Annotated in this window: 53 protein-coding genes; 30 read left to right on the top strand and 23 right to left on the bottom strand. The window is 71.2% G+C overall.

Annotated elements, in window-relative coordinates:
* Positions 1-95 precede the first annotated feature (95 nt).
* The 4 genes from secA2 to KBX26_RS29625 all read right to left on the bottom strand — a co-directional run bounded on the left by secA2 (position 96) and on the right by KBX26_RS29625 (position 6,415).
* A complete protein-coding gene (gene secA2, locus KBX26_RS29640; protein WP_210866910.1) occupies positions 96-2,387 on the bottom strand; it encodes an accessory Sec system translocase SecA2 in 2,292 nt (763 codons plus the stop codon).
* A 75-nt stretch (positions 2,388-2,462) separates the two neighbouring features.
* On the bottom strand, positions 2,463-4,268 hold the full coding sequence (locus KBX26_RS29635; protein ID WP_247681211.1) for an ABC transporter ATP-binding protein: 1,806 nt from the start codon (positions 4,266-4,268) through the stop codon (positions 2,463-2,465).
* 55 nt (positions 4,269-4,323) lie between these two features.
* On the bottom strand, positions 4,324-5,412 hold the full coding sequence (locus KBX26_RS29630) for a zinc-binding alcohol dehydrogenase (RefSeq protein ID WP_030332703.1): 1,089 nt from the start codon (positions 5,410-5,412) through the stop codon (positions 4,324-4,326).
* Positions 5,405-6,415: a Gfo/Idh/MocA family protein gene (locus KBX26_RS29625; protein ID WP_030332702.1), complete on the bottom strand. Its 1,011-nt coding sequence runs from the start codon at positions 6,413-6,415 to the stop codon at positions 5,405-5,407. Before KBX26_RS29625 ends, KBX26_RS29630 begins: the two co-directional genes overlap by 8 nt.
* Positions 6,416-6,642: 227 nt before the next feature.
* Here KBX26_RS29625 and KBX26_RS29620 point away from each other — a divergent pair, with 227 nt between their 5' ends.
* The 5 genes from KBX26_RS29620 to ctaD all read left to right on the top strand — a co-directional run bounded on the left by KBX26_RS29620 (position 6,643) and on the right by ctaD (position 12,302).
* Entirely contained in the window at positions 6,643-7,626 is a 984-nt protein-coding gene (locus tag KBX26_RS29620; RefSeq protein ID WP_307857937.1) for a glucosyl-3-phosphoglycerate synthase, read from the top strand.
* A gap of 23 nt (positions 7,627-7,649) precedes the next feature.
* Complete coding sequence (locus KBX26_RS29615; protein ID WP_210866916.1) at positions 7,650-8,789, top strand: glycosyltransferase; 1,140 nt, start codon at positions 7,650-7,652, stop codon at positions 8,787-8,789.
* A 100-nt stretch (positions 8,790-8,889) separates the two neighbouring features.
* The gene (locus KBX26_RS29610) at positions 8,890-9,348 is read left to right on the top strand and encodes a DUF4383 domain-containing protein (RefSeq protein WP_374224343.1); all 459 of its coding nucleotides are present in this window, start codon (positions 8,890-8,892) and stop codon (positions 9,346-9,348) included.
* 108 nt (positions 9,349-9,456) lie between these two features.
* Entirely contained in the window at positions 9,457-10,185 is a 729-nt protein-coding gene (locus KBX26_RS29605; protein WP_210866909.1) for an ATP-binding protein, read from the top strand.
* Between the two features lie 125 nt (positions 10,186-10,310).
* Positions 10,311-12,302 carry a cytochrome c oxidase subunit I gene (gene ctaD / locus KBX26_RS29600; RefSeq protein ID WP_210866908.1) on the top strand — a complete coding sequence of 664 codons (1,992 nt, stop codon included), beginning with the start codon at positions 10,311-10,313 and terminating at the stop codon, positions 12,300-12,302.
* Positions 12,303-12,398: 96 nt separating this feature from the next.
* Here the strand turns inward: ctaD and KBX26_RS29595 are convergent, their stop codons facing one another.
* Both KBX26_RS29595 and KBX26_RS29590 read right to left on the bottom strand, forming a co-directional pair.
* On the bottom strand, positions 12,399-13,541 hold the full coding sequence (locus KBX26_RS29595; protein ID WP_030332689.1) for a SigB/SigF/SigG family RNA polymerase sigma factor: 1,143 nt from the start codon (positions 13,539-13,541) through the stop codon (positions 12,399-12,401).
* Positions 13,542-13,763: 222 nt separating this feature from the next.
* A complete protein-coding gene (locus KBX26_RS29590; RefSeq protein ID WP_374224342.1) occupies positions 13,764-15,206 on the bottom strand; it encodes a hypothetical protein in 1,443 nt (480 codons plus the stop codon).
* Positions 15,207-15,351: 145 nt separating this feature from the next.
* Between KBX26_RS29590 and KBX26_RS29585 the strand changes: the two genes are divergently transcribed.
* The gene (locus KBX26_RS29585) at positions 15,352-15,582 is read left to right on the top strand and encodes a CDGSH iron-sulfur domain-containing protein (RefSeq protein ID WP_030332684.1); all 231 of its coding nucleotides are present in this window, start codon (positions 15,352-15,354) and stop codon (positions 15,580-15,582) included.
* Positions 15,583-15,758: 176 nt separating this feature from the next.
* Here the strand turns inward: KBX26_RS29585 and KBX26_RS29580 are convergent, their stop codons facing one another.
* From KBX26_RS29580 to KBX26_RS29570, 3 genes are read right to left on the bottom strand one after another with little or no spacing between them, the layout of a single operon-like run.
* Entirely contained in the window at positions 15,759-16,856 is a 1,098-nt protein-coding gene (locus KBX26_RS29580; protein ID WP_210866907.1) for an iron-containing redox enzyme family protein, read from the bottom strand.
* 49 nt (positions 16,857-16,905) lie between these two features.
* Positions 16,906-18,660 (bottom strand): thiamine pyrophosphate-binding protein, encoded by a 1,755-nt coding sequence (locus KBX26_RS29575; protein ID WP_210866906.1) that lies wholly within the window; start codon positions 18,658-18,660, stop codon positions 16,906-16,908.
* Positions 18,653-19,777: a Vms1/Ankzf1 family peptidyl-tRNA hydrolase gene (locus tag KBX26_RS29570; protein ID WP_030332679.1), complete on the bottom strand. Its 1,125-nt coding sequence runs from the start codon at positions 19,775-19,777 to the stop codon at positions 18,653-18,655. Before KBX26_RS29570 ends, KBX26_RS29575 begins: the two co-directional genes overlap by 8 nt.
* Positions 19,778-19,919: 142 nt before the next feature.
* On the opposite strand from KBX26_RS29570, the gene KBX26_RS29565 reads away from it, so the two are divergent.
* Positions 19,920-20,468, top strand: a complete 549-nt coding sequence (locus KBX26_RS29565) for a hypothetical protein (protein ID WP_030332677.1) — start codon at positions 19,920-19,922, stop codon at positions 20,466-20,468.
* 34 nt (positions 20,469-20,502) lie between these two features.
* Here KBX26_RS29565 and KBX26_RS29560 read toward each other — a convergent pair whose 3' ends face one another.
* Complete coding sequence (locus KBX26_RS29560; RefSeq protein ID WP_030332675.1) at positions 20,503-20,841, bottom strand: DUF3817 domain-containing protein; 339 nt, start codon at positions 20,839-20,841, stop codon at positions 20,503-20,505.
* A 152-nt stretch (positions 20,842-20,993) separates the two neighbouring features.
* Between KBX26_RS29560 and KBX26_RS29555 the strand changes: the two genes are divergently transcribed.
* A complete protein-coding gene (locus KBX26_RS29555) occupies positions 20,994-22,472 on the top strand; it encodes a glutamate--cysteine ligase (protein ID WP_210866905.1) in 1,479 nt (492 codons plus the stop codon).
* A 78-nt stretch (positions 22,473-22,550) separates the two neighbouring features.
* On the opposite strand, the gene KBX26_RS29550 is transcribed toward KBX26_RS29555, so the two are convergent.
* A complete protein-coding gene (locus KBX26_RS29550) occupies positions 22,551-22,937 on the bottom strand; it encodes a DUF2267 domain-containing protein (protein WP_051708528.1) in 387 nt (128 codons plus the stop codon).
* A 395-nt stretch (positions 22,938-23,332) separates the two neighbouring features.
* Here KBX26_RS29550 and KBX26_RS29545 point away from each other — a divergent pair, with 395 nt between their 5' ends.
* The gene (locus KBX26_RS29545) at positions 23,333-24,352 is read left to right on the top strand and encodes an LD-carboxypeptidase (protein ID WP_247681210.1); all 1,020 of its coding nucleotides are present in this window, start codon (positions 23,333-23,335) and stop codon (positions 24,350-24,352) included.
* On the opposite strand, the gene KBX26_RS29540 is transcribed toward KBX26_RS29545, so the two are convergent.
* From KBX26_RS29540 to KBX26_RS29530, 3 genes are all read right to left on the bottom strand, one after another.
* On the bottom strand, positions 24,349-24,924 hold the full coding sequence (locus KBX26_RS29540; protein WP_210866904.1) for a GNAT family N-acetyltransferase: 576 nt from the start codon (positions 24,922-24,924) through the stop codon (positions 24,349-24,351). The two genes, KBX26_RS29545 and KBX26_RS29540, sit on opposite strands and share 4 nt — an antisense overlap.
* A 387-nt stretch (positions 24,925-25,311) precedes the next feature.
* Entirely contained in the window at positions 25,312-26,484 is a 1,173-nt protein-coding gene (locus KBX26_RS29535; RefSeq protein ID WP_210866903.1) for a zinc-dependent alcohol dehydrogenase, read from the bottom strand.
* Between the two features lie 27 nt (positions 26,485-26,511).
* Complete coding sequence (locus KBX26_RS29530) at positions 26,512-27,462, bottom strand: SRPBCC family protein (protein ID WP_210866902.1); 951 nt, start codon at positions 27,460-27,462, stop codon at positions 26,512-26,514.
* 238 nt (positions 27,463-27,700) lie between these two features.
* On the opposite strand from KBX26_RS29530, the gene KBX26_RS29525 reads away from it, so the two are divergent.
* The 5 genes from KBX26_RS29525 (at position 27,701) to KBX26_RS29505 (ending at position 33,022) form a co-directional block, all read left to right on the top strand.
* On the top strand, positions 27,701-28,711 hold the full coding sequence (locus tag KBX26_RS29525; protein ID WP_210866901.1) for a carboxypeptidase-like regulatory domain-containing protein: 1,011 nt from the start codon (positions 27,701-27,703) through the stop codon (positions 28,709-28,711).
* Positions 28,712-28,783: 72 nt separating this feature from the next.
* Positions 28,784-29,320 carry a sigma-70 family RNA polymerase sigma factor gene (locus tag KBX26_RS29520; RefSeq protein WP_210866900.1) on the top strand — a complete coding sequence of 179 codons (537 nt, stop codon included), beginning with the start codon at positions 28,784-28,786 and terminating at the stop codon, positions 29,318-29,320.
* Positions 29,307-30,515 (top strand): hypothetical protein, encoded by a 1,209-nt coding sequence (locus tag KBX26_RS29515; protein ID WP_210866899.1) that lies wholly within the window; start codon positions 29,307-29,309, stop codon positions 30,513-30,515. The genes KBX26_RS29520 and KBX26_RS29515 overlap by 14 nt, the downstream gene beginning before the upstream one ends.
* Positions 30,516-30,595: 80 nt before the next feature.
* A complete protein-coding gene (locus KBX26_RS29510) occupies positions 30,596-30,952 on the top strand; it encodes an SCP2 sterol-binding domain-containing protein (RefSeq protein ID WP_210866898.1) in 357 nt (118 codons plus the stop codon).
* A 3-nt stretch (positions 30,953-30,955) separates the two neighbouring features.
* Positions 30,956-33,022 (top strand): glycogen debranching N-terminal domain-containing protein, encoded by a 2,067-nt coding sequence (locus KBX26_RS29505; RefSeq protein ID WP_374224341.1) that lies wholly within the window; start codon positions 30,956-30,958, stop codon positions 33,020-33,022.
* A 30-nt stretch (positions 33,023-33,052) separates the two neighbouring features.
* Here the strand turns inward: KBX26_RS29505 and KBX26_RS29500 are convergent, their stop codons facing one another.
* Entirely contained in the window at positions 33,053-33,994 is a 942-nt protein-coding gene (locus KBX26_RS29500) for a helix-turn-helix domain-containing protein (RefSeq protein WP_210866897.1), read from the bottom strand.
* 94 nt (positions 33,995-34,088) lie between these two features.
* Between KBX26_RS29500 and KBX26_RS29495 the strand changes: the two genes are divergently transcribed.
* Positions 34,089-35,099: a saccharopine dehydrogenase NADP-binding domain-containing protein gene (locus KBX26_RS29495; RefSeq protein WP_210866896.1), complete on the top strand. Its 1,011-nt coding sequence runs from the start codon at positions 34,089-34,091 to the stop codon at positions 35,097-35,099.
* Positions 35,100-35,186: 87 nt separating this feature from the next.
* Here the strand turns inward: KBX26_RS29495 and KBX26_RS29490 are convergent, their stop codons facing one another.
* Positions 35,187-35,693: a hypothetical protein gene (locus KBX26_RS29490; RefSeq protein ID WP_210866895.1), complete on the bottom strand. Its 507-nt coding sequence runs from the start codon at positions 35,691-35,693 to the stop codon at positions 35,187-35,189.
* A 33-nt stretch (positions 35,694-35,726) separates the two neighbouring features.
* Positions 35,727-36,329 carry a hypothetical protein gene (locus tag KBX26_RS29485; RefSeq protein WP_210866894.1) on the bottom strand — a complete coding sequence of 201 codons (603 nt, stop codon included), beginning with the start codon at positions 36,327-36,329 and terminating at the stop codon, positions 35,727-35,729.
* A 216-nt stretch (positions 36,330-36,545) separates the two neighbouring features.
* Between KBX26_RS29485 and KBX26_RS29480 the strand changes: the two genes are divergently transcribed.
* Positions 36,546-37,637, top strand: coding sequence for a winged helix DNA-binding domain-containing protein (locus KBX26_RS29480; RefSeq protein WP_210866893.1), 1,092 nt, complete (start codon positions 36,546-36,548; stop codon positions 37,635-37,637).
* Here KBX26_RS29480 and KBX26_RS29475 read toward each other — a convergent pair.
* Positions 37,634-38,272 (bottom strand): TMEM175 family protein, encoded by a 639-nt coding sequence (locus KBX26_RS29475; RefSeq protein WP_210858436.1) that lies wholly within the window; start codon positions 38,270-38,272, stop codon positions 37,634-37,636. The two genes, KBX26_RS29480 and KBX26_RS29475, sit on opposite strands and share 4 nt — an antisense overlap.
* 193 nt (positions 38,273-38,465) lie before the next feature.
* Here KBX26_RS29475 and KBX26_RS29470 point away from each other — a divergent pair, with 193 nt between their 5' ends.
* The 3 genes from KBX26_RS29470 (at position 38,466) to KBX26_RS29460 (ending at position 42,160) form a co-directional block, all read left to right on the top strand.
* Positions 38,466-39,161, top strand: coding sequence for a DUF4396 domain-containing protein (locus KBX26_RS29470; RefSeq protein WP_210866892.1), 696 nt, complete (start codon positions 38,466-38,468; stop codon positions 39,159-39,161).
* Positions 39,162-39,344: 183 nt separating this feature from the next.
* Entirely contained in the window at positions 39,345-41,957 is a 2,613-nt protein-coding gene (gene rph / locus KBX26_RS29465) for a rifamycin-inactivating phosphotransferase (RefSeq protein ID WP_210866891.1), read from the top strand.
* Positions 41,958-42,016: 59 nt separating this feature from the next.
* Entirely contained in the window at positions 42,017-42,160 is a 144-nt protein-coding gene (locus tag KBX26_RS29460) for a hypothetical protein (RefSeq protein WP_210858489.1), read from the top strand.
* Between the two features lie 74 nt (positions 42,161-42,234).
* Here the strand turns inward: KBX26_RS29460 and KBX26_RS29455 are convergent, their stop codons facing one another.
* Positions 42,235-43,149 (bottom strand): SDR family NAD(P)-dependent oxidoreductase, encoded by a 915-nt coding sequence (locus KBX26_RS29455; protein WP_210866890.1) that lies wholly within the window; start codon positions 43,147-43,149, stop codon positions 42,235-42,237.
* Between the two features lie 102 nt (positions 43,150-43,251).
* Here KBX26_RS29455 and KBX26_RS29450 point away from each other — a divergent pair, with 102 nt between their 5' ends.
* Positions 43,252-43,917, top strand: a complete 666-nt coding sequence (locus KBX26_RS29450) for a TetR/AcrR family transcriptional regulator (protein WP_210866889.1) — start codon at positions 43,252-43,254, stop codon at positions 43,915-43,917.
* Between the two features lie 63 nt (positions 43,918-43,980).
* Positions 43,981-44,865, top strand: a complete 885-nt coding sequence (locus KBX26_RS29445; protein ID WP_030332640.1) for a S41 family peptidase — start codon at positions 43,981-43,983, stop codon at positions 44,863-44,865.
* Positions 44,866-45,030: 165 nt separating this feature from the next.
* Here KBX26_RS29445 and KBX26_RS29440 read toward each other — a convergent pair whose 3' ends face one another.
* Positions 45,031-45,372, bottom strand: coding sequence for a GlsB/YeaQ/YmgE family stress response membrane protein (locus tag KBX26_RS29440; RefSeq protein ID WP_210866888.1), 342 nt, complete (start codon positions 45,370-45,372; stop codon positions 45,031-45,033).
* Between the two features lie 218 nt (positions 45,373-45,590).
* Here KBX26_RS29440 and KBX26_RS29435 point away from each other — a divergent pair, with 218 nt between their 5' ends.
* Positions 45,591-46,664, top strand: coding sequence for a glycoside hydrolase family 43 protein (locus KBX26_RS29435; protein WP_210866887.1), 1,074 nt, complete (start codon positions 45,591-45,593; stop codon positions 46,662-46,664).
* A 40-nt stretch (positions 46,665-46,704) separates the two neighbouring features.
* On the opposite strand, the gene KBX26_RS29430 is transcribed toward KBX26_RS29435, so the two are convergent.
* Positions 46,705-47,361: a bifunctional 2-polyprenyl-6-hydroxyphenol methylase/3-demethylubiquinol 3-O-methyltransferase UbiG gene (locus KBX26_RS29430; protein WP_030332635.1), complete on the bottom strand. Its 657-nt coding sequence runs from the start codon at positions 47,359-47,361 to the stop codon at positions 46,705-46,707.
* A gap of 61 nt (positions 47,362-47,422) precedes the next feature.
* Here KBX26_RS29430 and KBX26_RS29425 point away from each other — a divergent pair, with 61 nt between their 5' ends.
* Together KBX26_RS29425 and KBX26_RS29420 are read left to right on the top strand one after the other, a co-directional pair.
* Entirely contained in the window at positions 47,423-48,061 is a 639-nt protein-coding gene (locus tag KBX26_RS29425) for a TetR/AcrR family transcriptional regulator (RefSeq protein ID WP_210858479.1), read from the top strand.
* 79 nt (positions 48,062-48,140) lie between these two features.
* Complete coding sequence (locus KBX26_RS29420; protein WP_210858477.1) at positions 48,141-48,518, top strand: hypothetical protein; 378 nt, start codon at positions 48,141-48,143, stop codon at positions 48,516-48,518.
* Between the two features lie 190 nt (positions 48,519-48,708).
* Here KBX26_RS29420 and KBX26_RS29415 read toward each other — a convergent pair whose 3' ends face one another.
* The gene (locus KBX26_RS29415; RefSeq protein ID WP_210858476.1) at positions 48,709-49,395 is read right to left on the bottom strand and encodes an SDR family NAD(P)-dependent oxidoreductase; all 687 of its coding nucleotides are present in this window, start codon (positions 49,393-49,395) and stop codon (positions 48,709-48,711) included.
* A 149-nt stretch (positions 49,396-49,544) separates the two neighbouring features.
* Here KBX26_RS29415 and KBX26_RS29410 point away from each other — a divergent pair, with 149 nt between their 5' ends.
* Both KBX26_RS29410 and KBX26_RS29405 read left to right on the top strand, forming a co-directional pair.
* Positions 49,545-50,153, top strand: coding sequence for a TetR/AcrR family transcriptional regulator (locus KBX26_RS29410; protein ID WP_210858475.1), 609 nt, complete (start codon positions 49,545-49,547; stop codon positions 50,151-50,153).
* Positions 50,154-50,289: 136 nt separating this feature from the next.
* A complete protein-coding gene (locus KBX26_RS29405; protein ID WP_210858474.1) occupies positions 50,290-50,652 on the top strand; it encodes a nuclear transport factor 2 family protein in 363 nt (120 codons plus the stop codon).
* 74 nt (positions 50,653-50,726) lie between these two features.
* On the opposite strand, the gene KBX26_RS29400 is transcribed toward KBX26_RS29405, so the two are convergent.
* Positions 50,727-51,974: a helix-turn-helix domain-containing protein gene (locus KBX26_RS29400; RefSeq protein ID WP_210866886.1), complete on the bottom strand. Its 1,248-nt coding sequence runs from the start codon at positions 51,972-51,974 to the stop codon at positions 50,727-50,729.
* A 372-nt stretch (positions 51,975-52,346) separates the two neighbouring features.
* On the opposite strand from KBX26_RS29400, the gene KBX26_RS29395 reads away from it, so the two are divergent.
* The 4 genes from KBX26_RS29395 to KBX26_RS29380 all read left to right on the top strand — a co-directional run.
* On the top strand, positions 52,347-53,705 hold the full coding sequence (locus tag KBX26_RS29395) for a hypothetical protein (RefSeq protein WP_210858274.1): 1,359 nt from the start codon (positions 52,347-52,349) through the stop codon (positions 53,703-53,705).
* Positions 53,706-53,745: 40 nt separating this feature from the next.
* On the top strand, positions 53,746-54,237 hold the full coding sequence (locus KBX26_RS29390) for an NUDIX hydrolase (RefSeq protein WP_307857935.1): 492 nt from the start codon (positions 53,746-53,748) through the stop codon (positions 54,235-54,237).
* A gap of 187 nt (positions 54,238-54,424) precedes the next feature.
* A complete protein-coding gene (locus tag KBX26_RS29385; RefSeq protein WP_210858272.1) occupies positions 54,425-54,865 on the top strand; it encodes a hypothetical protein in 441 nt (146 codons plus the stop codon).
* 32 nt (positions 54,866-54,897) lie between these two features.
* Positions 54,898-56,144: tetratricopeptide repeat protein (locus KBX26_RS29380; protein WP_210866885.1), on the top strand; the 1,247-nt coding region annotated here is incomplete at its 3' end.

Genomic DNA, 56,144 nt, shown 5'->3' with positions numbered 1-56,144 from the left:
CAGCCCTACTACCCTCGGAAACCCGGGTCGAAACGGCGTAAATCGGGGCCCCTGTCGCGCCGGAAGGCGCGACAGGGGCCCCGACGTCCGGTAACTCAGCGCGAGGTGCCGCTGAGCCGCCGCCCGATCGACGCGATCAGGCGGTCGAGCTCGGATCCGAACGGGTTGTCGTGCACCAGGTACGTCCACGTGGCGGTGGGCCGGACCAGGGTGCCGTCGTCGGGCTGCCAATCCTCATCGAATTCGGTCTCGTTGAAGGTGGCGATGGTGCGGGCCTCGATCTCCGGGATCAGGTCGTTGAACGCGGGCACCGCGGCCCGGTGGAACTCGTCCAGCGGGTCGAGCCGGCCCAGGGCGCGCAGGTGCACGCCCTCACGGACCTCCGACAGCTCGGCCAGGTGCTCGGCCCAGAGCCGGTCCAGGTGGTAGAGCGCGATCGACCGCGCGGCACGGGCGAGCAGGTCCTCGTCCATCTCGCCGGCCTTCTCGGGCTCCTTCTCCAGCAGCATCACCGCTGCCACGTCGCTGGTCAGCAATCGCTCCCGGCGCGCGGCGAGGGCCTTGCGCTGCTGCTCGATCACCACGCTGTAGCGCCAGGTGTTGCGGTGGATCTCGTGGTTGACGCCCTCGGCGACCCGCTGGGCGTGCTCCACCGCGTAGTCGACCTGGTCGTCGGTCACCAGGCCGTCGGCGTTCATCCGCGGCGAGGCCGGCACCGAGTCGGCGGCGTGCCGGACCACGAGGTCGTCCTCCAGGCTGACGAAGAAGACCGAGCCACCGGGGTCGCCCTGCCGGCCGGCCCGGCCGCGCAGCTGGTCGTCCACCCGGCGGCTGTCGTGCCGGCCGCTGCCGATCACGTAGAGCCCGCCCAGCTCGGCGACCCGCTCCCTGTCGCCCTGGTCGCTGCCGCCGAGCCGGATGTCGACGCCCCGGCCGGCCATCTGGGTGGAAACGGTGACCGCGCCGTACGCGCCGGCCTCGGCGATGATCGCCGCCTCCTCGTCGTCGTTCTTGGCGTTCAGCACGACGCAGGGCACGCCGGCAGCGTTCAGCCCGGCGGCCAGCCCTTCGGACTCCTTGACGTCCAGGGTGCCGACCAGCACCGGCCGTCCCTTGGCGTGCGCGCGCTGGATCTCGTCGACGAGCGCCTCGTCCTTCTCGGCCCGGGTGGCGTAGATGCGGTCCGGCTCGTCCTCGCGGATGCACGGGGTGTTCGGCGGGATCACCGCGACCTCGAGGTTGAAGAACTCCCGCAGCTGGTCGCCGACGTGCACGGCGGTGGCGGTCATCCCGCACACCTTCGGGTAGAGCGCGATGTACGCCTGCATGGCGATGGTGCCAAGCACCTCACCCTCGGCGGTGGCGTCCAGCCCCTCCTTGGCCTCGACAGCGGCCTGGAGGCCGTCCGGCCAGCGGCGGCGCTGGGCCACCCGGCCGCGCATCTCGTCGACCAGCTCGACGGTGCCGTCCCGGACGATGTAGTCCACGTCGCGGTGCAGCAGGGCGTGGGCGTGCAGCGCCACGTTGACAGCGGAGAGCTGCGCGACGTGCTCCTCGTCGTACAGGTCGATGCCGAGCTTGGCCTCGATGGCGGCCAGGCCGGCGGAGGTGAACGCCACGCTCCGCCCGTCCTCGGCGACCGTGTAGTGCTTGCCCTTGCGCAGGCCACGGACCAGTGCGGCGGCGGCGTGCACCGGGTCCTGCTCGCCCGGCACCGCGCCGGCCAGGACCATCGGCACCCGGGCCTCATCGATCATGATCGAGTCGGCCTCGTCGACGATGGCGGTGCTCAGCGCGGGCTGCACCCGGTCTTCCACGTCGGTGGCCAGCTGGTCGCGCAGGTAGTCGAAGCCCGCCTCGCTGACCGAGACGTAGGTGACGTCGCAGGCGTACGCGTCGCGCCGCTCCTGCGGGGTGGACGCCTCGTTGACCCAGCCGACGGTGAGGCCGAGCAGGGTGTAGACCGGCTCCATCCACTGGGCGTCGCGGCGGGCCAGGTAGTCGTTGATGGTGAGCACGTGCACCGGCCCGTTGCCGAGCCGGACGTGCCCGTACGCGGCGATCGTGGCGGTCAGTGTCTTGCCCTCACCGGTGGCCATTTCGGCGACCTTGCCGGAGAGCAGCGACATCGCGCCCAGCAGCTGCACGTCGTACGGCCGCTGGTCGAGGCCACGGCGGGCGGCCTCGCGGCCGACGGCGCAGATCTCCTCGTAGTCGGCGGCGGCACCCGCGGCCTGGGTCAGCTCGGCGTCGTCGAGCGCGGCGAGCTCAGCCTCGCGCGCCTCGATCGCCGGGAGCAGTTTCTCCAGCGGAGCAAGATCCACGGTCGAGCCGGGGCGCTGGAGGAACCGCCGGAACTTGCTCTTGAACCGTTGAGACACACCCATGAGCGGCAACGGTACGCGATTCGGGGCACCGTGTGCGGCCCGGCCGCCCGGCAAGTCGGCGGCACCGGGACGGAGTCAGCCGACCAGCAGCTGGTGGCTGGCGAGCTCCCGGTACAGCGGGTCGGTGGCGGTCAGTTCGGCGTGGGTGCCGACGGCCACCACCCGGCCACCGTCGAGGACGACGATCTGGTCGGCGTCGACCACCGTGGCGAGCCGGTGCGCCACGATCAACAGCGTCCGGCGGACGGCCACCGCGTCGATGGCGCGGCGCAGCGCGACCTCGTTGCGGGAGTCGAGGTTGCTGGTCGGCTCGTCCAGCAGCAGCACCGGCGGGCCGGCGAGCAGCGCGCGGGCGATGGCCAGTCGCTGCCGTTCACCCCCGGAGAGCAGGACGCCGCCCTCCCCCACCTGCACGCCGAGGCCCTGCGGGGTGCGCTGCGCCAGGTGTCCCAGGTTGACAGCGTCGAGGACCTCGCGCAGCCGGTCGTCGGAGGCGTCCGGGGTGGTGATCAGCAGGTTCTCCCGCAGCGTGCCGGCCAGCACGGGGGCCTCCTGCTCGACGTAGCCGAGCCGGGCCCGCAGCGCGTCGCGGGGCAGGTCCCGCACGTCGGTGCCGTCGAGTCGGATCGCGCCGGCGCTGACCTCGTAGAACCGCTCGACCAGGGCCAGCAGTGTGGACTTCCCGGCGCCGGAGGGGCCGACCAGGGCGGTCCGGGTGCCGGCGGGCACCGCGAAGGTGACCTCGTGCAGCACCGTCTCGCCACCCGGGTAGCCGAAACCCACCCGGTCGAACTCGATCATCGGGGTCGTGCGGCGCGGGGTCGCCGTCGCGGTGGCGGGCGCCGGCCGGTCGTCCGCGCCCTCGGCGGGCACGGCGAGGATCTCCTCGATCCGCTGCAGGGCGCCCAGGCCGGACTGCAACTGGGTGTACGCCCGCAGCACCTGGCCCAGCGGCAGGGCCAGCAGGAACAGGTACATGACGAACGCGACCAGGTCACCGACGGAGATCGCCCCGGCGGCGACCCGCGCCCCTCCGATGCCGAGCACCAGCAGGAAGGCGCCCTGCACGGTGACCGAGCCGATCGGGCCGACCAGCGCCTGCACCCGGGCCACCCGCAGCCCCGCCGTGTACGCCTCCCGGGCGCTGCCGGTGACGGTCTGCGTCTCCCGGGCCTCGGCGCGGCTGGCCCGGATGGTCCGCGCCGCCGAGATGGCCCGTTCCACCGCCGAGGTCATCTCACCGATCCGCTCCTGGGCGGTCCGGGCCAGCGCCCGGACCCGACGGGCGAAGGTGGCGGCGAAGGCCAGCCCCAGCGCCACCCCGAGCAGGGTGACGCCGAACAGCAGCGGGTCGAGCAGCACCATGGCCGTGCCGGCGCCGACCACCGTCACCGCCCCGGTGACCGTCTCGAAGAGACCGGAGGTGACGACGGCGCGCAGCAGTGTGGTGTCCGAGCCGACCCGGGAGAGCAGGTCGCCGGTGCGCCGGCGGTCGTACTCGGCGATGGGCAGCCGCAGCAGGTGACCGGCCAGCCGGCGCCGGGTGCCCAGCACCAGCCCTTCGGCGGTGCGTTGCAGCAGGTAGTCGCGCAGCCCGCCGATCGCCGCGCCGAGCACCACGAGGGCCACCAGCACCGCCACCAGCTCGGACACCCCCTGCTCGGCGCCGATCCGGTCGAGCACGGACCGGGTGAGCAGCGGCTGCGCCAACGACGCCGCCGAGCCGACCAGCGACAGGACGCCCACCACGACCAGGGTGCCGCGGTGCTCCCGCAGGTACGGCAGCAGCGCGCCCAGGCCGACCGGCCGGCCCGCGGCGGCCCCGCCGCCCGGCCGGTCTGTCGCGGTGCCGCCGGCCGGCCGGTGCGTCGAGGTGCTCATGCCGGGAACGGTAGTCCGCCGTGTCACCAGGGCGGGCGCGCTCCGGCCCGGCGGGTCAGGTGGCGAGCACCACCTGCAGTTCCTGGCGGCGACGGTCGGCCAGGTCGGTGAGGAGGGCGGGGGCCTCGTCGAACGGCACCACCGCCGAGACGAGGTGCTTGCGGATCGTGTCGCCGTACGCCCGGAGCAGGTCGATGGTCTCGGCGGAGAGCCGTTCGCGGTCCCAGGTGGGTGCGAGCCCGCGCGGCACCCGGCCGATCTGGGCGCAGCGCAACGACAACCCGTTGTGGTGGAACTCCTCACCGAGGCGGACCGCGTCCGCGCCGCCCTGGTAGAAGGCGAGGTCGATGACGGTGCCCTGGGGGCGCAGCAGGCGCAGGGCGAGGTGCAACGCCCACGCCTGCCCCCGGCACTGGAACACCACGTCGGCGCCCCGGTCGCCGGCGGTGTGCGCCCAGCGGGTCTTGAGCACGACCGCCGGGTCGTCCGCGTCCGGGTCGAGGGTTTCCAGGCCGAGCGCCTCGGCGACCTGCCGGCGGTGCGGGGTCGGGTCGAGCACCACCACCGACGCGGCCCCGTTTCGCCGGGCGAACAACGCCGTCAGCAACGCCACGACACCGGCGCCGATGACGGCGACCCGTCGGCCGCGTACCCCGTCGCCGAGCGCCCGGACGTCGGTGCCGTGCAGGTCGGCGGCGGCGTGCAGCAGCCCGTTGGCGCAGATCGGGCCCATGTGCGCGACGTACACGCCGAGCAGTGGGTCCAGGTCGTCGGGCAGCGCCACGAACCGTTCGGCGACCGGGTCGGCCAGCCACCCGGTGCGGTGCCCGTACGTCATGGCACCGACAGTGCCCACCGCGACGGCCGGCGTTTCGCTCTCCACCACCCGGCCGACCTGCATGTACCCCAGTCGCGTCACCGGGTAGGGGGTGCTGGCCGGGCCCGGCTGGAACAGCCCCAGGTCGGCGTTCCAGGTGACGTTCAGGTAGGGGTTCGTGCCCTTGACGTAGCTCAGCTCGGTGCCGGCGGAGACACCGCTGAACAGCGTCTCGACCCGGAACGTGCCGGGACGCAGCGGCGCGGCGTCCTGGTCGACCAGATCGACCTGGCCGGGACCGGTGACCACCACGACCTTGTCACGCATCGACGGTCACCCCGCTGGCGAGCACCGCCGGCGCGGTCGCGGTGGCGAGCCGCACGGTCGTGCCGGTACGGGCCGAGTCGGCCACCGCGAGGGCCAGACGTTGGGTCGCGAGGGCCTCGGCGTACGGGACGCGCACGTCGTCGCCGATGCCGCGGACGGCGTCGACGAAGGCGCGGTCCACCGCCACCCGGGCGGCTTCCGGGTCGGCGGGGAGGTGTCGTTCGCCGTCGGCGTCGCGGATCGACAGCCCGTCCTCGGTGATCGCGAGGGCCAACCCGTCGGCGAGGATCTCCAGGCCGGCGCGGTGCTTCCAGCCGAGGACGCAGGCGGCGCTGAGCGTGCCGACCGCACCGTCGGTGAAGCGCAGTGCGGCGGTGGTCACCGAGTCGATGTCGGCGCCGTCGACCGGCGGCGGTGTGCCGTTGCCGTACGCGGTGACCTCGGTGACCTCGCCGGCCAGCACGCGGATCAGGTCGAGCACGTGGGCGGCCTGCTCGACCACCGGGCCGCCGGAGCGGTCCCGCCGCGACCACCACGCCACCGGGGGCACCTTGTCCAGCCAGGTGCCGCTGACCATCCGCACCGGGCGGTCGGCGAGCAGGTCGCGGGCCTGGTCGAGCACGCTCAGGTAGCGCCAGTGGTGGCCGACGGCGGTGCGCAGTCCGCGCCGCGCGACCAGGTCGGCGATCCGCTCGGCGGTGTCCAGGTCGACAGCGACGGGCTTCTCCACGAACATCGGCACCCCGGCCTCGATGATCGCCTCCTCGGCGGGGCCGTGCGCGAACGGGGGCACGCAGACGTACACGGCGTCCAGGCCGGTGGCCAGCAGTTCGCCGACGTCGGCGCGGGCCCGCCCGCCGTGCTGGGCGGCCAGCGCGGACGCGGCCTCCGGTGCGACGTCGGTGACGCCGACCAGTTCGACGTCGTCGAACCCGGCCAGCACCCGTGCGTGGCGCTGTGCCACGCCGCCGGCTCCGACCAGACCCACCCGGCATTTCCGCATCCCGACACCCCTTCGAAGACTTTTCAGCTGCGCTGGGAGCAGTCCCCTGGGGTGTGCGCAATCAAACGTTCATCCCCCGGGAACGCACTGACGTCCCCTCTGTGATCAAGCTGTTGCCAGGAAAGCGGTTAGCGCGTGATGCGGAATGGGAACAACCAAATTCGGTTTTTCCACGCACGAATGGAGGGGTGCCCGTGCGGGATACGACATCGAGCGTGTCACCGGTGGTGGAGGCGTGGGCCACGTACCGGACGACGTCGGCTGCGGACTGGCCGACCCGTCGGCTGATGCGCGCCAAGGGTGAGACCCGGGTCAGCGTGGTGCTGCCGGCGCGCAACGAGGAGGCCACCGTCGGCGCGATCGTGTCGACGATCCGCGAACACCTGATGGATCGGGTCGCGCTGGTCGACGAGCTGATCGTGGTGGATTCCCGATCGACGGACCGGACCGCTCAGGTGGCCCGCGCCGCCGGCGCGGAGGTGGTCAGCCAGGATGCGATGACCCGCGGGTTGCCCCGGCTCACCGGCAAGGGCGACGCGCTCTGGGCCGGGCTGGCCGCCGCCGAGGGGGACGTGGTGGCGTTCATCGACGCCGACCTGCGGGAGTTCCGGCCGCACTTCGTCAGTGGGCTGCTCGGCCCGCTGCTGACCGACCCGTCGGTCGACTTCGTGAAGGGCTTCTACCACCGGCCCCTGGTGGGCACCGCCAGCGTGGAACAGGACGGTGGGGGCCGGGTGACCGAGTTGATGGCCCGTCCGCTGCTCAACCTCTTCTGGCCGGAGCTGGCCGGTTTCGTGCAGCCGCTGGCCGGCGAGTACGCGGGTCGCCGCGACGTGCTGGCCCAGGTGCCGTTCGTCTCCGGGTACGGGGTGGAGACGGCCATGATGATCGACCTGCTCGATCTGGTCGGCCTGGACGCGCTGGCGCAGGTCGATCTCGGTGAGCGCAAGCACCGGCACCAGGACACCGCCGCCCTGGGTCGGATGTCCGCGCAGATCATGTTGACCGCCTGGTCGCGGTTGCAACGGCGTGGGTGGGCCACCCCCGGGTTGGCGCCGGAGGCGTTGCTGACCCAGTTCCGTCGTGGCGGTTCGGACACCCTGCCGAACCTGGACCGCGAGATCGTGGTCAGCGACGTTTCCATCGAGGAACGCCCGCCGTTGGCCGAACTGCGTCACCGGGTTCCCCGTCGCCGGGTGGCCGCCGCGTGAGCGCGCAGAGCCTCACCGTGCTGATGAACGCCGGTCCGTGGCTGTCGGTGCCACCGCCCGGCTACGGCGGCATCGAGAACGTGATCGCCACCCTGGTGCCGGAGCTGCGGCGACTGGGCGTACGGGTGGTGCTCGCCTCGGTGGGCAGCAGCACGCTGCCGGTCGACGAGCAGGTCTCGGTCTTCGCCGACGGGCAGTTCGCCGCCTTGCAACGGCCGTACAACCAGGTCTGTGGGATCGCCCAGGCGCACCTGGCCGGGGTGGTCCGTGAGCTGCACTCCCGCGACGACATCGACCTGGTGCACGATCATGTCGAGGCGGTCGGGCTGGCCACCCTCGCCGCGATGGGGCCGGCGGGGCCGCCGACCCTGCACACCCTGCACTGGGACCTGGCCAAGCACCCGGCGCTCTACGGCAGCCTGGACGGCGGCGACCGGGTCCGGGTCAACGGCGTCTCCGCGTCGCAGCTGGCTCGCGCCCCGCTGGCGCTGCGGGAGCACTCGGTGGGGCACGTGCACCTGTCCACCCCGCTGGCGGTCGACGCCGACCGGCGACCCCGGCCGGAGAAGGGCGAGCACCTGCTCATCCTGGGTCGGATCAACCCGGGCAAGGGGCAGGACGTGGGTGCCCGGCTCGCGCACCGGGTCGGTCTTCCGCTGGTGCTGGCCGGCCCGGTCGGGCCGTACCATCGGCCGGCCGATCTGGCCGCGGCGGGCGACGAGGCCCGGCAGAACCCGGACGTGCGGTTCTTCCTCGACGAGGTGGCCCCGCACGTCGACGGTGACCTGGTCCGCTGGGTCGGCACCGTGGCTGGCCAGGAGCGCGACGACCTGCTGGCCAGCGCCCGCGCGTCGCTGTTCCCGCTGCGGTGGGAGGAGCCGGGCGGCACGGCTGTCGTCGAGTCGCTCGCCCTGGGGACACCGGTGGTGGCGACGGCCCGGGGTTGCCTGCCGGAGCTGATCGAGCACGGTCGCACCGGGCTGCTCACCACCGACGAGGAGGAGTTGGGCGATCTTCTGCTCGCCGCCGAGTTGCTCGACCCGGACGAGTGCCGGCGGGTGGCCGCGCAGCGCTTCACGCCCGCGGTGATGGCGCAGCGCTACGTCGAGCTGTACGAGCGGGTCCGGCAGTCGGCGCGCGCGCCGCGGTTGCTGCCGGCCTGACCGACGGCGGCAACCACGGCGCGCGCGGCCAGCCGGTTTGTCGGTAGCGGCAGCGGGTAGCCCGCAGCGCTCATGCCCGCCGTGCGACGAGGAGCCGGGAATGGTCGGACCGATGGCGCACTCCCGGGCCCGGGCCAACCCGGCGGACGGTAAACCGCCGGTCCGGCGCGCGGCGGCGACGGTGGCGGTGCTGTTCCTGCTGCTCGGCGCGCTCGGCTTCGTGCCGGGGATCACCAGCGGCATGGACGCGCTGCGCTTCGCCGGCCACGCTTCGGGCGCGTACCTGTTCGGTGTCTTCCAGGTGTCGGTGCTGCACAACCTGGTGCACCTGGCGTTCGGGGTGGCGGGTCTGCTGCTGGCGCGGACGGTCACCGGCGCGCGGGCGTTCCTGGTCGGCGGCGGCGCGGTGCTCCTGGTGCTGTGGCTCTACGGGCTGGTGGTGGACCAGGACACCGGGGCGAACGTGCTACCGGTCAACGACGCCGACGGCTGGCTGCACCTGGGCCTCGGCGTGGTCATGATCGCATCGGGTGCGCTGACCGGCCGGTCGCGTCGCTGACCGGGGTTGCGGCGGGTGACCTGTCTCGCCTCCGCCGTCGGTCCGGTTTGACCGGGAACGGCGTCGGGTAGTTGGCAGATCCCGACCCAGCAGCGAATTGAGGCGCCGATGTCGAGCGGGATCACCTGCGAGGTGCGCACCACGGCACCGGTGGCGGTCGTCCGGCTCACCGGCCCGCTGCACCTCGGCACGATGCGTACGGTGCATCAGATGCTCAGCGACGCGCTCGTCGACCAGCCGGAGGCGCTGGTGGTCGACATGGCCGGGGTGACCGTCGAGGACCGGCTGGCGCTGTCGGTGTTCGCCGCGACCGCCCGGCGGGCCGAGGAGTGGCCGGCCGTGCCGGTGCTGCTCTGCGCCCCGTCGCCGGTGGCGGCGCGGTGGCTGGCCGAGTCGAGCACCTGCCGGGTGCTCCCGGTGTCCGCGGACTGCGCGGAGGCGACCCGGTTGGCCGACGCGTCGTCCGCGCCGCGGATGCGGGCCCGGCTGGAGCCGGTGGCCGAGGCCTGCCGGCGGGCCCGGGAGTTGGTCACCGACGCGTGCACGCGGTGGAACCTGCCCGACGCGTCCGGCCCGGCCGCGTTGGTGCTCAGCGAGCTGGTCGGCAACGTGGTCCGGCACGCCGGCACGCCCATGCAGGTGACGGTGACCCTGCGCCGACCGTACCTGCACCTGGCGGTGGTGGACGGCAGCAGCGCCCAGGCGCGGGCGGGCGGCACGGACCTGCGCGCCGAGGGCGGACGCGGGCTGATGCTGGTCCGGGAGCTGGCCCAGCGGTGGGGCAGCGTGCCGGCCGGCCAGGGCAAGGCCGTCTGGGCGATGCTGCCGGCGACCTGACGGTTCGAGGCGCTTGCGCCCGGTACCAGCGTTCTGACCGAATTTACCGCTCTGGCCTGGTTACATGGTGCGAGGGTCGGGTAGGCACGCCCGTCCTTTCTGCCGTCACGACGGGGTGAGCAGCCATGCCCAAGCGGGTAACCACGGAACCCGGTCGCGATCGGGGCCCGGCGATCCTGGCACCGGCCCGGTTCGGAGGGTTCCCGGGGCCGGTACGGACACCGATCCCCGGCAACACCTTGATCAAGTTCCTGGCCACCACCGACCACAAGCAGATCGGCCTGCTGTATCTGCTGACCTCCTTCGGCTTCTACATACTGGCCGGCCTGGAGGCGATGATGATGCGGGCCGAGCTGGCCCGCCCGGGGATGCAGTTCCTCTCCCCCGAGCAGTACAACCAGCTCTTCACCTCGCACGGCGCGGTGATGCTGCTGCTGTTCGCCACGCCCGCGGCCTTCGGGTTCGGCAACTACATCGTGCCGATCCAGATCGGCGCGCCGGACGTGTCGTTCCCCCGCCTCAACGCGCTGGCCTACTGGTTGTACCTGTTCGGCGGGCTGATGGTGATCGGCGGGCTGATCACACCGCAGGGCTCGGCCGACTTCGGCTGGACCGCCTACACCCCGCTGAGCAGCGTCGAGAACTCCCCCGGGGTGGGCGCGAACATGTGGGTGCTCGGCCTGGTCGTCTCCGGGCTCGGCACCATCCTCGGCGCGGTCAACCTGATCACCACGATCCTCACCCTGCGCGCGCCCGGCATGACCATGTTCCGGATGCCGCTGTTCACCTGGAACATGCTGTTCACCAGCCTGCTGGTGATCCTCGTCTTCCCGCTGCTGGCCGCCGCGTTGCTGGCGCTCTCCGCCGACCGGTTGCTCAACGCGCACGTGTACGACGCGGCCACCGGCGGCCCGATGCTCTGGCAGCACCTGTTCTGGTTCTTCGGCCATCCCGAGGTCTACATCATCGCGTTGCCGTTCTTCGGCATCATCACCGAGATCATTCCGGTGTTCTCCCGCAAGCCGCTGTTCGGCTACACCGGGATCGTGCTGGCCACCGTCGCCATCACCGTGCTGTCGATGACGGTGTGGGCGCACCACATGTTCGCCACCGGTCAGGTGCTGCTGCCGTTCTTCAGCATCCTGAGCTACCTGATCGCGGTGCCGACCGGTGTGAAGTTCTTCAACTGGATCGGCACGATGTGGAAGGGGCAACTCACCTTCGAGACGCCGATGCTGTTCGCCATCGGCTTCCTGGTCACCTTCCTGCTCGGCGGGCTCACCGGCGTCCTGCTGGCCAGCCCGCCGGTGGACTGGCACACCCACGACAGCTACTTCGTGGTGGCGCACTTCCACTACGTGGTGTTCGGCACCGTGGTCTTCGCCCTCTTCGGCGGCTACTACTTCTGGTGGCCGAAGATGACCGGGCGGCTGCTCGACGAGCGGCTCGGCAAGGCGCATTTCTGGACCATGTTCATCGGCTTCCACGGCACCTTCCTGGTGCACCACTGGCTGGGCAACGAGGGCATGCCCCGCCGGTACGCCGACTACCTGCCCACCGACGGTTTCACCACCCTGAACACGATCTCCACCGTCTTTGCGTTCATCCTCGGCCTGTCCACCCTCTTCTTCATCTACAACGCCTGGAAGTCCTGGCGGTACGGGGCGATGGTGACGGTGGACGACCCGTGGGGCTTCGGCAACTCCCTGGAGTGGGCCACCAGTTGCCCGCCTCCGCTGCGCAACTTCGACCGGATGCCCCGGATCCGCTCCGAGCGCCCCGCCTTCGACCTGAAGTACGGTCCGCTTGTCGCCGATCTCGGCCGCGACCTGCCGCAACGCACCACGAAACCGCCGCAGCAGTTCAGCGACGAACTGCGGTTGGAACACCACGTCCCGGAGTCGCCGGCCGCCGAGGGCGCGCACGGCGCCCGCGAAGCGGCCGACTACCAGCCGGCGCCGCGCTCCGGCGCGCGGCCGGTGGACGTGCCGGAGCCCGAGGGCGTCCGCCGGCCGAGCTTCGAGCAGAGCGACCCGCCGCAGGACGCCGAGGACGCGCCGAAGCCGCACGAGCGCTGGCGGCACCCGCACAGCGACGGCAACCCCGAAGAGCACTGACCGGGGGTACGCGAGCAGCGGGGCCGACACCCAGCCGGGTGTCGGCCCTGCGCCTGTGCGGGTACCTCGTGCGTGCGGTGCGGGTACGTGGTGCGGTCAGTCCCGGGCCGGTGCCAGTCCGGCGGCGGTGAGCGAACGGCGTACCGCGGGCTGGACCCGGGTCAGCCGCAGCGGCACCCCGGTCCGCTCCGCGGCCTCCCGCCCGGCCATCAGCGCGGCGATCCCACCGGCGTCGAAGCCGCCCGCGCCGACCAGGTCGACGACCACCTCGCTGGGTTGACCGGTGACCGCCTCCAGCATGGCCCGACGCAACTGGTCCGCGCCGTCGCGGTCGATCTCGCCGCCCACCTCGACGACCACCGAGTCGCCGTTCTGCTTGACCGAGATCCGGGTCTTGCCCGGGTCGGGTTCGGCGGCGCCGTTCTGCCACGGCGGCGGCGCGTCGGCGAGCATCGCCTGGCGCAGCCAGGTGAGCGCCCGCGACAGCAGCCGGGACACGTGCATCTGCGAGATGCCGAACCGGGCGGCGATCTCCGCCTGGGTCTGGTTGCCGTAGAAACGCATCGCGAGGATCCGCCGTTCCCGCCAGGGCAGTCGGTGCAGCAGGCCGCTCACCGTCACCCGGTCGTCGACCGACTCCAACGCGTTGTCCGACTCGCCGACCAGGTCGCCGAACTCGGCGGAGCTCTCCCCACCCACCGGGGCGTTGAGGGAGGCCGGGCTGTAGCCGGCCGCCGACTCCAGGGCGGCGAGGATCTCCTCCTCCGGGGTCTCCAGCCGGGCCGACAGCTCGGCCACCGACGGGGCCCGGGACAGCTCACTGGTGAGCGCGGCGGTGGCCTGCCCCACCTCGAGGATCAGGTCCCGCAGCCGGCGGGGCACGTGCACGCCCCAGGTCCGGTCCCGGAAGTGCCGTTTGATCTCGCCCACGATGGTGATCGCGGCGTACGCGGTGAACGAGCCCCGTTCCGGGTCATAGCGGTCGACGGCGTTGACCAGCCCCAGCCGGGCCACCTGCTCCAGGTCTTCCAGCGGCTCTCCGCGCCCCCGGTAGCGGCGGGCCAACCGCCCGGCGAACGGCAGCGCGAAGCGCACCAGGTCGTCCCGAGCCTCCCCCCGCCGCTCCGGCGGCAGCCCGGCGATCCGGGCCGCGTACGCCATCGCCGCCGCGTCGAGATCCTCCAGACCTCGATCGGTGGGTGGTGGTGTGGTCGTGGTCGTGCTCGTCTGTCCGAACATCCGCGCCTCCCTCAGGAAGGTCCCCCGCCCGGATCGGGAAACCGGTCGTGCGCGTGGTCGAGCCACGCACCGGGCCGGAAAGTGGGTCAGTGACTGGGATGCCAGCGGGCGACACCGCCTCTACGCAGCGCAATTAGGCCGTCGCAGCCAGCGATGTTCCCGCTCCGTAGGTACTCAATCACGGGACCCCGGGTTCGCGAGGATGTTTCGGCGTCCTCCGTCTCAGGAGACCAACAACCCCTGGTGGCCGCCGCTGTCGCGGAGCACTGCCAACGCCTCGGCGACCCCCAGAGGGGGCGGCGCGGGCAGGTCGTACGGCTGGGCCCGCAGCACCTCGGTGGCCCGGCGGGTGGGCACCGAGGTGACCGGGTAGCCCCGGGCGGTGGTGCGGTCCAGCGCCCGACGCCGCCGGCCGAACCCGGCGACGGCCAGCCACTGCGGCAGCCCGGCCAGCGCGGGCGAGCGCACCCCGGGCGGCTCGGGCAGCACGTCCACCGAGCTGAACGCCTCGCTGCCGGCCAACCACCACTCGGCCTCGTCGACACTGCGGCGGGTGGCGTTCTCGCACCAGTACGGCACCAGCCCCGCCCGCACCACCTGCCACGGGTCGAGCAGCCGGCCGCATTCCACCACCAACCGGTCACCGGTCTTGCCGGCGCGCCGCAGCCACCGCCGGTACAGGTCGGCCACGCCCGCGCTCAGCGCCGCCGGCCGGGGCACCAGCACCCGGTGCAGCGGGTGCTGGTGCTGGGCGGTCCAGTCCCGCGCGGCCAGCTCGAAGCCCGGGTCGACGCCGTGCTCGGCGTCCGCCGACGGTACGGACACCTCCGGTGGCTCCCACCGGGTCGCGTCGCCGCCGACGGAGCGCAGCACCTGCCGCAGGGCGTGGCTGTCCGGGTGGAAGTCCACCGGGTCCAGTCCGCTGCCCGGGCAGCCGACCTGGAAGCTGTGCCCCGGGGCGCGCTCCAGCGCCGGCCAGGTGCGCGCGTCGCGGACGAGCAGCACCGGCGCACCCGGCATCAGCCGGTCGGCCAGAAACGTCGCGTACGCGGCCGGTAGGGCCCGCCACGCGGCGGTCAGCGACACGGTCGCCCCGGTCAGCGCGCCACGGCTGGCCGGGCAGTGCACCTGACGCAGGTGCAGGTCGGCGTTGCCGGCGAGCAACCGGGTGGCGAGTGCCGCGCCGTGCTCCGCGGCGTCCGCCGGACGGTCCACCCCACCCTCGGACCAGTGCACCGTCATTTCGAATCCCGCGGGCAGCCACGGCACGCCGAGAGCCACCGCGAGGTGGGCCACCGCGCCGTGCGGGGAGCCGATCAGCACCCCGGGGTAGCGCCGCCGGGGGTACTGGTCGACGAACCAACGGGCCACCCGGGCGGCGTCCACCTCGTCGGTCTGGGCCACTGTCAGCGCGACCCGGCCGGCGGCGCGGGTGGCGGCCGCGCGGCGTACCGGCTCGGGGGCGCCGGGGAAGCGCGACGTCGGCCCGGTGTGCCCGAGGTCGGCGCAGTCGACCCCGCGCAGCGCCCGCGCGGTGGCGGCGACCAGCACCCGGGCGCTACTGCCCGCTGCCACGACCCGGTCGCCGGCGAGACCGGCGCCATCGGCCGTGAGCCCCTTGCGCACCTTGTGCACCGGCCCCACCTTGCCTCGTTCGCTCACCACGCGGCCCGGCTTCCCGTCCCGATGGGGTTCAAACGGGGCATCACCCACCCGGCGGCACATTCCGCTGGTCAGCGGGGTGCCCCGGTCATCACCGGCGTTCGGTCGCGCGGGTTTCGGCAGGGTCAGGGCGGGCACTTCCGGGGCCATGCACACCGACGACACCAGCGAGCCCGCCGCCGCCACGATCACCCCGTACGAGGACGGACCGCTGCTGGTCCGTGGCGACTTCGCGCTGGTCACCCCGGACGGCGAACGCATCGACGCGCGGCGGGGCACGGTGGCGTTGTGCCGGTGCGGCAAGTCGGCGCTCAAGCCGTTCTGCGACGGCACCCACAAGGCGATCAACTTCCGGGCGGGCACCACCCGCGAGCGCTGACCCAGGTCGTCGGGTCACGCCGCGCAGGCGCACGGTCGGGCCACACCAGAGTCACGCCGCCTTTGCTCTGCACCCGCCCACGCGCCAGTTACGCAGCGTGCGTGGTGCGCAGGCGGGTGCAGAGCAAAGGACGGATTCCGCGCGGCAGGCCCCACCCCGACAGCCGGCGGTGTGGATCAGACGAGCGCGGGCGGAGACGGCGGGGCCACCGCGGGCAACGCGACGAGCGACACCGTGGGCGGCAGGTCCGGCGGGGCTGGTGTCCGCAGCGAGCTACGGCCGTCGGCCCAGCTGTCCAGCAGGTGCGCGGCGAACAGCCGGTCCACCGCGAGCCCGGCCGCCGCGCCGAAGAGCACGTCGCCGGCGAGGGCCGGCTCCACGGCGACCAGGCCGCCGCACATGTCGTGCGCGGCGATCTGCTCGTGCACCGCGTCGGCCTCGACGTGCTCGTCGTAGAAGCGGGTGGCCACCTCGTCGAAGCCGAGCCGGCGCAGCCCGTTGCCGTAGCGGCGGTTGGGCAGCGAGGAGGTCATCTCGAACGCGGCCAGGTGCCCGAGCAGCGCGCCGCGCAACCGTCGGTGCAGCCCGAACAGCGACATCAGGTTGTTGGTCGCCAACGTCACCGCCGGCACCACGTCGACGTGGGCGCCGTAACCGGTGTCCAGGCCCAGCCGGTCGAGGGTGCGCCGGAACAGCTCGGCGTGCATCCGGTCCAGCCGCCCGTTGCCGTACTCGTCGGTCTGGATCTCCACGAGCGCGGCCTTGGCGGGACCGCCGAGGCGGGGCAGCGCCCAGCTGTGCGGGTCCGCTTCGCGCAGGTGGTACACGGAGCGGTGGGCGACGAACTCGCGGAACTGGGCGAGGTCGGCGCGTCGTTGCAGCCGCGAGGCGAGCGCCGGTCCGTCGTCGGCCGCGACCAGCTCGGCCAGGCCGGCCGCCACCCCGGCGGCAGGCACCGACGGCGCCCCGACCAGCCGGCGCAGCGCCGCCTCGAAGACGCGTTCGCAGCGGGCCCGCAACGCCAGCAGTGTCGGCTGCCACTCCCACGACTCGTCCACCCCGAGCCAACCCCGGTAGTGCAGCTCGTAGCAGAGGAACAGCGTCAGCTGAAGGTCCTCGTCGACGATCGGGTCCGCCGGGTCGAGGCCGACGCCGAGATCGGTCGGCAGGTCGTGCGGCGGACGCCGCAGCGCCTCGATGACCGCCGTGGAGAGCGGACCCCGCGCCCTCGGCAGGGTCGCGGGACCGTAGCGGCGGTCGGCGGGTACGGACATCGAACCTCCAGCGTCGTCGGGCCGCTACTGATGCCCTGGTCCAGGGTCGCTAAACGAGATCATCCGCGGTCACCGTGACCTCCACCTGCTCGCGGACCTTCCGGGCCGCGGCGCCTTCGGCGTACAGGCCGCGCAGGTCGGCGAACGCCGGCTCCGGCGGCGCCAGCGACACCGCCGGGTCGACGACCGCCTCCAGTACGCAGGGGCGGTCCGCGGCGAGGGCCTCGTCCCAGGCCGCGCCGACCAGCTCCGGGCGGTCCACCCGCACCCCGTGCAGCCCCAGCAGCCGGGCCCAGCCGGCGTACGGCACGTCGGGCCGGCGGTGCGTCGGGTCGGACGACGGCTCCCGCCCGCCACCCATCCCGTTCTGGTCCCGGTTGTTGAGCACCAGCACCACCAGCCGGGGGTCGCTCCACCGCTGCCAGAGGTGCGACACGGTGATCAGCTCGGCGAGCCCGTTGAGCTGCATCGCCCCGTCGCCGACCAGCGCGACCACCGGCTGGTCCGGGGCGGCGAGCTTGGCCGCCACCGCGTACGGCAGCGCGCAGCCCATCGACCCGAGGGTGCCGCACAGCTGCGCGTTGACCCCGGGTGGCAGGGTGAGGTGCCGGGCGTACCAGTAGAGGACCGAGCCGACGTCGACAGCCACCGCGCCGGTGCCGGGCAGCCGGGCGGACAACTCCTGCAGGACGAGCTGCGGGTTGACCGGATCCGCGGCGGCGGCGGCCCGCTCGGCGGCGACCTCCCGCCACCGGTCCACCGAACTCTCCACGGTGGCCCGCCACTGCTGCTCGGGCCGACCGCGCACCCGGCTCAGCAGCGCCCGTAGGGTCTCGGCGGCGTCACCGACCAGCGGCACGTCGGCCGGGTACCGGGTGCCGATCCGGCGGCCGTCGATGTCGATCTGCACCGTGCGCGCCTGTTCCGGCATCGGGAAGTAGTCGGTCCACGGGTCGTTGGTGCCGACCATCAGCAGGGTGTCGCAGCCACCCATCAGCTCGGCCGCCGCCGGTGTGCCGACCTCGCCGAGCACCCCGGTGTGAAACGGCAACCGCTCGTCGAGCACCGGCTTGCCCAGCAGTGAGGTGGCCACCCCGGCGCCGAGCCGGTCGGCCATCTCGATGATCTCGGCGGCGGCGTCCCGACCACCCTGGCCCACCAGGATCGCGGTCCGCTGGCCGCCGCTGAGCAGCTGCGCGGCGGCGTCCAGGTCCGCCTCGTGCGGCAGCACCCGGGCCAGCGGCTCGCCGGGGGTCGCCGTGATCACCCCGGCGCTGTACGACTGGAGGTCGGGCACCAGCGCCTCCTGCAACTGCCGGGGCAGCACCACGCAGGTCGGGCTGCGGGTCGCCGCCGCCGTCCGGAACGCCTGGTCCAGGAGCGCCCCCACCTCCTCGGGGCGACGACCGTACCGGACGAACTGGTTGCACACGTCAGCGAAGAGCCGACTCAGCCCGATCTCCTGGTGCGCCCCGCCGAGCGGCCCGGAGATGTCCTCACCGACGATGGCCACCACCGGCTTGCTGTCCAGCTTGGCGTCGTAGAGGCCGTTGAGCAGCTGGACGGCGCTGGGCCCCTGGGTGGCGAGGCAGACCCCGATGCCGCCGGTGAACTTGGCGTGCCCGGTGGCCATGAACGAGGCGGTCTCCTCGTGCCGGGCCGGGATGAACGCCGGCTCCCCGCCGGTGCGGTCCAGCGCGTCGACCAGCGGGGCGATCGCCTCCCCCGGGTACCCGAAGGCGCGGGGCACCCGCCAGGCCAGAAGCCGCTCGACCACCACGTCGGCCACCGAGCGGTCAACCATTGCCGCGCCCCGGTGTGCTGGGATCGACGTAGCGCAGTACCGCGCCCACGCCGTCGGTCAGGTCCGGCGCCTCGTCCGGGCCGAGCACGGTCAGTGCCGCGTCGGTGCCGACGAGCGCCCGGACCAGTGCCGCGTCGGCGCGTACCCGCTGCGGGTCGGCCACCGACATGGCGGCCAGCTGCCCCGGGTCGACGGCGATCTCGGTGGGTTCCGCCCCGATCCACAGCTCACCGTTGGCCGACGGGTCGTCCACGATGAGCATCATGTCCACCTGGTTGCGTTGCAGGGCCGAGACGACCGCGTCGAGGCCGCCGCCGACGTCCTCCTGCACGCCGAACTTGTCCAGCGCGGCGCTGATCCGCTGGTCGGCGATCTCCGCGATGGTCTGCACGGTGAGGTCGTCCAACATCGTCTGGTCGGCGCCGCCGGCCCGGGACCCGGCATCGGTGCGCACCACCAGGTCCTGCCAGCGCTCCGGCATCTGGGCGGCGATCATGCCGGTGGCCCGGACGTCGCCGGCCACCACCACCACGTCCGCGCCGACCCGGTCAGCCAGTTGCACCGTCGCCGCGGTGACGTCGCCGGCGTTCTGGTGCCACGCCTCCATGGCGGCCCGCTGGTAGCGCGACTGGGACCAGCCACCGGGCTTCGCCCGCCGCAGCGGGTACTCGTCCCGGCCGGCGACGTGCGCCCGCCGGGGCACCCCGCCGGCGCTGACCGCCATCGCGTCGGCGCCGACCCGGTCGGCGACCACCCGCACCCAGGCCACCTGCTCGCCGCGCTGGGCGAGCAGCGGCATCACGTGCGGCAGCGGGCCGACGTGGGCCAGGTCGCGCAGTGGTGGCGCGGACAGGTACTCGGAGAGCACCACCCGGCCGTGACTGGCGAAGACGGCCAGGCCGTAGTCCCCGACCATCGGGTCGTGACCTCGGACCACCCGGTCCAGCGCGGCGATGCTCGCCTCGTCCGCCCCCTGTTCGGCCAGGCGGCGTTCCAGGGCACGCCAGCGCAGATCCAGGGCGGGGTGGGCGTCCTCCGTGTCCGCGGAGGCGTCCAGATACACCGAGCACCACGGCCCGGGACGGTCGTAGAGCGGGCGCAGGAAGGACAGCTGCATGCTCGACCCCTTTCCAGCTCGGCCCCCCGCTTACCCGGGTCGTCGGGGATGTCACCTCGCGGCCGTGAGCCCGTGACCAGGTTTCATTCACGTCGTTCAACCGAAGACGTCGATACGATCTGTGAACACACGCGAACTCTCGGTGGTGGAAATGGACAGCGGACTCGATACCCGACGGATCGTGTACCCGACGGAACGGATCGTCACCGGGCGGCTGATCCGCCTGCTCGACGGCTACACCCGGGAGGTACGCATCGGTCAGCCGGTGCTGGTGGCGGTGCTCGCCGCGGCGGCCTTCGCCCGGCTGCCCGCCCTGCTGCTGCGCTCGCTCTTCTCCTTCGGCGGCGGCGGCACCCGACGCCGCTGGAAGGAGCTGAAGCAGGGCCCGGAATACCTGGTCACACCGGTGCGGCTGCGCAACGCCGCCGGTCAGCTCTGCGAGGTGGAGCTGCACGGTCACCTGCCGCAGAGCGCCCTGCACCCGGCGGATCAGGTGCAGCTCACGGTGCGCCCGCAACGCGACCCGGAGCTGCCGCCCCGGATCGAGCGGATCGTCAACCTCACCACCGGGCAGCTGCTGACCCCACGGACCGCGACGCTCTGGTCGCACCTCGGGCCACCGCTGCTGTTGCAGGCGTTGGTGGGCTCGCTGCTGCTGGCCGGCGTGGTGGCCTGCTCCGCGCTGACCTGATCGGTCCCGGCGGACTCGTCCGCCGGTCGGTGGTTCAGCCGACGGGGGCGGGCTCGCGGACCGGCTGCCGGTCGACGCCGAGCATCGCCCGGCGGCGAGCCCAGCGCTCGAAGGCCAGGGTGGCGAACGGCGGCACCGCGCTGGCCAGGGCCACCGCCGTGGCCAGCAGGCTCCACCGGTGCAGCCGGGCCACGGCGAGCACCAGCACGACGTACGCGACGAACAGGCCGCCGTGGATCGGCCCGAAAATCTTGACGCCCAGCTCGTTGTCGGTCGGGCCGTACTTGACCAGCATGCCGACCAGCAGGGCCAGCCAGGAGCAGGCCTCGGCGATCGCCGCCGCGACGAACAGCCGGGTCACCTTCTCGCGCATTCGCACGCCACCACCTCTCGGGCCGCAATGCTATCGGTCGGCTCTGGTCGGGGTGGCGGGGCGGGCGACTGGGTAGGAAAGGACCATCGGGTCTTCCCCTGCCCGCCGATCAGTGCGAGGTTAGGGGGACCAGCGGTGACGGGGTGGTGACCATGGGCGAGGACGTCGGCGTGCGGACCTTCAGTCGGGAGGATCGGGCCCGCTATCGCGACAAGGTCCGCCGCTGCCTGGACGTCTTCGCCGAGATGCTGCGCGAGTCCCGTTTCGACCTCGACCGGCCGATGACCGGCGTCGAGATCGAGCTGAATCTGGTCGACGAGGCGTCGAACCCGGCGATGCGCAACGCCGACGTGCTGGCGGCCATCGCCGATGAGAGCTTCCAGACCGAGCTGGGCCAGTTCAACATCGAGATCAACGTGCCGCCGCGCCGGCTGACCGGCACCGGCACCGCCGAGTTCGAGGAGTACGTGCGGGCCAGCCTCAACGCCGCCGAGGTGAAGGCCCGGGCGATCGGCGCGCACATGGTCATGATCGGCATCCTGCCGACGTTGCGCCCCGAGCACCTGACCGCCGAGACGCTGTCGGCCAATCCGCGCTACAAGCTGCTCAACGAGCAGATCTTCGCGGCCCGCGGTGAGGATCTGCCGATCGCCATCAGTGGGGTGGAACGCCTGGCGGTCACCGCCGACACGATCACCCCGGAGGCGGCCTGCACCAGCACCCAGTTCCACCTGCAGGTCAGTCCGGCCCAGTTCGCCGACTACTGGAACGCCGCGCAGGCGGTGGCCGGCATCCAGGTCGCTGTCGGCGCGAACTCGCCGCTGTTCTTCGGTCGGGAGCTGTGGCGCGAGACCCGCATTCCGCTGTTCCAGCAGGCCACCGACACCCGGTCGGAAGAGATCAAAGCCCAGGGGGTACGCCCCCGCGTCTGGTTCGGCGAACGCTGGATCACCAGCGTGTTCGACCTGTTCGAGGAGAACGTGCGCTACTTCCCGGCGCTGCTTCCGGTCTGCGACCCGGAGGACCCGGCGCAGGCGCTCGCGGCCGGCGAGGTGCCCAATCTGGCCGAGCTGCGCCTGCACAACGGCACCGTCTACCGGTGGAACCGCCCGGTGTACGACGTGTCGCGTGGTCGTCCGCACCTGCGGGTGGAGAATCGGGTGCTGCCCGCCGGGCCGACCGTGCTGGACACCGTCGCCAACGGCGCCTTCTACTTCGGGTTGGTGCGCGCCCTCGCCGAGTCGGACCGGCCACTGTGGTCGCAGATGTCGTTCAGCGCCGCCGAGGAGAACTTCACCAGTTGCGCCCGGCACGGCATCGACGCGCAGGTCTTCTGGCCTGGCCTGGGCTACCTGCCGGTCACCGAACTCGTGCTGCGCCGGTTGCTGCCGATGGCGCACCACGGCCTGGACCGGTGGGGGCTCGACCCGGGCGAGCGCGACCGATTGCTCGGCATCATCGAGCAGCGGTGCCTGACCGGCCGCAACGGGGCGACCTGGCAGGTGGAGACACTGCACCGGCTGGAGTCCGCCGACCACCTGGACCGGCCGGCGGCGCTGCGCGAGGTGGTCCGGCACTACGTGGACCTGATGCACAGCAACCGGCCGGTGCACGAGTGGCCGATCCCCTGAACGTCCTGGTTCACGGCGGCCGCCCCGCCCGCCGGGCGCGACGACCAGCGATCAGCGCGGGGCTCAGCCAGGCAGGGCTCAGCCGCGCGGGGTGGGTACGCCGAAGAGATCGGTGATGCCGCCGGGAAGCTGAGCGAACAGGTCGTGTCGCTCGTCGTCATTCAGCGCGTCGGCGACGGTCCGCAACACCGCCTGGGCGTGCTGGCGCACCTGGTCCGCGTTCGCGACCTGCTCCCGGTCGCCGACGTGCTTGAGAAACTCACCGACGTCCCACCGGCGACCCTGCGGATTGCGGGTGACGGACGCGTCCAGCCCGTCCGGTAGCTGTGCGGCGAGGTTGTCGGCTTCCTGGCCGGCGAGCCGTTCACCGAGCACCGACAGGACGGCCTGGATGGACCGGACGGCCTCGTTCTCACCGAGGCCCGCGCGCTGTCGTACTGTGGCGATCATCTGCTCGTACTCCATGACCCGCTCCTTCCGTCTCCACGACATGCCGTCAGGCCTGCCGGCGGACGAACGGGGCGAGTTCCCAGGCTCCCCGGCGGCAAACGGGCCCCGCCCGGACCCGGACTTCCGGCCATTGACGGCTGGGGCCTCGCAGGCCGGCGCGAACCGGACGGGTCACCCGGTGACCGGCTGAGCCACGTCGGGCGGTACGGGAAGCCCCCGATACCGGGGCACCGCGCGCCCGTTGGGTGAACGCGGTCCCTTGTGGACCCCGCATCGCACTGATGACTGTCGTAGGCTGGGGCCGCTCGCACATCGTCTGATCACGATGAGGGGACGCGCCGGTGACCGCTTCTGGAACAGACCGAGCCACGATCCAGGGGTCCGCGCGGGTGCCCGTGTCCCGTCGACGCATGCTGCGGATGGGAGCGGCGGCGGCCGGTGGCGTGGCGCTCGTCGGCTCGGCGGAGGCCGCGTCCGCGCAGACCGCGCCGGGTGGTGCGAAGCGCGTCCTGCGGGCGCCGGTGCTGTCACCCGGTGACCGGGTCCGGGTCGTGTCGCCCGGCGGCACCCCCAACCCCACCGCCATGGCCCGCGGCATCGAGATCCTGCGCGGCTGGGGCCTGGAGGTCGAGCTGGGCACGAACGTGTTCGCCAGGTACGGCTACCTCGCCGGCACCGACGCGCAGCGGCTGGCCGACCTGAACGCCGCACTCAACGACCCGGGGGTTCGTGCTGTCTTCGCCGCCCGTGGCGGGTACGGCACCCAGCGGATCGTCGACCAGATCGACGTCTCCGGTCTGCGCCGGGACCCTCGGGTGGTCGTCGGCTTCAGCGACATCACCAGCATCCAGGGCAAGCTCTGGCGCGAGATCGGCCTGGTCACCTTCTACGGCCCGATGGTCAACTGGAACGACGCCCGCACCGGCCCCGAGTCGGCCGAGGCGCTGCGCAGGGCGGTGATGACCACCGAGCCCGTCACGATCACCAGGGATCCGGCCGAGACGGCAGCCCCTGTCCTGGTGCCCGGGCGGGCGTCCGGTCCCCTGCTCGGCGGCTGCCTGACGTTGATCTCCACCTCGCTCGGCGCGGAGGACGCCCCGAGGTTCGACGACGCGATCCTGTTCTTCGAGGACGTGGACGAGGCTCCGTACAGCATCGACAGGATGGTGACCGAGCTGCGCCGGGTGGGTGTGCTGTCCCGGGTCGCCGGGGTGGCCATCGGCCAGATCACCAACAGCGTCGGTGGCCCCGGTGAGTGGGACGCGGCGGCGGTGCTGAAGGACCGCCTGTACGACCTCGGCGTACCGGTCCTGGGCGGGTTACGGCTCGGACACGGCAACGGGCAGCTCACCGTTCCGCTCGGCGCGCGGGCCACCATCGACGCCGAGGCCGGGACCTTGACGGTGGAGCCGGGAGTCCGCCCGCGTTAGCCTCCGGTCGCCGCGTCCCAGGGGGAAGGGTCGTCGCGCAACCGGCTGTAGAGGTAACCGTCGCGCCACCGGCCGGCCCGGAACTCGCTGGCCCGCACGATGCCCTCCAACTGGAAGCCGGCCTTTTCCAGCGCCCGCTGCTCGGCCACGTTCTCCGGGTGGGTGCCGGCCTGGATGCGCTGCGCCGGGGTGTGCTGGAAGAGGTAGTCGCAGAGCAGCGCCTGCGCGCGCCAGCCGATGCCCCGCCCCCGCCACGGTGGCAGCAGGACGATACCGATCGACCAGTACGACGCCCGACCCGCGTAGCACCCCGCGGTGTAGCTGACGATGCCGGCGGCGGCCCGCTCCTGTTCGACCTCGACGATGAGCCGCCCGTCGTCCTCGCCGAGGTAACCGTCCATGGCGAACCGCCGCGCCGGCGCGCCGGCGTCCGTGAAGCCGGGCCAGTCCAGACCGATCAGGCCCGGCTCGGTGCGTAACCGTCGGAACATCGCCAGGTCGGGCTCGGCAACCGGCCGCAGGCGGATAGCGAGGTCGGCCGAGGTCGGCAGCGACGTGTCACCACTGTCCATGGCGACACGCTAGCTGCCGGACGCTGGGAGGGGCGCCCCGCGTTCGCGCCGTGTGGACGGGGGACGACCCGAGGTGGCGGCCGCGGTGGCGACCGAGGTGGCGGCCGAGGTGGTGGCCGGGGTGGTGGTCGAGGTGGCGGCCGAGGTGGTGGCCGGGGTGATGGTCGAGTCCTTTAGAGCTGATTCACTGACGGCATCACCCGCCCGGAGCGTTACGGCTGCACGCATCCGGCCGCTCGACCCCCGGCAGGAGATCCCGGACCAGCCGGGGCTGATTCGTTTGCGACATCAGCTCCAAAGGCGGCGCGGCACTTCCCCGCCCCGCCGGCACCTCCGCGCCTGGTCAGACCTTGAGCGGCACTCCCCCGCCAGCACCTCTGCGCCTGGTCAGACCTTGAGCAGCACCTTCGTACAGTCGTCCTGCTTCTTCTGGAAGATCTTGTAGCCCTTCGGGGCGTCGCGCAGCGGCATCCGGTGGCTGACGATGAAGCTCGGGTCGATCTCGCCGCGCTGGATGCGCTCCAGCAGCGGTCGGGTGTAGCGCTGTACGTGGCACTGACCGGTCCGCATGACCAGCGACCGGTTCATGAACGCGCCCATCGGGAACTTGTCGACGAAGCCGCCGTACGCGCCGATGACGGAGACCACCCCTCCGGAGCGGCAGGCCAGGATCGCCTGCCGAAGGGCGAACGGCCGTTCCGTCTCGACCCGCGCGGCCTGCTTGGCGCGGTCGTACGCGTACATGGCGGTGTTGCCGTGGTGGCTCTCCATGCCCACCGCGTCGATGCACGCGTCGGGGCCCCGGCCGGCGGTCATCGCGTTGAGTGTGTCCAGCACGTCGACGGACTCGTAGTTGATCGTCTCGGCGCCGATGTGCTCCTCGGCCAGCCGCAGCCGGTACGGGAACCGGTCGATGATGATGACCCGCTCCGCGCCGAGCAGCCGGGCGCTGGCCGCGGCGAGCAGCCCGACCGGCCCGGCGCCCCAGACGGCGATCACCTGACCGGGTTTGATGTCGCACATCTCGGCGCCCATGTAGCCGGTGGGGAACACGTCGGCCAGCATGACCGCCTGGTCGTCGCTGATCTCGTCGGGCACCTTGATCGGGCCGACGTCGGCGAACGGCACCCGGGCGTACTCGGCCTGGCCGCCCGCGTACCCGCCGAGCAGGTGCGAGTAGCCGAAGATGCCGGCCGGCGAGTGCCCCATGATCTTCTCGGCGATACCGGCGTTCGGGTTGGAGTTCTCGCAGACCGAGTAGAGGCCGCGCTGGCAGGAGGCGCAGTGCCCGCAGGCGATCGGGAAGGGCACCACCACCCGGTCGCCGGGGGCGAGGTTGCGGACCTGCGGGCCCACCTCCACCACCTCGCCCATGAACTCGTGGCCGAGGATGTCGCCCTTGCGCATCGCGGGAATGTAGCCGTGGTAGAGGTGCAGGTCGGAGCCGCAGATCGCGGTGGTGCTGATCCGCACGATCGCGTCCCGGGCGTTCATGATCTTCGGGTCGGGTACGTCGATGACCTTGACGCTGTCGGCGCCCATCCAGGCGGTGGCCTTCATTATCGGTCCCTTTCGGAGCGTGGACGGTCAGCGACGGGACGGCGGCAGCGGCTGGGCGGGACGCTGCATGGCCTGTTGGCGTACGGAGATGCCGTTGGGGCTGCCCTCGGAGCGGACGACCTCGCCGGTCTCCAGCACCTGCTTGAACCGGCGCAGGTCGTCACGGACCTGCTGCTCGGGTTCCTCGCCGAAGAGCTTCGCCACCGCGCGACCCAGCGCCCCTGCTGGCGGCGCGTAGCGCAACTCCACCCGCACCTCGGTGCCCCGGTCACCGGGGGCGGGCACGAACCGGACCCGGCCGGCGTTGGGCACCCGGCTTCCCGGCAGCGACCGCCAGGTGATCGACTTGTTCGGCTGGTCGTCGATGATCTCGGCGTCCCACTCGACGCGGTGCCCGGCCGGTCCCCTGGCGATCCAGCGCGAGCGGCGCAGGTCGTCGGCGCGGACGGATTCCAGGTGGGCCATGAACCGGGGCAGGTTCTCCATGTCCCGCCAGAACCGGTACGCCTCGGCGGGCGACCGGTTCACCGTCACCGCGATCTCCATCTGGATCACCCGGGCGCGGGCCCGTCGGGCCCGGCCGGTGCGGACGGCGGCGAGCACGTCCACGGCGGTGATGCCGGCGATGGCGAGGGTGGTCAGCGCGACCCGGCGGCGGCGGTCACCAGCACGGTCGGCCAGGGCCCGCCCGAGCACTGCGAGGTCCATCGCGTCGCCGGCCACCCGACTCCAGGCCCAACCGGCCGGGCGGCGGCCGCTGAGCAGGCCGGCGGCGCTGCCCAACTCCCGCAGGCCGATGGCGGGGAGTACGGACCGGGCGGCCGGGCTGTCGTCCACGCCCGTCATCCGCGCGACAGGACCGGGCGCGGCCAGGGCGCCCACGCCCAGGGCCAGGCTCAGCAGGCCGAGCGCGCGCGGCAACGTCGCCGGCACCGGCCCGTCCAGCTCGGGCAGGAGCACAGTGTCGACACGACTCATGTCCGGTCCTCTCAGGTGGCGTCGCCGCCGGTCCGCTGCCGGGGGCGGCGGTGGTCCCGCCCCCGTGACGCTATGTCGTACCGGTGCCGTCCGCGCCGGGTTCGGGGGAGAACGTCCGATCCGGGAGGGGGTGGCCGGTTACCCGACCGGCGACGGTCGACATGGCGACATTGACCGAAATGGATCACTGTCTGCGGTTACCGTCGGCCCACCCGTGGCGCCGTCGGAAGGACACCCCATGAGCCGCGCACTCCTGCGCCAGCTGACCGCCATCGCCGCCGTCGCCCTGCTCGTCGTGGAGGCCGCCGCGCCGGCCGCCGCGGCTCCCCCCGGGTCGTCCGCGCCCGGCGGCGTCCGGACGGTGGTGCGCGACGCGGCGAGCGGCGCGCCGGTCCCCCGGGCCTGCGCCGCGCTCGTCCCGGTGGACGCCGCGGCGTTGGCGGCGGTCACCCTCGGCGAGGATCAGCTCGGGCGGTACGGGGGCTGCGCCGACGAGCAGGGTGTCCTGGTGACCGGCGATGTCGCACCGGGGCGGTACCGGCTGCTGGTGCGCCCCTACGACACGACGACGCACGGCTGGCAGTGGGTCGGCCGGCACGGCGGCACCGGTGAGCGCGAGCGGGCCCGGGTGGTCCAGGTGCGCGCCGGCGCGGTGACCGCTGTGCCGGATGTCCGACTCGACCCGCCCGGCACCGTCGTCGGGGTGGTGACCGACGCGGCGACGGGCGCGCCGGTCCCCCGCGCCCGGGTCATGGTGGTGCCGTACGTGCCGGATCCGAAGTACGGCGACCACGGCCCGACCACCGACGACGACGGCCGCTACACGATCACCGGTCTCGGCCCGTACCACTGGCCGGTCCAGTTCGCCGCCGCCGGCCTGGCGACCGTCTGGTCCGGTGGGGTGGGCAGCCGGCAGCAGGCGCGTCCGGTGCGGGTACGCGCCCAGCAGACGGCGACCCTGAATCAGGCGCTGCCCGCCGGGACACCGCTCAGTGGGGCGGTACGGGTCGACGAGTTGCTCACCTACGCCCAGGTGATCGCGTTCGACGCGGCCACCGGGGACCTGGCCGGTGTGGCGGACGTGGGCAGCGGTTACGACCTGCGCCTGCTCCCCGGGCAGCGGGTGAAGCTGCGCTGCGACTGCGCGTACGCCCCGCCGGTGTGGCACCGCGACGCCGCCGGCTTCGACGCCGCGACCGGCGTGCGCGTCGGGCGGGCCCCGGTCGTGGTGGACTTCAACCTCGACTGACAGGGATTCTGGCCAGCCACCGGAACCTTCTCCCCGGCCCGTTGGTGGGAGTGGTGGAGAAGGGAGGTGGCGGTGTCCGACGGCGATCTGATCTCCGAGCTGTACGCCGGCTGTTTCCGGCGCCTGGTGGTCCAGCTGTACGCGGTGACCGGCGACCTGACCGAGGCGCAGGAGGCGGTTCAGGAGGCGTTCACCCGTGCGCTGGTGTCGCCGGGGCGGTTCGCCGGGCTGGACAACCCGGAGGCGTGGTTGCGTCGGGTCGCGGTGAACTGGGCCCGCAGCCGGTACCGCCGCCGTCGGGTGCTGGACGGGCTGCTGCGCCGGATCGGCCCGCCGCCGGCCGTCGCCGACCACTCCCCGGAGCACCTCGCCCTGCTCGCCGCGCTGCGCGTGCTGCCGGAGGGGCAGCGGCAGGCGCTGGCCCTGCACTACCTCGTCGACCTGCCGGTGGACGAGGTCGCCGCCACGCTGGGCGTGTCGTCCGGGACGGTGAAGTCTCGGCTGTCGCGGGGCCGGGTCGCCCTGGCGGCGCTGCTCGCCGACACCGACGACACCACCACGGGGGAAACCGACGCTACCCAAGCCGGGAGGATCGATGTCCAATCGTAAGTTCTCCGGATTCGACCTGGACACGATCACCGAGGCCGTGTCGCAGCCGCCTCTCGACGAGCTGCACGCCACGGCCCGGTCCCGTCGACGCCGGTCGGTCGGGGTGGTGGCGACCGCGTTGGTCGCACTGGTCGGGCTGGCGGTCGTACCGATGGTGTCCGGGCCGGAGCGGGCCACGCCGGCCGAACCGCTGCCACCGTCGGGTGGGTCGGTCAGCCAACTCACGCTGACCGGGCCGACCTCCGGGGTCGACGTGCGCCACGACGGCTGCGTGGTGCGCTTCGCGTACACCGGCGACGGCGGCCGCAGCTGGTCGGACTGGGACGCGGCGCGCTTCGAGGGCACCAGGTGCGCGGCCGGCACGGCGGCCGGGACACCTGGCAGTGGCACCGACTTCTCCGTCCTCGGTGAGCGGTCCTATCTGGTCACCGACTCGGGGGTGACCCACCTGTCCACCGACTACGGCCGCACCTGGCGCGACGGCAACTCCGCGATCGTTGCCGTGCCGGCGTTCCCGGTGACGGCTCGGCCGGTGCTCTGTGGGTTCGGCTGTGGGCCGGTGGCGGAGCCGCTGGCGGTGGATCCGTCGAGCGGAACGGTGTACCGCCTCACCGCCGCGGCACCGTCGTGGCGTCCGCTGTTCAGCCTCTACCCGGCGGCCGACGGCAGCATCTGGGCCACCTACCGGATGGGAGGCGCCCAGGGATCGACTGTCGCCCGCAGCGCCGACCGGGGCGCGACCTGGACCAGCTGGGAGGTGGGTGACGACGCCGGGGTGATCACGGCGGTCGGGCTGAACGACCGGGAAGGGTACGTGTTGACCGAACCGTCGGCCACCGGTGGCGGGGTGCGGCTGTTGCGGACCACTGACGGCGCGAAGACCTGGACGGACACCGGCGCCGAACTGTCGAATCAGATCCACTACGACCTCACTGTGGGGTCGGACGGGTCCCTGCTGGTGACCACGCCCGGTGGAGGCACCGAAACCGACCGTCGCGCGCGGCTGCTGGTCAGCCGGGACGACGGGCGGCACTTCACAGTCGCCCGGGAGTACGGCCAACTCGTCGGTTCGGTCAGCGTCGCGCCCGGCTTCGCCTGGCTCTTCGGTAGCGACGACGGCTCGACAGGCGAGCCGGACCACGTCCTGATCACCACGGACGGGAGCACCTGGACCCGCTTCGCGCTCGCTCCCTGAACCACTGGTGCCGCCCGGTGTTAGGAGTTACCCGAACCGGGTAGCCGGCATCGGCTGCAACCAGCGCCCGAGGAGGTGGGATGTCGGAGACCAGCGACTTCTTCGAGCGGTTGGCGGCCGCCTGCCAGGATCCGCGGTTCAGCAAGGTCCGTGGGAGCGTCCGGTTCGACATCCGAGACGGCGGCCGTCTGGAGCAGTGGCTGCTGAACATCGACCATGGTCAGATGCGGGTGATCAAAAGTGGTGGTCCGGCCACCACCGTGGTCAAGGTGTCGGCGCAGGTCGCGGACGCGATGGCGCGGGGCGAGGTGAACGGGCTGGCGGCGATCACCCGGGGCGAGATCATCGTCGACGGAGATCTCGCCCTGGCGTTGCGCATCGGGCGGCTGTTTCCGCGAGCGTCTGGCCGGCCCGACGATCCTGACAGTGGGGCGTGACCGGTGAGGGACATCGCGGGCACCGTGGCGTGCATCGACGGGAACACCTTCATGGTCTCCGACGCCAGCGGGGACGTGGAGTCGTCCCCGAGCACCCCGGTCGGCCTCTTCGCCGCCGACACGCGCTTCCTGTCCCGCTGGCGGCTCACCGTCGACGGTGAGTGCATGACGGCGCTGTCGGTGGACGACAGCCAGTACTTCGAGGTGACGTTCTTCGCGGTGCCGGGTCGGGCGGTGGACTACGTGGAGGCGGACGTGTCGGCCATCCGGCGGCGGCGCATCGGCCCGGACCTCACCGAATCGCTCACGATCTTCAACTACGGCGAGGAGGACATGACGCTCGACGTGCGCCTGGAGGTGGAAGCGGACTTCGCCGACATCTTCGAGATCAAGTTCGACATCGAGGAGAAGGCCGGCACCTACTACACCAAGGTCGGCAGGAACGAGTTGCGCCTGGGCTACCGGCGGGGCACCTACCAGCGTGAGGTTGTCGTGTCGGCGAGTGAGCCCGCGCAGTTCGACCCGGGCGGCCTTCGGTTCGCGGTCCGGCTGCGCCCGGGGCAGCAGTGGTCGACCCGGTTGCAGGCCGTCATGCTGGCGTTGCGTCCGGACGGTGTCGACCTGCGCTCCGCCCTGCGGGTCCAACGGCCGGACGACTCCACCCTGCCCACGAGCATGCGGGACTGGGTCGCGGCGGCCCCGACCCTGGACACCGACAGCGTCGGCCTCCAGCAGGTCTACCACCGCAGCCTCGTGGACCTGGCGGCGCTGCGCTTCGCCCCGCTGTCGCTCGGCGGCGCGAGCGTGCCCGCGGCCGGGTTGCCCTGGTTCATGACCCTGTTCGGCCGCGACAGCCTGTTGACCTGCTTGCAGACCCTGCCCGTCACCCCGTCGCTGACCCCACCGACGTTGCGGATTCTCGCGTCGTTGCAGGGCGCCCGGACCGACGACGTGTTGGAGGAGGACCCGGGCCGGATCCTGCACGAGTTGCGCTACGGAGAGTCCGCCGCGTTCGAGGAGCAGCCGCACTCCCCCTACTACGGCACTGTGGACGCCTCACCGCTGTTCGTGGTGCTGCTCGACGAGTACGAACGGTGGAGCGGCGACAGCGCGCTGGTGTTGGAGTTGGAGCAGGAGGCCCGCGCGGCGCTGACCTGGATCGACAGGTACGCGGACCTGACCTCCACCGGCTACGTCTGGTACCAGCGACGTAACCGGGCCACTGGCCTGGACAACCAGTGCTGGAAGGACTCCTGGGACAGCATTTCCTACGCCGACGGGCGGCTGCCGGGCTTCCCGAGGGCGACCTGCGAAACCCAGGGGTACGCCTACGACGCCAAGATCAGAGGGGCGCGGCTGGCCCGTACCGTGTGGGGTGATCCGGCCTACGCCGAACGGCTGGAGGGCGAGGCGGCGGCGCTGTACGAGCGGTTCAACCGGGACTTCTGGCTTGAGGACCGCGGCTTCTACGCCCTCGCGCTCGACCACGACGGCACGGCGGTGGACAGCCTGTCGTCCAACATCGGGCATCTGTTGTGGAGCGGTATCGTGCCACCGGAGCGGGCGCCCCGGGTGGTGGAGCACCTGATGGGCCCGGCGCTCTTCTCCGGGTGGGGTGTGCGGACCTTCGCCGACGGGCAGCGCCGCTACAACCCGCTCGGCTACCACAACGGTACGGTCTGGCCATTCGACAACTCCTTCATCGCCTGGGGTCTGCGCCGGTACGGGTTCGGCAACGAGGCGGCCCGTATCGCCGAGGGCATCCTGTCCGCGGCCACCTACTTCGAGGGTCGGCTGCCCGAGGCGTTCGGCGGGTTCGACCGTGACACCACCAAGTTCCCGATCCGGTACCCGACCGCGGGCAGTCCGCAGGCGTGGTCCAGCGGGGCGACCATGCTGCTGCTCCGCACCATGCTCGGTATCAACCCGCACGAGGACCACCTGGCCGTGGACCCGGCGTTGCCCGCCACCTTCGGGCGGATCGCGCTCCTGGACATCCCCGGCCGGTGGGGCAGGCGCGACGCGTTCGCCCGGCAACGCCCGACCAGCGCTGACGGCTCGGTCAGCTGACGGCGAAGCCGGCGCGCGGGCTCTGAAGGATCACCCGGTGGCCCGGAAGGTACGCCGGTAGGCGTCCGGCGGGACGCCGACGGTGCGGTGGAAGTGTCGACGCAACGTCGTGGCGGTGCCCAGGCCGGCTGCCTGGGCGATGGTGTCGATGCTGTCGTCGGTGTTCTCCAGCAACTCCTGGGCGCGGCGGATCCGCTGCGTCGACAGCCACGACAGTGGGGTGGTGCCGGTGGCCGACCGGAAGTGGCGGGCCAGGTTGCGCGAGCTCATGTTCGCCTGCCGGGCCAGGTCCTCGACTGTCAGCGGCCGGTCGAGGCGGGCCAGCACCCAGGGGAACAGGGTGGTGAGCGGGTGGTCGTCGCGGGCGGGTACCGGTGTCGTGACGTACTGGGCCTGACCGCCGGCGCGGTGCGGTGGCACGACCAGGCGGCGGGCGACGGCGTTGGCGACGGTCGGGCCGTGGTCGCGGCGGATCAGGTGCAGGCACAGGTCGATCGCGGCGGCCTTGCCGGCGGAGGCGAGCACGGTGCCGTTGTCGACGTAGAGCACATCCGGGTCGACCCGGATGCGGGGATAACGGGCGGCCAGCGTGTCGGTGTGGGCCCAGTGGGTGGTGGCCCGCAGCCCGTCGAGCACCCCGGCGGCGGCGAGCACGAACGCGCCGGTGCAGAGCGCAACCATCCGGGCGCCCGCCCGGTGGGCCGCGCGGACCGCGTCGAGCAGGTCGGAGGGTACGTCCACGTCGACGTCCTCGACGGACGGGATGATCACCGTGTCGGCGTGGGTGAGACTGTCCAACCCGTCGTCGGGCTCCAGCAGGAAACGGCCGACGCGGACCGGGCCGGGGCCGCAGACCATCAGGTCGTACCAGGGGTCGGCCAGGCCGGAGGGGTCGTGGGCGAAGACCTCACAGGCCAGTGCCAACTCGAGGTGCAGCATCCCGTCGGTGGCGGCGATCGCGACAAGGGCCATGTCCGAAACTGTACGCGGGATGGCGTTCCCGACACTGGTCGGTAGCGGGCCGCTGCGGAAGGCTGGGCTCAGTCGATCTTTCGAGGGGGCAGTGATGGGCCACAGCGTGGCGGTGTTCGGTGCGTACGGGCACACCGGACGGTTCGTGGTGACGGAATTGAGCGAACGCGGGTTCGATGCGTTGCCGGTGGGTCGCGACGCGGGCCGGCTGGCGTCTCTCGGACTCCCCTTCCGGGTGGCGTCGGTCGACGACCCGGCCTCGCTCGACGTGGCGCTGACCGGCGTGGACGCGGTCATCAACTGCGCCGGCCCGTTCGCGTCGACCGCCGCCGGCGTGATCGAGGCAGCGCTGCGCGCCAGGATCCCGTACGTGGACGTGGCCGCAGAGATCGAGGCCAACCTCGACACGTTCACGCACTTCACCGAGCCCGCCCGGGCTGCCGGTGTCGCGGTGGTCCCGGCGATGGCCTTCTTCGGCGGGCTCGGCGATCTGCTCGCGACGACGGCCATGGGCGACTGGACGTCGGCCGACGAGGCGCACGTCGCGTACGGACTGAGCAGCTGGCACCCGACGGCCGGGACGGTCGCCGCGGGTGTCGTGTCCCGCGAGCGCCGCGCCGGCCGTCGGGTCCGCTACACCGGGAGCCGGTTGGAGTACCACTCCGGCGGGGAGCTGCCGAGGATGGACTGGGACTTCCCCGCGCCGCTGGGCCGGCGCACCGTCCTCGGCGAGTTCAGCATGGCCGACGTCGTCACCATCCCCCGTCACCTGGTCATTCCCGAGGTCCGGACCTACATGACCGTCGACGCCACCACCGACCTGGCTGCTGGGGCGGCGCCGGTCGCTGTCGACGGGCTGGGCCGGTCGGCGCAGACGTTCACTGTCGACGTCATCGTCCGTCGCGGCGACGCGCGCCGCCGCGTCGTCGCCGGTGGCCGCGACATCTACGCCGTCAGCGCACCCCTGGCGGTGGAGGCGGTCCGGCGCATCCTCGATGGTCAGACGAAGGCGAGCGGGGTCGCCTCCGCCGGTGAGATGTTCGACGCTCCCGACTTCCTGCGCGCGCTGTCGCCGGCCATCCGCGTCGAGCCGGTCAGCGACTGAGGACCGCCCGCGGCTGACCATCGCCTCCGTTGTCGACGGACGGCCCCCGCTCAGGCGTGGGGGCCGTCCGTCATCGCATTACGTCGGTCAGAGGATCACATTGATTCCGGCGGCCTTGCACGCGGCGCTGATGTCCTTGCCGGCCTTCTCGAAGGCCGGATTGTCGGCGGCGGTCGCCGGGTCCGCCGCGGCGGCGGCCTTCGCGGCCTCGGCGCCGAAGGCCCGCAGGGCATCGGCCAGCTTGCCGTCGCCGGTGGCGGCGACCGCGCTCACCTTCTGCTCCAGCTCGGTCAGGATCTTCTTGAAGTCCGCCGCCGAGGCGTCGCCGGTGGTGGCGACCTTCACCAACTCGGCCCGCATCTCGTCGTTGGCCTTCTTCACCGACTCGCAGACCTGCTTGTCGTTCGCGCCGCCCGCCGCGGCGGACGAGGCCGGCGTGGCGGCGGCGGAGGTGGCCGCCGAGGACGGGGCTGCGGACGTCGGGGCGGGGGTGGTGGATCCGGCGTTCGTCGCCTTGTCGCCGTCGCCGCAGGCGGCGAGCGCCGTGGTGGCGGCAAGGATCAACAGGGCGGAGGTCAGACGAGATTGCTTCACGGACGCGCACGATAGCCGATGTCCCATCGGTGATCAATTCGCCCGCGACCCTCGTGGTGCGACAGGTCCAGCAGGTCGGGTACGGCGGTAGTAGGACCAGCCGGCCACCGGCAACGCGAACATCCAGGCCAGCAGCAGCGGGAGACCGATCAGGACACCGGTCGGGGTGAAGATCTCCTCCCCGCCGGGGTCCGACAGGTCAGCGGCGAACTGCCAGGGCAGCGTCGCCGAGTAGCCGATCATCAGGGCGGAGCCCAGCACCGTCGGGGTCAGCGGTACCCACGGCGGAACCCGACGTCCGCGCAGCCACGGCACCCAGCGGGGGAAGACCACACCCCAGTCCTTGATGAGTCCCAGCGCCAGAACCCCGCCGAGTCCGGCGAGGACGCACAGCAGACCCAGGTAGAACGCACCGGCCGGCAGGCCCAGGAACCCGTCGACGGGGTACTCCCCCACCCCGGGGCCGCGACCGTGGTACCACTCGCGGAACCGGTCGGGATCGGCGAACATCGGGATGCCCAGGATCCACGGCACGTGCAGCGGGATGAACCCCAGCACGGGGGCGATCCAGGCCACGTGGCCGGCCCGGCGGGCCCAGGTCGGTGGCGGGGCGGGCGCGGGCGGGTGTCGAGTCACGGTGTCGTCTCCCTGTCTCTGGCCGGGTGTCGGCCTTCCGAGACCACCCTGGCTGAGTGGCGCGACGAACGGATCGCCGCGCGGAGGGAGTCCCCTCCCCCGGCCCGGGGACGCTGTCTGTCCGGCGCCGACAGCACGTCCCGGCGGTGTGCCCCGCTCCGGACGCCGGGCTGCGCCTGGACCCATCGGAAGCGCCGCTGCAATTACTGTGCAGACATGGTCGATCGGCACCAGGTGATGAACTTCCGGGTCCGGGCCCAACAGCTCGACCGGGAAGAGGGCACGCTCGCCGACACCGCTGTGCTGGACATCGGGGTGCAGAACACCGGCCCGGACGGCGCCCGGTGGGCGTTGGCGGTGCGCGGGGTCGACGTGAGGGCGCTGTCCGACCGGGACGTGGTCCTGCTGTGGACCGTGCGGGGCGCGCCGCACCTCTACCGCCGCGCCGACATCGCGCGGGTGGCGGCCGCTGTCGAGCCCTTCTCCGAGGCCGACGCGGGCAAGCGCGTCTACGACGCCGCGAAGCCGTTGAAGGCCGCCGGCATCGACACTCTCGCGGCGCTGGACGAGATCGCCGCCCGGATGCGGGCCATCGTCAGCACACCGACGGTGAAGGGGGACGTCTCCGGCCGCCTGGCCACGGCGCTGCCCGAGCCGTATCTGCGGTTCTGCCGGCCGTGCGACGCCACGCACCTCTACGAGATGCCGTTCCGGCTCGCCGCCGTGCGGGCCGGACTGGAGTTGCGGCTCGACACCTCACCGCCGGTCCTGGAGCGCATCACCAGGTTCCGCAAGGCGTCCGCTGCGGGTGACCGGTTCGACCTCATCCGCGCGTACCTGCGTCTGCTCGGCCCGGCCACGCCGAAGCAGGTGGCCGACTATCTCGACGCCCCGCTGAAGGATGTCAAGGCACGCTGGCCCGACGACGTGATCGAGGTGACCGTCGGCGGCGAGGTGCGTTCCCTGCTGGCCGTGGACGAGGAGGCGCTGGGGTCGGCCGACGGCACCGGCACCCGCCTGCTCGGCCCGTACGACCTGTTCCTGCAGGCCAAGGACCGGGCGACGCTGGTGCCGGACAGCGCCCACGCCAAACAGTTGTGGCCGGTGCTGGGTCGCCCGGGCGCGGTCCTGGTCGACGGCGAACTGGTCGGCACCTGGCGCCCCCGCAAGTCCGGCAGGACGTTCACGGTCGCCGTCCAGCCGTGGCGCCGACTGTCGGACGCCACCCGTAAGGCCGTCACCGGGCAGGCCGAACGCCTCGCCACGTACCGCGCCGTCTCCCTCAGCGGTGTCGAGTTCGGCAGCTAGGGTGCGCGGTCGTCCTCGCCGTACTCGCCTCGGATGGGCAGGTAGTAGGTGGGCAGGAAGCCGGCGATGATGACGACGCCGGCGATCGGCGCGAACGCGCCGACGAGGACGCCGGATCCGATCCAGACCAGCGCGAGGAGGAATCGGCGGCCGATGGCCCGCGCACCGCAGGGGCCGAGGCCGGGGTCCAGCAGTCCGGCGCGGCGCAGGTGAGCCCAAATGATGTTGAACAGGGCCGCCGCCGTCCACAGTGTGCCGCCGTAGACGACGACCGCCGCGCGCAGCCCCTGCTCTGCCCGCAACGCGTCGGCCAGCAGTGAGGTGGAGAACGGCAGGAACGCGATGACCATCAGGAGCAGCGTGTTGAGGAACAGGACGCCTCGGTCGACGTGCCGGACCCGGTCGAACATCACGTGGTGGTTGACCCACACCTGCCCGATGAGCAGGAAGCTCAGCGTGTACGCCAGGTACGACGGCCACAGCGCCCTGAGCCCCTGGACGAGGTGCTCGAAGTCATGCGGCGGTTGGATCTCCAGCACCAGAAGTGTCACGGCGATCGCGAAGACGCCGTCGCTGAAGGTCAGTAACCGGCCCGAACCGCGGGTTAGCCGTGGAATTTCCCTTTTGGGGGGCAAGGCGAAAATTATGCTATAGGTCAGCTTTTCTCGTCGGCGGAGCCGGCCGTCCTGCGCAACACCCGATCCTCCGGCCCGTCCGGGTACGGCGTGACAGACTGCGAGGTGCCCTCGGCCGCCGACGCCGGCCAGCGAATCCCCCCTCACGTTCGGTTCCGGGAGGCCCTGGGAACGGAGTGCGGAGAGGGCGGGGATGCAACCGACGTGGCTCGTGGCGCTCTCGTGGGCGTCCCTCACGGTCGGCGTGGTCAGTTTCGCGATCGTGCTCGCCGACACCTATCTTCGCGGGCACCGCCAGCCGGTCAGGGTCATGGAGATCGTCTGGCTGGTGACCGTCCTCTATGTCGGCCTGGCCGCCGTCCGCCTCTACTGGAACTGGGGCCGGCCCGAGGCGTTCGCTCAGCGTCGGCGGGAGGATCAACCGCGACGGCCCCGCCGGGGCATCGTCGTCACCCACGTGTCCCGCTGTGGCGCCCACTGCGCCCTCGGCTTCGTCGTCGCCGAGGTCGCCCTGTTCGCGGTGAGATTCGACCCGGCGAAGGACCCGCTCTGGGTCGGCTACGCCGGCGACTATCTGGCGGCGGTGACGATAGCCGTGCTCTTCCGGTACTTCGCCGGGCCGGGGCGCGGCCTCGCGAAGGTCGGGAACGCGCTGTCGGGCGTGGGCAGGATCGAGCTGCTGACCATCACCGTGTTCGAGGCGGCGTTGTTCGCGTGGTTGACGGTCGCGCATCACATGTTCTTTCCGGAGCCACCACTGCGACCCGACAACCCGACGTTCTGGTTCCTCGGTCAGCTCGGGCTGATAGCCGGCTTCGTCGCGGCCTGGCCCACCGCCTCCTGGCAGATCGGCCGACGGCTGCGCATCGAGCCGCGCCCCGACGAGTGAGCGCCGCGATCGGCCGCCCACGGTCGGCCGCCCAAAAAACAAGCGGCAAGGAGATCACACTCCCTGCCACTTCTAACGTATATCGCACCTGGGGGCTTGCCGCAAGACCCCGGTCGTGGCGCAGAATCGGCGGCCGGACCAGCACAAACGAGGTGACGGGGGCGCGACGTGGGTGTGTTGTCGATGGGCGAGGACCGCGGCGACCGGGTACCGCTGGTGGATCTTCGAGAGGTGGACGAGACGCAGGTGTCGGTGGTCGGCGGCAAGGCGGCGCACCTGGGCGCGCTGGCCCGGGTCGACGGCATCCGGGTGCCCGCCGGATTCTGCGTGACGACAGCCGCCTTCCGGCAGGTCATGGCGCAGGTGCCGGCGGTCGACGACCAGCTCGAACAGCTGTCGCGGCTGAGCCCGGACGACGCGGAGGCGATTCGGACGCTCAGCGCGGCGATCCGCCGCAGCATCGAGGAGAGCGCGATCCCGGGCGACCTGGCCGCCGCGATCACCGGCGCGCTCGCCCGGTTCGGCGATCGGGCCGCGTACGCCGTGCGCTCCAGCGCGACGGCGGAGGACACACCGACGGCGTCCTTTGCCGGGCAGCAGGACACCTACCTGAACGTGGTGGGGTCGGCGGCGATCCTGCGGCACGTCAGCCGGTGCTGGGCGTCGCTGTTCACCGAGCGGGCCGTCATCTACCGCCTGCGCAACGGTGTCGACCACCGGACGGTTCAGATGGCTGTCGTCGTACAGAAGATGGTTTTTCCGGATGCGGCGGGCATCCTGTTCACGGCGGACCCGGTGACGGGCAACCGGAAGGTCGCGACGGTGGACGCCAGCTTCGGCCTCGGCGAGGCCCTGGTGTCCGGCCTGGTGAACCCGGACGTCTTCCGGGTGCGCGACGGGGAGGTGGTGGCCGGGTCGGTCGCCGTCAAACAGCGCGCCGTCGCTGCCGTGCCCGGCGGCGGAACGCGGGAGGTGGCGATCGAGGCGCAGCGGCGGGACCAGCCGGCGCTGACGCAGGCGCAGGTCCTCCGGCTGGTGCGGCTCGGGCGACGGATCGAGGCGCACTTCGGCCGTCCGCAGGATATCGAGTGGTGCCTGGTCGACGACGACTTCCAGATCGTGCAGAGCCGACCGATCACCACGCTGTTCCCCGTCCCCGAGGCCGACGACCAGGAGAACCACGTCTACCTCTCGGTCGGTCACCAGCAGATGATGACCGACGCCATGCGGCCCCTGGGGCTGTCCATGTGGCAGTTGACGGCCATCGCCCAGATGCGGGAGGCCGGCGGCAGGTTGTTCGTCGACGCCACCGGGCTGCTGGCCTCGCCGGCGAGCCGCGCCAATTTTCTGGAGATGGTCGGGAAGTCCGATCCGCTGACGAAGGACGCGTTGGAGACGCTCCTCGACCGGCCCGGCTTCATTCCGACGACGCCCCCGAGCGGTGCCGGTCCGGCCAGGCTGCCGGCCGGCGGCGCGTCGGTCGAGGCCGATCCGGCGATCGTGCCCGAGCTGATCGCGCGCAGCGAGGCGTCCATCGCCACCCTGCGGCGCGACATCGCGACGGTGACCGGTACGGCGCTGTTCGACTTCCTGCTGGAGGCCTTCCAGGAACACAAGCGGGTCCTCGCCGATCCGCTGAACATGCGGGCGATCATGGCGGGCATGGAGGCCACCTGGTGGCTCAACGACCGGCTGCACGAATGGCTGGGCGAGAAGAACGCGGCGGACACCCTCACCCTCTCCGCCCCCGGCAACATCACCTCCGAGATGGGGTTGGCGTTGCTGGACGTCGCCGACGTGATCCGTCCGCACCCGGAGGTGGTGGCGTTCCTGCAGGACGTCGCGGACGACGACTTCCTCGACGAGCTGCCGAAGGTCGCCGGCGGGGCCGAGGCGCGCGCCGCCATCGAGGCGTACCTCGACCGGTACGGGATGCGCTGCGTCGGCGAGATCGACATCACCCGGCCGCGGTGGAGCGAACGCCCGAGCACCCTCGTGCCGGTGCTCCTCGACAACGTCAAGCTCTTCGAGCCGGGCGCCGCCCGGCGGCGCTTCGAGCAGGGCCGGCAGCAGGCGCAGCGCAAGGCGCAGGAGGTGGTGACGCGCCTGCGGGCGCTGCCGGACGGGGAGCAGAAGGCCGCCGAGACCGAACGGATGATCGACCGGGTACGGACCTTCATCGGCTACCGGGAGTACCCGAAGTACGACATCGTCACCCGCTACTTCATCTACAAGCAGGCCCTGCTGGCCGAGGCCGAGCGGCTGGTACGGGCCGGCGTCCTCACCGCTACCGAAGACGCCTTCTACCTCACCTTCGGGGAGTTCCACGAGGTCGTCCGGTCGCAGCGGGTGGACGTCGACCTGATCCGGCGACGGCGGGACGCGTTCCGGGCGGACCAGGCGCTCACCCCGCCCCGGGTGCTCACCTCGGACGGCGAGATGATCACCGGATCGTACCGGCGCGACGACGTGCCGGCCGGTGCGCTGGTCGGTGTGCCGGTGTCCGCCGGGACTGTCGACGGGCGCGCCCGCGTCATCCTGGACATGGCGCAGGCTGATCTCGAAGCGGGTGACATCCTCGTCACGACCCACACCGACCCCAGCTGGACGCCCCTGTTCGTCGGCATCGCCGGCCTGGTGACGGAGGTCGGCGGGTTGATGACGCACGGCGCGGTGATCGCGCGGGAGTATGGCCTGCCGGCGGTCGTCAGCGTGCTCGACGCGACCCGGCTGATCAAGGATGGGCAGCGGATCCGCGTGCACGGCAGCGACGGGTACGTCGAGATCCTGTCCTGACCGAGGAGGAGGCGATCGCCGCAGGAATGCCGGAACGTGCCGGCATCTCCCATGAACAGATGAACGCGATCGGGCGACCCGCCCGCCCGGAGCACGCGCGGGCCCTCGGCATTCCGCTCACGACCTTCGCGGAGTGGACGCGCCAGTATCTGCGCGACGAGCGGGCCGGCGGGCACCGCGACGTTCGGTCCCTGTGGAGCTGAATCGTCTGTGATATCAGCTCCACAGGGACCCACCTCCCCGAACGGCGCAGTGCCGGCCAGCACCCTCGGCACGGTCAGGCTGCGGCGACTGCCTGGCCGAGCGGGAACCGCACGCCGGTGAGGTCTTCCGAGACGGCCCAGAGGCGTTGCTGCACGGCCAGGTCGTAGGACTCGGGGCTGGAGGTGACCAGTCTCGGGTTGCCGCGCGTCTCGCCGAGGCCGTCGGGGCCGTAGTACTGCCCGCCGAGGACGGACGGGTCGGTGGCGGCCCGCAGCGTGGGCAGCGCGCCCGCCGCGGCGGGCTGGGTGATCACCGGGGCGAGCCAGGTGATCGGCGCGCGGACGACCGCCGGGGCGTTGCGGACCAGTTCGGTGTTGGAGACGCCGGGGTGTGCGGCCACCGCGACGGTGGTGCCGTGCGCGGCGAGCCGGCGCTGCAACTCGTAGGTGAACATCAGGTTGGCGAGCTTCGACTGGCCGTAGGCGGCGACGCGGCTGTAGGAACGCTGCCACTGCAGGTCGTCGAAGTGAATGGCGGCGCGGATGCGGTGGCCGACGCTGCTGACCGTGACCACCCGGGAGCCGGGCACCGGCAGCAGCAGGTCGAGCAGCAGTCCGGTGAGGGCGAAGTGGCCCAGGTGGTTGGTGCCGAACTGCAGTTCGAAGCCGTCTCTGGTGGTCTGCTTCGGGGTGTACATCACCCCGGCGTTGTTGATCAACAGGTCGATCCGCTGATGGGTGGCGTGCAGGCCGGCCGCGGCGGCGCGCACCGATTCCAGCGAGGTCAGGTCCAGTTCCTGTACGGAGACGTCGCCGTTGATCCGGGCGGCAGCCCGTTCGCCTTTCGCGGTGTCGCGTACGGCCAGCACGACGGACGCGCCGCGTTCGGCGAGCAGCCGGGCGGTCTCGAAGCCCAGCCCGGTGTTGGCCCCGGTGACCACTGCCACCCGGCCGTCCTGGCGCGGAATCTGCTGCTCGGTCCACTTCATCTCAGGCTCCCCAATGTACCGCCGGTAACTTATGCTCGAAACGGTAAGGTACCGCCGGTACACTGTCAAGGGACCGGCGGTACCTAAGTTAGGGTTGGTGTCATGACGTTCCAGCGGGCGCGCAGCGAGGAGCAGCGTGAGATCCGGCGCCGGGCGATCCTGGAGACCACCTCGGCGATGCTCGACGAGATGCCGGTGGCCGAGGTGACCCTCAACGAGCTGAGCCGGCGGGTCGGCCTGGCCAAGACGGCGGTGCTGCGCTATTTCGAGTCCCGCGAGGCGGTGCTGCTCGACCTGATGGACGACCGGACGGCAACCTGGCTGGCCGAGCTGGAGCAGGAGTTGGCCGACGGCGTCGACAGCAGCCGGTCCGCGCCGGAACGGGCCGAGCAGATGGCCGACGTGCTCAGCCGGTCACTCGCCGCCCAGCCGGTGCTTTGTGATCTCTACGGCGCGCAGGGCGGGGTGCTGGAGCACAACGTGTCGGTCGAGGCGGTCCGCCGCCACAAGCGGGCCTCACTGGGCAACCTCGCGGTGATGGCCGCCCTCGTCCGGCGACACCTGCCCGAGGTCGGCGACCCCGCCGAGCTGTTCTGCCTGCACGCCCTGCTCATCGCTGGCGCGCTGTCCGCCTACGACTCGCCGCCGCCCAGCCTGCTCGCCGTCTACGAGTCCGAGCCGGCGCTCGCGGTCCACCATGTCGACCTGCGGACGGCCCTGCGGGTCGCGATCATCACGTCGCTCGTGGGCATGCTACCGCGCTCCTAGCGTCTGGGTCGGAGCGCGAAATTCGATGGCCGTGAGGCCGTTCGCGGTCTACCGTGGCCCGCCGTGCCCTCACACGAACAGATCATCGGACAGGCCCTGGACCGGATCGAGGCCGGGTACGTCTTTCCTGAGAAGGTCGCGGACATCGACGCCGCGATCCGGCGCCGTCTCGCAGCAGGAGAGTACGACGACCTGGACGGACCGGCGCTCTGCGAGACGGTGACCGCCCATCTTCAACAGGCCTGCCCGGACAAGCATCTGCGGTTGCTCTGGACGGACCAGCCGCAGTCGCTGGACCCCGCCGACGAAGACGGGGGGCGGGCCGCGTTCCTCGCACTCCTCAGGACGGAGAACCAGGGAATCCGCCGGGTCGAGCACCTGGACGGGAACATCGGGCTGATCGACGTGCGGCGCATCGCGTACGCCGACGAAGGCGCCGCCGCGATCGGCGCGGCCATGCAACTGGTCGCCCTCAGCTCCGCGCTCATCCTGGACCTGCGCGCCTGCTCCGGCGGAACACCGGAGGGAGCCGCGATGTGGTGCAGCTACTTCTTCCGCGACGACCAGGTGCACCTCAACGACTTCTACGAGAGGTCCACCGGCAACACCCGCCAGTTCTGGACGACCGCGCATCTTCCCGCGCCACGCTACGCGGACCGCCCTGTCCACGTGCTCACCAGCGCGATGACGTTCTCCGGGGGCGAGGATGTGGCGTACACCCTCCAGGCGCACGGCCGGGCCGTCGTCGTCGGTGAGACGACCCGCGGCGGCGCACACCCGACGGCCCGCCACCCGGTCACCGAACACATCCTCGTGACCGTGCCGACCGCCCGGACCATCAACAGCGTCACCGGCACCAACTGGGAAGGCGTCGGCGTGATCCCCGACGTACCCGTCCCGGCGGACCAGGCACTCGACGCGGCACTCAAGGCCATCTCGAGTGGATAGGCGCTTGTTCGCTCACGCGCGCCGGCGGGACTGTCAGTCGGGCGGGGGCGGACACTCCAGGACCGCTATCGAGTTCCCGGCGAACAGCCGCAGGTGCGGATGCTCGGAGAAGATCTGAACCGGGGCGGCCTTTCGAGGGTGGTCCCTGCGCTGGTCGGGGTCAGCTCAGCTTTTGGCCTTGCTGCGACGGGCCCGCCGACGGGGCGTCTCGTCGCCGCCGGCAAGCCGGGTGAAGGTGAGCATGTTCGCCAGCGCCACGGCGATGACCGCGACGCCGACCTGGATCGCGAGCACGATCCAGTCCCAGCGCAGCACCCAGACCCGCACGCTGGCTTCATCGTCGATGTGCAGCGCCTTGGCGACCACTGTGCCCAGCACCGCCGAGCCGACGCCGATGACGAACGTGGCGACGACGCCGATCCGTTGCCTCCCCGGCAGGATGAGTCGTCCGAGCAGGCCGACGAGGGCACCGATGAGCACCGCGCCGAGATAGCCGTATACCAGCATTGCCGTCACTCCCCTCCAGCAGTGCAGAGATACATGCCCGATTCTCACGTTCCCGGAAACCCCGCCGGCTCCATGCCCGGCAACCCACGCTGCGGCTCGTCGGCTCCTGGCCTAATCTATCGATATCAGTCGTTGTCGTTCTGAGGTGCGCGACGGCTGGCCGACCCGATCCGGGTCCGACCGTCGGCCAGCTCACGTCGAGGAGAGGAATCCCGATCGTGAACGCCGACAGTCGAACCCTTCCGCGACTCCTCGCCGCCCTGTTGGCCGCCGTGCTCGCCACCGGCCTGCCAGTGGTCGGCGCCGGGCCGGCGGCGGCCGGGCAGACCAGCCTCCGGGCCGCCGACCCGAGCGTGATCCGCGTCGGTTCCACCTACATCTCCGTCCAGTCGCTCAACGGCGGGATCGCCGTACGGCAGGCAGCGTCACCCGACGCGCTGGCCGCCGCGACCGCGCGGCAGGTGTGGACGGACAGCCGCAACCTCGGTGAGGTCTGGGCTCCGGAGATCGTCACCGATGGTGGCCGCTACTACATCTACTTCTCGGCCGGGCGCAGCACCGCCCACCGCATGTACGTGATCCACTCGGCGTCGCCGGCCAGCGGCTACACGTCCGAGCGGCAGCTCGCGCTGCCGGGCGGCAAGTGGGCCATCGACGGCAGCCTGTTCACCTTCAACGGGCAGCGATGGTTCGTCTGGTCCGGCTGGGCCGGCGACACCAACGTCGAGCAGAACATCTACCTCAGCCGGATGAGCGACCCGCTCACCCCGACCGGTAGCCGGTACGTCATCTCCCAGCCGCGCGAGAGCTGGGAGCGTGTGGTGGGCAACCCGTTCATCAACGAGTCCCCCGAGGCGATCAGGGACCCGAACGGGCAGCTGCACATCGTCTACTCCGCCAACGGCAGCTGGAGTGACCAGTACTGCCTGGCCGACCTGCGACTGCGCGCCGGCGGCGACCCCACGTACGTGTGGGACTGGTACAAGTCCAACGGCTGCCTGTTCGGCTCGAACCGGGCCACCATGATGGCCGGCTGGGATCCCACCCTGTACGTGAACGGCCCCGGGCACCACAGCTTCGTGCTGCTCAATGGCGACATCGCCACGAGCCCACCCGCCGGGCCGAGGTTCCCGCTGATGTTCCACGCCGTACCCAAGGGCACGGCGTACTCCTGGGCGAACCGGTACTGGTACACCGGCACCTTCTGCTGGTGGGGCAACACCACCTACCGCCGCGCCAACGTGCCCGGCCCGACCAGCGACACCGGGTTCAGCCTCAAGTTCTTCGAGTGATCGCGCAACGCGCACGCCGGCTCCACGCGGTCGGAAGGTGCTAGGCGTCGCGGCGCAGCGTGAACCAGAAGGTCGGCACCGAGTTGGTGCCCGGCGTGACGTCGATGAGTGCCCAGCCGGGGAACCTGTCGCGGAGTTCGTCGGCGGTGACGCCCGCTGCCCATGACGTGATCTCGGAGACCGGATTGTCGAGTGTCTCGGGGCCGTACCCGAACATCAGCAACAGCGCTCCGGGCGCGGCGCGGTGGGTGAGCCCGGCGGCGTAGGCGTCGCGGCGGTGCAGTGGGATTCCGCAGTAGCAGCTCAGGTCGAAGAACAGGTCGAACGGGCCCGGCACGTCCAGGTCGTCGAGGCGCGTGGCGTCTCCGTGCCGCACCCGTACCGCCACTCCCGCCGCCGCGGCCTTCTCCCTGGCCTGGTCGACGGCGCTGTCGATCAGATCGACGGCGGCCACCTCCCAGCCGTGCCGCGCGAGGTAGATGGCGTTGGTCCCGGTGCCGCAGCCGAGTTCGAGGGCCCGGCCGGGCGGCAGCGCGCCATGCCCCTCAATCAGGTCCACCAACTCGGGCGGCGTCACGCCGGTGTCCCACGGCGGCTTGCCGGTGCGGTAGTAGCCCTCCAGGGCGCGGTGAACGGCTTCCTCCTCCGGGTCCCGCCGCGTCGTGGCCGGGTTCTGGCTGGCGTTGAGCTGGGACATCGTCTCCTCCAGAAATTTAGAGTTGGACTCTAGTGACGTACTCTAAAGATAGGCTCGCACTATGGAGAAGGTCAAGCGGCCGGACAAGCGGGCTGAGCGCTCACAACGCACCCGCGAGAAGGTCATCGAGGCGGCTCGCGAGCTGTTCGTCGCGCAGGGTTACGGTGCGACGAGCCTGCAGGAGGTCGCGGACCGGGCGGGCGTGGCCGTCCAGACGGTCTACTTCGTCTTCCGCAACAAGCGCACGCTGTTCAAGGACGTCGTCGACACGTCCATCGCCGGGGACACCGCGCCGGTCGCCACCATGGACCGTGAGTGGTTTCGCGCCGCGTGCGCCGACCCCACCGCAGCCGGGCAACTGCGCACGCACGTGCACGGCGCCAGCGAGATCCTGGGCCGGGTCGCCCCGATCATGCCGCTGATCGCGGCCGCCGCAGCCACCGACCCGGAGATCGCCGCACAGTGGCCGGACGACGCCGATCCGCGTTACACAGTGCAGTACGCAGCAGCCGAAGCGCTGGTGGGCAAGCCCGACGCCCGCCCCGGCCTCTCCGTCGAGATGGCGGCGGACCTGCTGTACGGCATGCTCAGCCCGGAGCTCTACCTGATCTTCGTCCGCGACCGCGACTGGTCACCGGGCGCGTGGGAAGAGTGGGCCCGCGCCACCCTGACCTCCCAACTCTGCGCCGACCACGGCTGAGCGGACGGCGTCACTGTCGCTCGCCAGCCCAGCGCCGCGCCCCGACCAGAGGTTGCCCGCCGCTGGCAGCATCGGTCTGATGAACGTTCGTCGCCTGGCGGCCATCGACATGCACGGCAGCCGGGGAACCACCCGCCGACGGCGGATCATCCTGGCCGAGTTCCTCATCGGCGTGGTGCTGATGGTGACGTGGGGAGGTTGGCTGTTGGCGTCGTCGACCGGCTTCGGCAGCCGAGCGGTCGGCGTGTGGTTGGTCGGCGCGGGTCTCAACTACGCGCCTCTGTCCCTGCACGCGCTCGCGCTGATGCGGCCGGGCGCCCTCGACGCGGAACTGGCCGGCGCCGACATCGACCGGGAGCTGCGCCGGTACACGGTGCTCCAGCTCTGGGTGGTCGTGCCGCTCTCGCTCGTCGTTCTCGCCATCCGCGACGCACTCGCCCAACGTCGCAACGCCTAGGAAAGCACTTGGTTCGAGATACAGGTGAACACGTACCACGGCGGCTACAACGATCCCAGCTGCTGAGCACCGCGCGACTGTGACCTGACGCAGGAGCGGCCCTTGAGCGACGCCGGACATCGGTGTCGCCCAAGGGCCGTCCCCCGCCGCCCACTCCCCCACCGACCATCCCCGGCCCTGTTTGCCCGTGCTACCAGTTCAAGGGGCCGAGCTCGTCGGTGAAGGTGCCGGTTGGGCCGTCGGGGCCGAGGGTGGCCAGGCGTACGACGGTCGTGGCGCTCTCCGCCACCGGTCGTCCGGTTCCGAGGGCGGCGGTCATGTCGGTGGCGGTGAAGCCGGGCTCCAGCGCGTTGAACTTGATGCCCGGGTTGGCCTTGGCGTACTGGATCGTGAGCATGGTGGCCGCCGACTTGGAAGCCGCGTAGAGCGCCGCCGGAAGGTTGAATTCCGGCCGTTCCGGGTTGGTGACCGCCCAGAAGGACCCCATGCTGCTGGACACGGTGACCACCGTCGGGTTCGACGACCGTCGGAGCAGGGGTAGTGCCGCCTCGGTGACGCGGACGATCCCCACCGCGTTGGTGTCGAACACCCGCAGGGCGGTGGGGCCGTCGACGGGGCCGTCGCCGAGGATGCCCGCGTTGTTCACGAGGACGTCGAGTCGACCCTCCGCCGAGTCGACAGTCGCCAGCGCGCCGCTCACCGACGCGTCGTCGGTGACGTCGAGCTGCACGAACCGTGCGCCCAACTCGGCTGCGGCCTTCTCGCCCCGCTCGACGTCGCGGGCACCGATGTAGACGGTGTGGCCCAGTTCGAGAAGCTGCCTGGCGGTCTCGAACCCGATGCCCTTGTTGCCACCGGTGATGAGCGTGACGGTCATTCGTATCTCCTACGTGTGCAGCCACGGGGTGCCCTGTGAGCGACCGCCGCGTTTTTTGTACCGCTCGGTTGCCAACGACCGTAACAGGGTTTTGTACTGATCGGTTGGTGACCAGGGTCACGATCTGTACCGAGCGGTACACTGGCGCCATGAGCACTGAGACGCCCGCCGTGGGACGCCCCCGGGCCTTCGACGAGGAGACGGTCCTCGACCGGGCAACCGAGGCCTTCTGGCGACACGGCTACGAGGGCGCGTCCCTGAGCGTCCTCACCAGCGCGATGGGCATCAACCGGCCGAGCCTGTACGCCGCCTTCGGCAGCAAGGAACAGCTGTTCCAGCGAGCCTTCGCCCGCTACCACGACACCCAGGTCGCCAACGCCCGCGCCGCACTCGACCAACCCACCGCGTACGCCTCGATCGAAGCCTTCCTGCGCGCCAGCGCCGACGGCCTCACCGACCGTGACCACCCGGCGGGCTGCCTCTCCATCCAGGGAGGCCTGGCCTGCTCGCCGGAGAACGCCCGCATCTCCGAGATCCTGGCCGCCGGCCGCGCCGCCACCGAGGCGGCCGTGGAAGAGCGACTGTCCCGCGCCACGAAGGAGGGGGACCTCCCGGACGGCATGGATCCCGGCGCGCTGGCGCGGTTCGTGATGGCCCTCAGCGAAGGGCACGCTGTCCACGCCGCGTCGGGCGCGAGCCGCGAAGACCTCCACGCCTCGGTCGACATCGCCCTGCGCGCCCTCGCGCTGCGTCAGTGAGCCGCGCCGCGTCGGCGGCGCTCACCGCGCCGGGCGGCGGCCGGAGGTCTGGAGCAGCAGCTCCCACCCACCGCCCACATTCTGCTGACCGCGAAGTGACTTCCACGAGGTCTGGTCCACCAACCATGCTGGCCCGATGAATCCGCCGGAACTCGCAACGTCGGAGAGGCTGCTCACCAACCTCTACGCGGCATTCAACGAGCGTGACATCCCCGCCCTGCTGGCCGCCATGACGCCGGATGTGTCGTGGCCAAATGGCTGGGAGGGAGGCCACGTTCACGGCCGTGACGAGGTGAGTTCCTACTGGCGCAGACAATGGGACCAGATCGAACCGAGCGTCCTGCCGACCGCGTTCGCCGCGGAGGCCGACGGGCGAATCGTCGTCACCGTCCACCAGGTCGTCCGCGACAAAACCGGAGCGACAATCGCGGATCACACCGTCACGCATGTCTACCGATTCACCGACGGGTTGGTGGCAGAGATGGAAATTCGAGCGTAAAGACGTCCGCGATCTTTTGGCGTCCGCCGTCGGCTGGCGCTGCGCCCCTGAGCCCGTCGCAGTGCCAGCGGTGGTCAGCGGGTGAGGCCGACCAGCGTCGCCAGTCGCGCCACGCCGGCCGGCGCCGGGTGACCCCGGGCGACCTCGGCGATGAGGGTACGCGCCAGAGGCCGGCACCGAACCTCGGCCGGCGCGACGCTGTCCGCGTCGACGAGGGCGCGTGCGGCGCCACGCAGGTCCCCCACCTGGAGGTACGCCCGAGCGACGTCCACGAGGTACGCACCCCGATGCTCGGCCGGCAACCGCCGCCACGCCTCCCGCCGCACCACGATCGCGTGCCGCCGCACCGCCTCAACGGCGTCCCCTCGCACGGCAGCCACCACCACCCGCGCCAACTCGACGGCGACGGGCCCGAAGCTGGTGCGGTGTGTGTCGTCGTACCCCCGCAGCCCGGCGGCGATCCCCGCGGCCCGGCCAATCAGCTCGTCGGCGCGACGGTGCTCACCGCACCCAGCAGCAGCCAACGCTGCCTGCAGAAGCAAAGCCCCACCCACAGCCCACTCCCCCGCCGGCCGCAGCCCCACTCCCCGTTGCCCCGCTCCTCGTTGATCATGAGGTTGCCGGGCGCTTTGATCTCCACCAAACCCGCCAACCTCATGATCACCGGTACGGGATGACGGTGGGAGGAGGCGGTTGGCTGCACTTTGGGCTGCGGTCAGGGCCAGGGGGTCGCGGTTGGCGGCACGTAGTGCCTGGGCTACCGCGATCGTCGCTGTTGCCGCCAACGTCGGGTCGTCGCCGGCTGCGGCCATCGCGCGGTCGGCAGCCAGCCAGGCGAGGTCAGCCTCGCCGAGCTTCACCAGCAGCGACGAGGTGATCCGGTACGCCTGCACCAACAGCTCCGGTGACCGCACACCCTGTGCGGCGTCGAGCAGACCCGGCACCACCCGCACCAACTGCCCGTAGTGCGCATGCTGGTAGGCCAACCACGCGTGCCCGACCTGCCTTCGCAGCTCGTCCGTCCGCGGTGGAGCCTGCGGGGTGTCGTAGCGGGCGAGCGCGGCCCGGATGTCGTCCACCCCGTCCGGCGTGCCCGCCGGAGTGCTCCGCGGCCGGCCGAGCAGCACCTCCGGCTCCACCCGCAGGACGTGGGCCAGTTCCTGGATCACCGAGTACCGGTCCAGGGCGCGGGCACCACGCTCGATCTTGTCCACCCAGCTCTTCGACCTGCGCAACCGGTCGGCAAGCACCTGCTGCGTCATCTGCCGCCGCACCCGCCAGCTCGCCACTCGGCGGCCGATAGGGATGTCATCGCTGGTCACGCCGCCACCGCCGGTCCGGGACCGCGCGGGTCGTGTCGTCAACGGGTACGCGCTCCGCCTCGGCCTGCGCCAGAAGGCGCTGTTTGGCCGCCTCCCGCTCGCCCGCCTCGAACTGCTCGCCTCGATTTGCTGACCCGTCGCCCTGCATCGCCACCTCCGTCAGCCCGGGACGCGACGCTCAGACTTCGCCTACACCCAGGACACCTGCGATTAGCGAAGCGGGCTGCCGATCAACGGACCAGATGGCAAGTAATGCGCTCGCTTGCGCTGCTCAGGACGTGGGTTGCGCAGGGTTGCGCGGGTCCCCATGGGACTTCGGCAGCCCATAGGCTCGTCACTGTTGGTAGTTGACTGATGCCTGGAGGCGGAACGATGGCGCGACCGGTGACGAACACGGCGTTCGAAGGGCTTCTGCTGGCCGCCGGTTACGCCAACTCTCACGCTGCCTTTGCCCGACAGCTCAATCACACCGGCCGCGACCAGGGCACCTGGCGGTACGACGCGGCCAGCGTCTACTGGTGGCTACGCGGTCGCCGGCCTGGAGAGCACGTCCAAGCGGCCATGGTCGAAACACTGGCCCGCAAGCTCGGACGCTCAGTCGCGGTCACGGAGTTGGGGTTCGGTGCCGCCGAAGACATCGGAATGTGCATCTACCCCGCGTCCGCCGACGGGGCGGTAGATGCCTCAGAGCAAATATGGACGAGGCTAGCCAAGCACATCAACCAACATCCCAGTGAAATGTTCGACAGCGGCAAGGCACTCCAGGCCGCGCTCGGTTGGCGATACGACCTGCCCGACGACACGGTCAGCCGGAACGGTCGGCAACAGGTCACCTCCACCGACGTTCAATCGCTGTACGCGCTGGCGGACCATTTCACTGATCTCGACCGACGTCACGGCAGCGGCTCTCCCCACACCCGTGCCGTGATGGCTGACTTCCTCGTACGTCAGGTCACGCCCATGCTGCACGGCACCTACACCGATGCCGTGGGGCGTGACCTCATGCGCGCAGCGGCAACGCTCACCGGTCAACTCGCCTTCATGTCGTACGACGCAGGTGAGCATGCAATGGCGCAACATCATGTGACCCTCGGCTTACGGCTCGCCAAGGCCGCTGGCGACCGCCTCTACGGCGCACATCTGCTGGCCAACCTCGCCACACAGGCTGTCTTTCTAGGGCACGCCCGAGAGGCGGCGCGGCTCATCGAAGCAGCGATTGACGGAGCCGGCCGCGCACCCGCTGCGGTCCTCGCACGGCTGCACTCCACCGCCGCCACCGCCTACGGACAGTCAGGCGAGCGGCGTGCTTGCCAGCTCGCCCTAACTAGGGCGGAGCGAGCTCTGGATCGAACGGGCATGGACCCTGGCCCGCGCTGGGTCGGCTACTTCAGCCCTGCCCACCTGGCAGGGGCGGCGATCAGGTGCCTGAGCGACCTGTGTCTGCACAAGCAGGCCCTTCGACACGTCCCCGACGCGCTCAGTCTCGGCAGTCAGAACGTCCGAACGCGTGCCCTGCACACCGCCCTCATCGCTATGACTCACGCTCGCGCTGGTGACACTGAGGCCGCCTGCAACTGGGCTGTCAAGCTCGGGCAACATGCCGTAGGCATCCAGTCGACGCGTGTTCAACGGCGCGTCGATGAACTCGCTGCCACGCTCGGGCCGCAGCGAGAATCACCCCAGGTTAACGAAGTCCTGCATGCCCTCGAAGCCATGCCAGCAGCAATGTAGCGCGGGAGCACTGCTAGACATGTCCGCTAGCGTCACCGAGGTGACCTGGACGGAGCCCGCCACATGGTACTCGAACCTGGCTTCCTTCTACGCTGCCGCTGCGGCCTTTATCACCGACCCGGCCGGCAAAGTGCTGCTCGTCAAGCCCACATACCGTGATCACTGGGCATTTCCGGGCGGCTACGTGGACGAGGGTGAATACCCGCACGATGCTTGCGCTCGCGAGATTCGCGAGGAGTTAGGGACACATCTGACAGTTGGTGATCTACTCGTCGTCGACTGGGCGCTACCTTCCGGGCCACGACCGCGCGCGATAATCAGCTTTACCTTCGACTGCGGGTCGATCGCTAACCTGGACGGCTTGGATCTACCGAGACAGGAGTTGGAAGACGTCGCCTTCTTCACGCACGAGGAGGCCGAGCAGCGCCTGCCGGACAACGTTGCCCCACGAGTTCATGCCGCAATGCGCGCGCGCCACCAACACGTTCCGATGTATCTTGCCGGCGGCTCTGCTACCCCACTGCTCCCCTGAGAGGCGACGGCGGGCACCTGGGGGACGACCTTTGCTTGATCGAGCTGGCGTTGGGTCAGGCCCTGCCAAGCAGCCATTCCCAATGTGTCGTGTGCCTTGCTAGGCTGCTTCATCCCATGGAGGCACACTCCTCAACGCGTCCCACCCCGCTCGCGCAGGCGACCGACAGGGAATGAGGTTCTCAGCGATGGCCCAGACGTCAGCCGAGTGGCTGGAAGGTCAGGCAGACAGAGCCTCTGCTCGTCAACGCGCCCAAGTGGACACAGCCAAACTGCTAGCAACGTTTGCTGCCGGGGTTGCCGCCACACTTGTAGCCACAGCACTTCAAGTTGGCACACCTGAAAAGTTAGACGAAATCGCTACATGGTCTTTAGGGGCTTGCTTCTTTGCGGTAATATGGATTATCCTTCTCGACCGAATTGCGGTCGCAGACCACACTCGCATCCTCGAATTATCGCATCTACATAACTGGGACGATCAGCGATTAATGACAGAGCTGCGAACAGCAACAATTAAAGCGGCACACAGCAACAGTGAAGTCGTAAATTGTGTGCGAATGGCCCTCGCGCTGCAAGTGGCCCTGTCTGCAACGACCGGCACGATAGCTGTTCTGTCATTACTATTCTGAACCAAATCTTGACGAGGGGCTAGGATTGCCGCATGAGCCAAGATGAAGCGCCCATTCGGGTGGTCGGCTGGGGGTTTCTGCGTCTGCCCGGCGAGCGTTCGCGCTGGCGCAGGGCGGAAGAGGCTGCGCGGCGCCTGATCGAATTGGCGGAAGAGGCTCGTGCACGCACAATCGCAGCTCCTTCACCGGAGGCGACACGCGCCACAGATGCCGCCACACCCAAGGGATCCAACGCGTTGGCAAGCGAGTCAGGGGCCACCGCCTCCTCAATCGAAGATATTCCTGGCGGTACCAAAATGACGACCTCTTTAGTGCCCTCATTGGTTCGCGCCGACGCCCCAGCCGCTACGGTGGATGACGAGCAACTAGAGCAGCTCGAACAGATTTTCAGTCTACCTGCGGCCGAGAAGCAGCGCCGACATTCTGGGCACGGGGATTGGCTATTGAAAGCGGCCGGATCAGCAACACTTTCAACGGAAGAATTACCCTCCCCCCTCGGCGGAGAGGGCCCGGGTGAGCCTATAAGGTCAATCGATGCAAGCGAGAGCCAAGGAAACCAGGTCGCGGCCAAACGGCTAATTGAGTCAGCACTGATGAGCGTAAAGCGGGCGGACCCGGAACGTGCTCGTGAATATTTTGCGCGCGCCATCGCGGCTGACCCCCATAGCGCCCTAGCTCTTCGAAGCTATGCGAAGTTCTTGATGGAGAGCCTCGGGGATTTTCAAGCCGCCCTGGAATTATACGAGAAAGCTGTCAGCATAGATCCGTCCGACATTCAGCTGCAACGCAACCTGAGTATCGCCCACGGCCGGCTAGGCGATATGGCCCAAGACCGCGGCAGATTAGACGAGGCCCACACCGCCCATCGCGCTGCCCTCGCCATTGATATGCGTCTAGCTGAAGCCGACCCCGACAACGCCGAAGCACAACGCGACCTCAGCATCACCCACAGCAGACTCGGCGACATCGCCCACGCTCGCGGCAACCTCGACGACGCCGAGACCGCCTACCGCGCCGCTCTGACCATCCACGCGCATCTAGCTGAAGCCGACCCCGACAACGCCGAAGCACAACGCGACCTCAGCATCACCCACAGCAGACTCGGCGACATCGCCCACGCTCGCGGCAACCTCGACGACGCCGAGACCGCCTACCGTGCCGCTCTCGCCATCGACGTTCGCCTAGCTGAAGCGGACCCCGACAACGCCGAAGCACAACGCGACCTCAGCATCACCCACAGCAGACTCGGCGACATCGCCCACGCTCGCGGCAACCTCAA

Source organism: Micromonospora sp. C97 (assembly GCF_018070385.1).
In the GTDB taxonomy this organism is placed as follows: domain Bacteria; phylum Actinomycetota; class Actinomycetes; order Mycobacteriales; family Micromonosporaceae; genus Micromonospora; species Micromonospora parva.
Note: the sequence above shows the minus strand (reverse complement) of the source record. Positions and strands in the feature narration are given on the sequence as shown.

Bases quoted from the DNA above. Each gene is read 5' to 3' on its own strand.
- secA2 (WP_210866910.1), bottom strand. From the start codon at position 2,387: ATGGGTGTGTCTCAACGGTTCAAGAGCAAGTTCCGGCGGTTCCTCCAG.
- KBX26_RS29635 (WP_247681211.1), bottom strand. From the start codon at position 4,268: ATGAGCACCTCGACGCACCGGCCGGCCGGCGGCACCGCGACAGACCGG.
- KBX26_RS29630 (WP_030332703.1), bottom strand. From the start codon at position 5,412: ATGCGTGACAAGGTCGTGGTGGTCACCGGTCCCGGCCAGGTCGATCTG.
- KBX26_RS29625 (WP_030332702.1), bottom strand. From the start codon at position 6,415: ATGCGGAAATGCCGGGTGGGTCTGGTCGGAGCCGGCGGCGTGGCACAG.
- KBX26_RS29615 (WP_210866916.1), top strand. From the start codon at position 7,650: ATGAACGCCGGTCCGTGGCTGTCGGTGCCACCGCCCGGCTACGGCGGC.
- KBX26_RS29610 (WP_374224343.1), top strand. From the start codon at position 8,890: ATGGTCGGACCGATGGCGCACTCCCGGGCCCGGGCCAACCCGGCGGAC.
- KBX26_RS29605 (WP_210866909.1), top strand. From the start codon at position 9,457: ATGTCGAGCGGGATCACCTGCGAGGTGCGCACCACGGCACCGGTGGCG.
- ctaD (WP_210866908.1), top strand. From the start codon at position 10,311: ATGCCCAAGCGGGTAACCACGGAACCCGGTCGCGATCGGGGCCCGGCG.
- KBX26_RS29595 (WP_030332689.1), bottom strand. From the start codon at position 13,541: ATGTTCGGACAGACGAGCACGACCACGACCACACCACCACCCACCGAT.
- KBX26_RS29585 (WP_030332684.1), top strand. From the start codon at position 15,352: ATGCACACCGACGACACCAGCGAGCCCGCCGCCGCCACGATCACCCCG.
- KBX26_RS29580 (WP_210866907.1), bottom strand. From the start codon at position 16,856: ATGTCCGTACCCGCCGACCGCCGCTACGGTCCCGCGACCCTGCCGAGG.
- KBX26_RS29575 (WP_210866906.1), bottom strand. From the start codon at position 18,660: ATGGTTGACCGCTCGGTGGCCGACGTGGTGGTCGAGCGGCTTCTGGCC.
- KBX26_RS29570 (WP_030332679.1), bottom strand. From the start codon at position 19,777: ATGCAGCTGTCCTTCCTGCGCCCGCTCTACGACCGTCCCGGGCCGTGG.
- KBX26_RS29560 (WP_030332675.1), bottom strand. From the start codon at position 20,841: ATGCGCGAGAAGGTGACCCGGCTGTTCGTCGCGGCGGCGATCGCCGAG.
- KBX26_RS29555 (WP_210866905.1), top strand. From the start codon at position 20,994: ATGGGCGAGGACGTCGGCGTGCGGACCTTCAGTCGGGAGGATCGGGCC.
- KBX26_RS29550 (WP_051708528.1), bottom strand. From the start codon at position 22,937: ATGGAGTACGAGCAGATGATCGCCACAGTACGACAGCGCGCGGGCCTC.
- KBX26_RS29545 (WP_247681210.1), top strand. From the start codon at position 23,333: ATGCTGCGGATGGGAGCGGCGGCGGCCGGTGGCGTGGCGCTCGTCGGC.
- KBX26_RS29540 (WP_210866904.1), bottom strand. From the start codon at position 24,924: ATGGACAGTGGTGACACGTCGCTGCCGACCTCGGCCGACCTCGCTATC.
- KBX26_RS29535 (WP_210866903.1), bottom strand. From the start codon at position 26,484: ATGAAGGCCACCGCCTGGATGGGCGCCGACAGCGTCAAGGTCATCGAC.
- KBX26_RS29530 (WP_210866902.1), bottom strand. From the start codon at position 27,462: ATGAGTCGTGTCGACACTGTGCTCCTGCCCGAGCTGGACGGGCCGGTG.
- KBX26_RS29525 (WP_210866901.1), top strand. From the start codon at position 27,701: ATGAGCCGCGCACTCCTGCGCCAGCTGACCGCCATCGCCGCCGTCGCC.
- KBX26_RS29515 (WP_210866899.1), top strand. From the start codon at position 29,307: ATGTCCAATCGTAAGTTCTCCGGATTCGACCTGGACACGATCACCGAG.
- KBX26_RS29510 (WP_210866898.1), top strand. From the start codon at position 30,596: ATGTCGGAGACCAGCGACTTCTTCGAGCGGTTGGCGGCCGCCTGCCAG.
- KBX26_RS29500 (WP_210866897.1), bottom strand. From the start codon at position 33,994: ATGGCCCTTGTCGCGATCGCCGCCACCGACGGGATGCTGCACCTCGAG.
- KBX26_RS29495 (WP_210866896.1), top strand. From the start codon at position 34,089: ATGGGCCACAGCGTGGCGGTGTTCGGTGCGTACGGGCACACCGGACGG.
- KBX26_RS29480 (WP_210866893.1), top strand. From the start codon at position 36,546: ATGGTCGATCGGCACCAGGTGATGAACTTCCGGGTCCGGGCCCAACAG.
- KBX26_RS29470 (WP_210866892.1), top strand. From the start codon at position 38,466: ATGCAACCGACGTGGCTCGTGGCGCTCTCGTGGGCGTCCCTCACGGTC.
- rph (WP_210866891.1), top strand. From the start codon at position 39,345: ATGGGCGAGGACCGCGGCGACCGGGTACCGCTGGTGGATCTTCGAGAG.
- KBX26_RS29460 (WP_210858489.1), top strand. From the start codon at position 42,017: ATGAACGCGATCGGGCGACCCGCCCGCCCGGAGCACGCGCGGGCCCTC.
- KBX26_RS29455 (WP_210866890.1), bottom strand. From the start codon at position 43,149: ATGAAGTGGACCGAGCAGCAGATTCCGCGCCAGGACGGCCGGGTGGCA.
- KBX26_RS29450 (WP_210866889.1), top strand. From the start codon at position 43,252: ATGACGTTCCAGCGGGCGCGCAGCGAGGAGCAGCGTGAGATCCGGCGC.
- KBX26_RS29440 (WP_210866888.1), bottom strand. From the start codon at position 45,372: ATGCTGGTATACGGCTATCTCGGCGCGGTGCTCATCGGTGCCCTCGTC.
- KBX26_RS29430 (WP_030332635.1), bottom strand. From the start codon at position 47,361: ATGTCCCAGCTCAACGCCAGCCAGAACCCGGCCACGACGCGGCGGGAC.
- KBX26_RS29425 (WP_210858479.1), top strand. From the start codon at position 47,423: ATGGAGAAGGTCAAGCGGCCGGACAAGCGGGCTGAGCGCTCACAACGC.
- KBX26_RS29420 (WP_210858477.1), top strand. From the start codon at position 48,141: ATGAACGTTCGTCGCCTGGCGGCCATCGACATGCACGGCAGCCGGGGA.
- KBX26_RS29415 (WP_210858476.1), bottom strand. From the start codon at position 49,395: ATGACCGTCACGCTCATCACCGGTGGCAACAAGGGCATCGGGTTCGAG.
- KBX26_RS29410 (WP_210858475.1), top strand. From the start codon at position 49,545: ATGAGCACTGAGACGCCCGCCGTGGGACGCCCCCGGGCCTTCGACGAG.
- KBX26_RS29405 (WP_210858474.1), top strand. From the start codon at position 50,290: ATGAATCCGCCGGAACTCGCAACGTCGGAGAGGCTGCTCACCAACCTC.
- KBX26_RS29395 (WP_210858274.1), top strand. From the start codon at position 52,347: ATGGCGCGACCGGTGACGAACACGGCGTTCGAAGGGCTTCTGCTGGCC.
- KBX26_RS29385 (WP_210858272.1), top strand. From the start codon at position 54,425: ATGGCCCAGACGTCAGCCGAGTGGCTGGAAGGTCAGGCAGACAGAGCC.